At 44.1% G+C, this 48,697-nt stretch carries 57 protein-coding genes; 7 read left to right on the plus strand and 50 right to left on the minus strand.

Annotation, left to right across the window (positions count from 1 at the left end):
- Positions 1 to 157: 157 nt before the first annotated feature.
- From SOS22_RS07190 to SOS22_RS07380, 39 genes are all read right to left on the minus strand, one after another.
- A complete protein-coding gene (locus SOS22_RS07190) occupies positions 158 to 538 on the minus strand; it encodes a hypothetical protein (RefSeq protein WP_320596780.1) in 381 nt (126 codons plus the stop codon).
- Positions 539 to 551: 13 nt separating this feature from the next.
- A complete protein-coding gene (locus SOS22_RS07195; RefSeq protein WP_320596781.1) occupies positions 552 to 941 on the minus strand; it encodes a hypothetical protein in 390 nt (129 codons plus the stop codon).
- Positions 942 to 1,396: 455 nt separating this feature from the next.
- Complete coding sequence (locus tag SOS22_RS07200; protein WP_320596782.1) at positions 1,397 to 1,777, minus strand: hypothetical protein; 381 nt, start codon at positions 1,775 to 1,777, stop codon at positions 1,397 to 1,399.
- On the minus strand, positions 1,777 to 2,517 hold the full coding sequence (locus SOS22_RS07205; RefSeq protein ID WP_320596783.1) for a hypothetical protein: 741 nt from the start codon (positions 2,515 to 2,517) through the stop codon (positions 1,777 to 1,779). The genes SOS22_RS07200 and SOS22_RS07205 overlap by 1 nt, the downstream gene beginning before the upstream one ends.
- A gap of 1 nt (position 2,518) precedes the next feature.
- The gene (locus SOS22_RS07210; RefSeq protein WP_320596784.1) at positions 2,519 to 3,580 is read right to left on the minus strand and encodes a siphovirus ReqiPepy6 Gp37-like family protein; all 1,062 of its coding nucleotides are present in this window, start codon (positions 3,578 to 3,580) and stop codon (positions 2,519 to 2,521) included.
- 1 nt (position 3,581) lies between these two features.
- On the minus strand, positions 3,582 to 4,445 hold the full coding sequence (locus tag SOS22_RS07215) for a phage distal tail protein (RefSeq protein ID WP_320596785.1): 864 nt from the start codon (positions 4,443 to 4,445) through the stop codon (positions 3,582 to 3,584).
- On the minus strand, positions 4,442 to 8,344 hold the full coding sequence (locus SOS22_RS07220; RefSeq protein ID WP_320596786.1) for a phage tail tape measure protein: 3,903 nt from the start codon (positions 8,342 to 8,344) through the stop codon (positions 4,442 to 4,444). Before SOS22_RS07220 ends, SOS22_RS07215 begins: the two co-directional genes overlap by 4 nt.
- 19 nt (positions 8,345 to 8,363) lie before the next feature.
- Positions 8,364 to 8,909: a Gp15 family bacteriophage protein gene (locus tag SOS22_RS07225; protein ID WP_320596787.1), complete on the minus strand. Its 546-nt coding sequence runs from the start codon at positions 8,907 to 8,909 to the stop codon at positions 8,364 to 8,366.
- Position 8,910: 1 nt separating this feature from the next.
- Complete coding sequence (locus SOS22_RS07230; protein ID WP_320596788.1) at positions 8,911 to 9,303, minus strand: DUF6673 family protein; 393 nt, start codon at positions 9,301 to 9,303, stop codon at positions 8,911 to 8,913.
- Positions 9,304 to 9,367: 64 nt separating this feature from the next.
- Positions 9,368 to 9,874, minus strand: a complete 507-nt coding sequence (locus SOS22_RS07235; RefSeq protein ID WP_320596789.1) for a hypothetical protein — start codon at positions 9,872 to 9,874, stop codon at positions 9,368 to 9,370.
- Positions 9,875 to 10,294: 420 nt separating this feature from the next.
- Positions 10,295 to 10,732 (minus strand): minor capsid protein, encoded by a 438-nt coding sequence (locus SOS22_RS07240; RefSeq protein ID WP_320596790.1) that lies wholly within the window; start codon positions 10,730 to 10,732, stop codon positions 10,295 to 10,297.
- Positions 10,732 to 11,094: a DUF6751 family protein gene (locus SOS22_RS07245; RefSeq protein WP_320596791.1), complete on the minus strand. Its 363-nt coding sequence runs from the start codon at positions 11,092 to 11,094 to the stop codon at positions 10,732 to 10,734. The genes SOS22_RS07240 and SOS22_RS07245 overlap by 1 nt, the downstream gene beginning before the upstream one ends.
- A gap of 1 nt (position 11,095) precedes the next feature.
- Positions 11,096 to 11,425: a hypothetical protein gene (locus SOS22_RS07250; protein WP_320596792.1), complete on the minus strand. Its 330-nt coding sequence runs from the start codon at positions 11,423 to 11,425 to the stop codon at positions 11,096 to 11,098.
- An 88-nt stretch (positions 11,426 to 11,513) separates the two neighbouring features.
- On the minus strand, positions 11,514 to 12,335 hold the full coding sequence (locus SOS22_RS07255; RefSeq protein ID WP_320596793.1) for a hypothetical protein: 822 nt from the start codon (positions 12,333 to 12,335) through the stop codon (positions 11,514 to 11,516).
- An 11-nt stretch (positions 12,336 to 12,346) separates the two neighbouring features.
- Positions 12,347 to 12,904 (minus strand): phage scaffolding protein, encoded by a 558-nt coding sequence (locus tag SOS22_RS07260; RefSeq protein ID WP_320596794.1) that lies wholly within the window; start codon positions 12,902 to 12,904, stop codon positions 12,347 to 12,349.
- A 319-nt stretch (positions 12,905 to 13,223) separates the two neighbouring features.
- The gene (locus SOS22_RS07265) at positions 13,224 to 13,547 is read right to left on the minus strand and encodes a YjcQ family protein (RefSeq protein ID WP_320596795.1); all 324 of its coding nucleotides are present in this window, start codon (positions 13,545 to 13,547) and stop codon (positions 13,224 to 13,226) included.
- A gap of 2 nt (positions 13,548 to 13,549) precedes the next feature.
- Positions 13,550 to 13,735 (minus strand): hypothetical protein, encoded by a 186-nt coding sequence (locus tag SOS22_RS07270; protein ID WP_320596796.1) that lies wholly within the window; start codon positions 13,733 to 13,735, stop codon positions 13,550 to 13,552.
- Positions 13,732 to 15,240, minus strand: coding sequence for a phage minor capsid protein (locus tag SOS22_RS07275; protein ID WP_320596797.1), 1,509 nt, complete (start codon positions 15,238 to 15,240; stop codon positions 13,732 to 13,734). Before SOS22_RS07275 ends, SOS22_RS07270 begins: the two co-directional genes overlap by 4 nt.
- A gap of 1 nt (position 15,241) precedes the next feature.
- The gene (locus SOS22_RS07280) at positions 15,242 to 16,618 is read right to left on the minus strand and encodes a phage portal protein (protein WP_320596798.1); all 1,377 of its coding nucleotides are present in this window, start codon (positions 16,616 to 16,618) and stop codon (positions 15,242 to 15,244) included.
- Positions 16,615 to 17,958 (minus strand): PBSX family phage terminase large subunit, encoded by a 1,344-nt coding sequence (locus tag SOS22_RS07285; RefSeq protein WP_320596799.1) that lies wholly within the window; start codon positions 17,956 to 17,958, stop codon positions 16,615 to 16,617. The genes SOS22_RS07280 and SOS22_RS07285 overlap by 4 nt, the downstream gene beginning before the upstream one ends.
- Positions 17,933 to 18,370, minus strand: coding sequence for a terminase small subunit (locus SOS22_RS07290; RefSeq protein WP_320596800.1), 438 nt, complete (start codon positions 18,368 to 18,370; stop codon positions 17,933 to 17,935). The genes SOS22_RS07285 and SOS22_RS07290 overlap by 26 nt, the downstream gene beginning before the upstream one ends.
- Before the next feature lie 144 nt (positions 18,371 to 18,514).
- Positions 18,515 to 19,090, minus strand: a complete 576-nt coding sequence (locus tag SOS22_RS07295) for a hypothetical protein (RefSeq protein WP_320596801.1) — start codon at positions 19,088 to 19,090, stop codon at positions 18,515 to 18,517.
- Between the two features lie 618 nt (positions 19,091 to 19,708).
- Positions 19,709 to 21,076: a DEAD/DEAH box helicase gene (locus SOS22_RS07300; protein ID WP_320596802.1), complete on the minus strand. Its 1,368-nt coding sequence runs from the start codon at positions 21,074 to 21,076 to the stop codon at positions 19,709 to 19,711.
- On the minus strand, positions 21,063 to 21,374 hold the full coding sequence (locus SOS22_RS07305; protein ID WP_320596803.1) for a VRR-NUC domain-containing protein: 312 nt from the start codon (positions 21,372 to 21,374) through the stop codon (positions 21,063 to 21,065). Before SOS22_RS07305 ends, SOS22_RS07300 begins: the two co-directional genes overlap by 14 nt.
- The gene (locus SOS22_RS07310; protein WP_320596804.1) at positions 21,355 to 21,717 is read right to left on the minus strand and encodes a hypothetical protein; all 363 of its coding nucleotides are present in this window, start codon (positions 21,715 to 21,717) and stop codon (positions 21,355 to 21,357) included. The genes SOS22_RS07305 and SOS22_RS07310 overlap by 20 nt, the downstream gene beginning before the upstream one ends.
- Positions 21,710 to 21,949: a hypothetical protein gene (locus tag SOS22_RS07315; protein WP_320596805.1), complete on the minus strand. Its 240-nt coding sequence runs from the start codon at positions 21,947 to 21,949 to the stop codon at positions 21,710 to 21,712. The genes SOS22_RS07310 and SOS22_RS07315 overlap by 8 nt, the downstream gene beginning before the upstream one ends.
- A 129-nt stretch (positions 21,950 to 22,078) precedes the next feature.
- Positions 22,079 to 22,216 carry a hypothetical protein gene (locus SOS22_RS07320; protein WP_320596806.1) on the minus strand — a complete coding sequence of 46 codons (138 nt, stop codon included), beginning with the start codon at positions 22,214 to 22,216 and terminating at the stop codon, positions 22,079 to 22,081.
- 64 nt (positions 22,217 to 22,280) lie between these two features.
- On the minus strand, positions 22,281 to 24,620 hold the full coding sequence (locus tag SOS22_RS07325) for a virulence-associated E family protein (protein ID WP_320596807.1): 2,340 nt from the start codon (positions 24,618 to 24,620) through the stop codon (positions 22,281 to 22,283).
- A 15-nt stretch (positions 24,621 to 24,635) separates the two neighbouring features.
- Positions 24,636 to 26,618 (minus strand): DNA polymerase, encoded by a 1,983-nt coding sequence (locus SOS22_RS07330; protein ID WP_320596808.1) that lies wholly within the window; start codon positions 26,616 to 26,618, stop codon positions 24,636 to 24,638.
- Positions 26,581 to 27,177 carry an ssDNA-binding protein gene (locus SOS22_RS07335; protein WP_320596809.1) on the minus strand — a complete coding sequence of 199 codons (597 nt, stop codon included), beginning with the start codon at positions 27,175 to 27,177 and terminating at the stop codon, positions 26,581 to 26,583. Before SOS22_RS07335 ends, SOS22_RS07330 begins: the two co-directional genes overlap by 38 nt.
- A 2-nt stretch (positions 27,178 to 27,179) precedes the next feature.
- Complete coding sequence (locus tag SOS22_RS07340; RefSeq protein ID WP_320596810.1) at positions 27,180 to 28,322, minus strand: DUF2800 domain-containing protein; 1,143 nt, start codon at positions 28,320 to 28,322, stop codon at positions 27,180 to 27,182.
- Complete coding sequence (locus tag SOS22_RS07345; RefSeq protein ID WP_320596811.1) at positions 28,315 to 28,752, minus strand: hypothetical protein; 438 nt, start codon at positions 28,750 to 28,752, stop codon at positions 28,315 to 28,317. The genes SOS22_RS07340 and SOS22_RS07345 overlap by 8 nt, the downstream gene beginning before the upstream one ends.
- A 1-nt stretch (position 28,753) precedes the next feature.
- The gene (locus tag SOS22_RS07350; RefSeq protein WP_320324919.1) at positions 28,754 to 28,948 is read right to left on the minus strand and encodes a hypothetical protein; all 195 of its coding nucleotides are present in this window, start codon (positions 28,946 to 28,948) and stop codon (positions 28,754 to 28,756) included.
- Between the two features lie 201 nt (positions 28,949 to 29,149).
- Positions 29,150 to 29,395, minus strand: coding sequence for a hypothetical protein (locus SOS22_RS07355; protein ID WP_320596812.1), 246 nt, complete (start codon positions 29,393 to 29,395; stop codon positions 29,150 to 29,152).
- A 15-nt stretch (positions 29,396 to 29,410) separates the two neighbouring features.
- Positions 29,411 to 29,662, minus strand: a complete 252-nt coding sequence (locus tag SOS22_RS07360) for a hypothetical protein (RefSeq protein WP_320596813.1) — start codon at positions 29,660 to 29,662, stop codon at positions 29,411 to 29,413.
- A gap of 34 nt (positions 29,663 to 29,696) precedes the next feature.
- On the minus strand, positions 29,697 to 29,879 hold the full coding sequence (locus SOS22_RS07365; protein WP_320596814.1) for a hypothetical protein: 183 nt from the start codon (positions 29,877 to 29,879) through the stop codon (positions 29,697 to 29,699).
- Positions 29,876 to 30,100: a hypothetical protein gene (locus SOS22_RS07370; RefSeq protein WP_320596815.1), complete on the minus strand. Its 225-nt coding sequence runs from the start codon at positions 30,098 to 30,100 to the stop codon at positions 29,876 to 29,878. The genes SOS22_RS07365 and SOS22_RS07370 overlap by 4 nt, the downstream gene beginning before the upstream one ends.
- Positions 30,101 to 30,168: 68 nt before the next feature.
- Positions 30,169 to 30,375 carry a hypothetical protein gene (locus SOS22_RS07375; RefSeq protein WP_320596816.1) on the minus strand — a complete coding sequence of 69 codons (207 nt, stop codon included), beginning with the start codon at positions 30,373 to 30,375 and terminating at the stop codon, positions 30,169 to 30,171.
- A 40-nt stretch (positions 30,376 to 30,415) separates the two neighbouring features.
- Entirely contained in the window at positions 30,416 to 30,607 is a 192-nt protein-coding gene (locus tag SOS22_RS07380; RefSeq protein ID WP_320596817.1) for a helix-turn-helix transcriptional regulator, read from the minus strand.
- 132 nt (positions 30,608 to 30,739) lie between these two features.
- Here SOS22_RS07380 and SOS22_RS07385 point away from each other — a divergent pair, with 132 nt between their 5' ends.
- From SOS22_RS07385 to SOS22_RS07395, 3 genes are all read left to right on the plus strand, one after another.
- Positions 30,740 to 31,378: a LexA family transcriptional regulator gene (locus tag SOS22_RS07385; RefSeq protein ID WP_320596818.1), complete on the plus strand. Its 639-nt coding sequence runs from the start codon at positions 30,740 to 30,742 to the stop codon at positions 31,376 to 31,378.
- A 29-nt stretch (positions 31,379 to 31,407) separates the two neighbouring features.
- Positions 31,408 to 32,820, plus strand: a complete 1,413-nt coding sequence (locus SOS22_RS07390) for a DUF4041 domain-containing protein (protein WP_320596819.1) — start codon at positions 31,408 to 31,410, stop codon at positions 32,818 to 32,820.
- 127 nt (positions 32,821 to 32,947) lie between these two features.
- The gene (locus SOS22_RS07395) at positions 32,948 to 34,012 is read left to right on the plus strand and encodes a site-specific integrase (RefSeq protein WP_320596820.1); all 1,065 of its coding nucleotides are present in this window, start codon (positions 32,948 to 32,950) and stop codon (positions 34,010 to 34,012) included.
- 219 nt (positions 34,013 to 34,231) lie between these two features.
- Here the strand turns inward: SOS22_RS07395 and SOS22_RS07400 are convergent, their stop codons facing one another.
- Positions 34,232 to 34,768 (minus strand): hypothetical protein, encoded by a 537-nt coding sequence (locus SOS22_RS07400; protein ID WP_320596821.1) that lies wholly within the window; start codon positions 34,766 to 34,768, stop codon positions 34,232 to 34,234.
- A 59-nt stretch (positions 34,769 to 34,827) separates the two neighbouring features.
- On the opposite strand from SOS22_RS07400, the gene SOS22_RS07405 reads away from it, so the two are divergent.
- Positions 34,828 to 35,244 carry a PaaI family thioesterase gene (locus SOS22_RS07405; RefSeq protein ID WP_320324928.1) on the plus strand — a complete coding sequence of 139 codons (417 nt, stop codon included), beginning with the start codon at positions 34,828 to 34,830 and terminating at the stop codon, positions 35,242 to 35,244.
- Position 35,245: 1 nt separating this feature from the next.
- On the opposite strand, the gene SOS22_RS07410 is transcribed toward SOS22_RS07405, so the two are convergent.
- The 9 genes from SOS22_RS07410 to SOS22_RS07450 all read right to left on the minus strand — a co-directional run bounded on the left by SOS22_RS07410 (position 35,246) and on the right by SOS22_RS07450 (position 46,258).
- Positions 35,246 to 36,097: a patatin family protein gene (locus SOS22_RS07410; RefSeq protein WP_320596822.1), complete on the minus strand. Its 852-nt coding sequence runs from the start codon at positions 36,095 to 36,097 to the stop codon at positions 35,246 to 35,248.
- A complete protein-coding gene (metA, locus tag SOS22_RS07415; RefSeq protein ID WP_320596823.1) occupies positions 36,094 to 37,080 on the minus strand; it encodes a homoserine O-acetyltransferase MetA in 987 nt (328 codons plus the stop codon). The genes SOS22_RS07410 and metA overlap by 4 nt, the downstream gene beginning before the upstream one ends.
- A gap of 74 nt (positions 37,081 to 37,154) precedes the next feature.
- On the minus strand, positions 37,155 to 38,273 hold the full coding sequence (gene dnaJ / locus SOS22_RS07420) for a molecular chaperone DnaJ (RefSeq protein WP_320324931.1): 1,119 nt from the start codon (positions 38,271 to 38,273) through the stop codon (positions 37,155 to 37,157).
- A gap of 61 nt (positions 38,274 to 38,334) precedes the next feature.
- Entirely contained in the window at positions 38,335 to 40,140 is a 1,806-nt protein-coding gene (dnaK, locus tag SOS22_RS07425) for a molecular chaperone DnaK (protein ID WP_320596824.1), read from the minus strand.
- Between the two features lie 14 nt (positions 40,141 to 40,154).
- Positions 40,155 to 40,745, minus strand: coding sequence for a nucleotide exchange factor GrpE (gene grpE / locus SOS22_RS07430; protein WP_320324933.1), 591 nt, complete (start codon positions 40,743 to 40,745; stop codon positions 40,155 to 40,157).
- Complete coding sequence (gene hrcA, locus SOS22_RS07435) at positions 40,717 to 41,766, minus strand: heat-inducible transcriptional repressor HrcA (RefSeq protein ID WP_320324934.1); 1,050 nt, start codon at positions 41,764 to 41,766, stop codon at positions 40,717 to 40,719. The genes grpE and hrcA overlap by 29 nt, the downstream gene beginning before the upstream one ends.
- A gap of 121 nt (positions 41,767 to 41,887) precedes the next feature.
- Complete coding sequence (locus tag SOS22_RS07440; protein ID WP_320596825.1) at positions 41,888 to 43,717, minus strand: ABC transporter ATP-binding protein; 1,830 nt, start codon at positions 43,715 to 43,717, stop codon at positions 41,888 to 41,890.
- A complete protein-coding gene (locus SOS22_RS07445) occupies positions 43,710 to 45,818 on the minus strand; it encodes an ABC transporter ATP-binding protein (RefSeq protein ID WP_320596826.1) in 2,109 nt (702 codons plus the stop codon). Before SOS22_RS07445 ends, SOS22_RS07440 begins: the two co-directional genes overlap by 8 nt.
- A gap of 2 nt (positions 45,819 to 45,820) precedes the next feature.
- The gene (locus SOS22_RS07450; RefSeq protein WP_320324937.1) at positions 45,821 to 46,258 is read right to left on the minus strand and encodes a MarR family winged helix-turn-helix transcriptional regulator; all 438 of its coding nucleotides are present in this window, start codon (positions 46,256 to 46,258) and stop codon (positions 45,821 to 45,823) included.
- 90 nt (positions 46,259 to 46,348) lie between these two features.
- Between SOS22_RS07450 and SOS22_RS07455 the strand changes: the two genes are divergently transcribed.
- From SOS22_RS07455 to SOS22_RS07465, 3 genes are all read left to right on the plus strand, one after another.
- Complete coding sequence (locus SOS22_RS07455) at positions 46,349 to 47,104, plus strand: polyphenol oxidase family protein (RefSeq protein ID WP_320324938.1); 756 nt, start codon at positions 46,349 to 46,351, stop codon at positions 47,102 to 47,104.
- 102 nt (positions 47,105 to 47,206) lie between these two features.
- Entirely contained in the window at positions 47,207 to 47,689 is a 483-nt protein-coding gene (locus tag SOS22_RS07460) for an RNA polymerase sigma factor (protein ID WP_320324939.1), read from the plus strand.
- Positions 47,676 to 48,260 carry a hypothetical protein gene (locus SOS22_RS07465; RefSeq protein ID WP_320324940.1) on the plus strand — a complete coding sequence of 195 codons (585 nt, stop codon included), beginning with the start codon at positions 47,676 to 47,678 and terminating at the stop codon, positions 48,258 to 48,260. Before SOS22_RS07460 ends, SOS22_RS07465 begins: the two co-directional genes overlap by 14 nt.
- 73 nt (positions 48,261 to 48,333) lie before the next feature.
- On the opposite strand, the gene SOS22_RS07470 is transcribed toward SOS22_RS07465, so the two are convergent.
- Positions 48,334 to 48,697: Cna B-type domain-containing protein (locus tag SOS22_RS07470; protein ID WP_320596827.1), on the minus strand; the 364-nt coding region annotated here is incomplete at its 5' end.

The following is a 48,697-nucleotide window of genomic DNA, read 5'->3' on the forward strand; positions in this document are numbered from 1 at the left end:
TGATTGTAATTGATTCATAGATTAGCCCTCCTTTGCGCCGCTTACGATTTCGTCAACTTCGGCTTGTGTAAGTCGTCCAGCCTTGACGAGCATTTGAAGCATGCGCAGTGTCCAGTACTTTGGATAGTATAGTTTTGCCATCTGATATACGGTCATACTAGGCACCTTCTTCCGTGTTCGAGTCCACACCGGACATTGCTTTTAAGAAGTCGATATCCGCTTTCATCTGTCCGATATCGATATTAAGCGCCATGATCTGATTTAAGATCTCGTCTTGCTTGTCTTGCTTCTTTTCTTCTTCTTTGGCCTTCGCCTCGGCCTCGGCTTGCGCCTTGGTATAAGCGTCGTATTGAGTCTGGTCAAAGGCTACATGTAGCTTTCCTTCGGTGTCGTAGGAAGCCTTATAACCTTCTAATTTGTCAAAAGAAAAAGTGCTATCATCTAGCACTGCTTCGTTGTTGGTTGCACTTGTGTATGTAGTCGATACGGCCTGTACGTGGCCTGTATCGTCCCTATTGATGTAGATAGTTGTAGACATATAATTTCCTTTCTTATTTCGTGTATTCTGCGATGATCATGAGCCATCTGGATGATTGCGCGCCCCAGGTGTCGCTACCAATAAATATAAAACCATTATTAGCGGATGAGTACTCGATACTTGATCCTTTTCCGCCGCTTCCGACACGCGTAAAGGGTATGTGTCCGCCATCTGAACCGCAAAGATAAGCGTAGATTCTTGTGATCTCGCTAAAGCTTGATCTTGCGAAGCTTTGTACTACGGCACCATTAGATAGCGCCTTATTGGTCACCTTAAAGACGCGTCTATATATCGGCTTTCCATCAACCCATGTGGACCCGGTATTGGTTTCTGCATACGAGTAAGTCATATCTTTGTCCGTCACTAGATTGTAGGCGGTCGACTGTGTCTTGGTTTTTAGCATCCAATCACCGCCTTTTGGATCAATCTAAGTAGGGCTCTAATTACCCCCCCCGAAGTGATCCAGGAACCTGTCACGATACGCTCGATAGCGCCAGTTGTGGTTGTAAACATACTAACATCTCCGGCCTTACTGACCATGTATTTTCCATCTCCACTCCTACTGCTTCCGGCGATGCCTAAGTAGTATATCTGTTGCTCCACTGTAGGCCGAAACCCATCTGGTATGGTGAGCATCACAGAATTGTAACCGTTTTTTGGCATGTTACCGATTTTCTTAAACTCGGCATTTACGACGCGTCCGCTCTTGTATAGCGTAACTGTCAAGCCGTTACCGGATACGGTAGCAGTCTGCACATCTAGATCAGTATCAGTTAGTACCTTGTACTCTTTGGAGTTAGCTTTAGTGGTTAGCATGCTAGCACCACCTTTCTGCGAGGTGCCAGCCAACTAAGAATCTTAGCCAGTGACCCCCCCCCGATTTACACCGACGACGGCATCAATTTGGCACCCATTGTTAGCAGATGCGTTAACCCACTCTGCTATATCGATACGCAAAGAAGTACCGGACGATGTGATCTGCAGTGAGATGGTGCGATTGACAGTGGCCGGTGCTAGGGTATACCAATTCCCATGGTAGTATTTTGCCACACAAATCACGTTTCTTTTTCCGCCTGGCGCAAAAACGTAGATCAGTAGGTAGTCGAAGCTTGTCGGATCTTGTGTACATGTAATATTGTGCCCATAGTCGACGGATTTGTGGCTTCCGATCACCACCTCTTTGATGTCTTTCTGCTCCACCAGATTGTGGATCATGCTATTCATTTTTGCGATTATCATTAAGATTCCTCCTCGAAGATCATTACCGTAGTTTCGCCGGCAAGTACCGACTGCTTCCACGCATTGAGCGTATCCACCTGAGCTTTGTATGGTTCAAGTGCCGCTACCTTATCCTGCAGTGCTGTGATATAGTTGGCCAGTTTGCCAGCCGTATCGCCGTCAAGCGAGTTCTTGATCGTGGCGAACCAGTCCGTAAAAATACCTTGATTGGTTTGGATGAACTCGGTTAATTGATTGGCGTATGAGTCGGTCGGTATCTTGGTCAGTGTATCCACGCACAAGCCGCAGTACTTGCTATTAAGTCGCGTATCGACGATATTGGCTTGTGTGATCTCTCCGGCATTGGCTGGTACCAGGAAGTAAGCCAGTATGATCTCATAGATGTTGGTCGTACGCACCGGTGTAGGCGTTACGCCAGTACCGACGACATACTTAAGCGTACATGAGTTCTCTTCTTTCGAGTATCGCACGGCGATATAGTCATATCGATCGGATGTATCCGCTACCTGTACCTGGAACTGCTTAAGCGTATCTGTCCAGTACATCAGACCGCCTGTCTTCTCTGTCGATGTATGCAGATAGGCCTGACCAGGATTGACACTGACGATCATACCGCCGGCGGCACTGACCGAGAAGTCCGTGCCTGATATATTAAGGATGCCGGATTCCCGACCGACAAACCATCTTCGCAGATCGTCCGCCAGGTACTCGACATCGTTTAGTGGAAAGGCATTTGCCATCCTATCCCTCCTCCGTAGTTATATTTTTCTTTTTTAGTTCATCTTCATAATTCGAAAGCGTGATCTTGTACGACGGTCCATCGTCCTCCAGGATCTCATCGATGGCTGATATCCGGAAGCGTTTAGATATGCCGTACTTTACAGATTTGACCGGTATCACATCGCCTAGATCGTAGTCTTTACGGAATACAAAGAGCGTATCCCCCGAGCTTATATCCGCCGTGAATTCACGGACCGCGGCACACTCTTCTAATTTTTCCATACCACGTTTGATTGCGTTATTTTTGTACTGCTCTGCGGTATAGGTATGCTCGACCTTCTTATCATCCTGATAGGTCCATGAAAGGTCACGAGCATCCACATACAGCTCTTTGATTGGTCCGCCATTGGACACGTCGACCTTGTACACGAGTCTTTCCTCGCTCTTGCCTTGACATGCAACATAGGCGTAATTCTTGTAGCTCGATATGTCGTCCAGATAAGACTGTGTAACAATATTCCCAATCTCATCGGAAAACTTAACCGTGTCCACGATGCCACGCTTGTACAACTCGATGACATTCATGACGCCATCCTTGCGGACCATCCGGAAGCCAAGGCCTGTAGCCTGGCAGATCGTCTCGAACGACTCACGCAGAGATTTCCAAGTGGTATCTATACCGTCTGTTATCTTTTCTTCAAGACCTTTTACATCTGCCGTAGTGATCTCAAGCCCACGCTTGTTATCGTTGACAAGCTTATACAGACCTGTCTCGACGGTCGTGATCGTAACCGTGTTCGGGTTGATCCGATCATCCAGGTTGTTAAGATACCCACGCACCTCTATATCTTCTTCTCCGGACGATGATACGTCCGGGAACACGTAGGTTATGAAACCTATCTCACTTGTATCCTGATTGACCAGTCGATTTTCTGTATTTAGTAGTTTGATGTTTGTTTCCGTTCCTTTTGCGTGGATCTCAAAAGTACCTGTCTCGTTATACTTCCGGTTCCACTGGATGGATGTAGTGTTTTGGAGGATGTCTACTTTGACACCCTCTTTATCATAGATTGCTATTTCCATGCTACTCACCTACATACGTATTCGAGAAGCTTATCGTACAGTATAGATTACCGATATTAGAGACCGCATCAAAGCGGACCGCATTGCTTCCCTTGTCCAGTACGAAAAAGTTAGAGTCATCATCCATCAAGTAATAGATGTTCTTCTCGATACCATTTGATATGAGCTTGCAATATCTCTCATTCTCATAAGTTGATACGAGAAGCACATCGCCTTCGCCCATCTCCAGGTTCGGAAACTTGATGTTTTCCTGTGTCAGGACCTTCAGAATCTCGGGTCCTTTCACATAGCCCGTTGCCTCGAAACGTGCCAGGAATCCGGTCTTGTCTGAACCTTTATTGACTGCATAGGTCAATTGGTTGACGTCCCTTGACCCAACCTTCCACGGCACTGTATTCGAGAAGGACCGCTTAAACTTGAAGCCACTGCTGTACGTAACGAAAGCTACGATTGACTCCTTGTTATCACGCCAGTATGGATACGATGCATAGAGCACAAACTGGAACTTCTTGTATACTTCCTGGTCCTCGGATATCTCCGGACTCTTCTTGACCTGACATTTGATGTAGTGATCTACATCGGCTTCCTTGTCAACGACCCGAAAGATCAGATCGTTGTCCGGAAGGAGTGTATCCAACAGCTTACGCCGATTAGCGTACGAGCTTTTCATATCGCCTTCCAGTGTTATTTCTCTTCCTTCCACAGAAGAGGCGGATATCGTAGTTCCTACGGCGTGGATGGTCTGAGATTCAGAAAAGGACACATTGTTGACGCCTAGGCCCTCGATGTTGGTCAATCGAAAAGGGTCGCCGACGTTAAAGCTTATCTCGACTCCATAGGAGTTAGTTATGTACCACTCTCTCATCGCTTATTCCACTCCATTCTTCGTAACGCATTTTTCATTTCTGTTGCTTGTTCAGACGGCTTTAAAGGCCCCGTAGATGTGAAGTAATTCGTTTGGTTGTAATTGGTCGTCGTACCTCCTGACGTGCCATAGGCGCCTGCCAGGCGTGGCACTGTGGCGCTTCCAACAAAGTTATCTATGACTGTTCGAGCCGATTCTTTCAACTGGCTCAGTCCGCCATCAAGCATCAGTCCATTGATCGTATCTTTCAGTCGATTCTGTGTATCTGTGGCACTGGATACGGCGCCTTGTACCATCAGTGCAGCGCTCTTCTTAACGTCTCGGATGCCGTCCAGGATACCATAGGCATATCCTTTGGAAGCCCAGATACCGATATCGTTCCTAAATAGCTTGGATGGTGAGTGCGAGTCTTGTTCGTGTTTTGCGGCAGCTGCTGCTTTCTGTACCATGGCACGTGCCGCGCTAGCGACATATGACGTACCTGCATTGATACCTCTTGCATAGCCTTGCGCTGCTTGCAGACCTGCGGACTGGAACTCTCCGGACCCTTGCACAGCCGATACAGCCGCGTTCTTAAGACCGGATGCATTCGATCGTGCATTGCCTCGACCGCTTCCTAATCCTTGTGCATAGGCATTACCTGATTGCGATCCCTTGCTTCTAAAAGAACCGCCTGTTAAGGCCGTCTGTGCCAGTTGCTTTAGCTTGGTTGCAGACGAGGTTGATACACCACCGGATGCGGCTAGACCGGATCCATACTGGCCACCAGAAGCGGAACCATTCGCAAAGAATGCGCCTCCGGATGTACCTGTTAAGGCCATCATCATTAATGCGGAAGCCATCGACAGAACGCTGCCACTTGCAGACCCGATACCAGATCCGTATTGACCGCCGGACATGGATCCATTTGCGAACATGCCACCTGTATCTGCCGTTCCCGACAAGGCGGAGTTCTTAAGACCTAGTGCGTGCATCAGTACGGTTCCCGCCGTAGATCCAATACCGGATCCATAGTTATTGCCTAGCGCCATACCTAATATGGACGTAGTGCCGTCATCCGTCATGGAAGTCTTGGCGGCGGTCTTAAGGTTAAGACCCTCGGCCTGTACGCCTGGAATTTTGGCGTGCATACCTGTCTGATAATGTGTTGATGTAGATCCGCCATTGGCCTCGGCATTGGCATCGATATCCGCTTGTGCATTGTCTAGCGATGAGTTGATCAATGCTTTTAGCTCCTCGATGCTTGTAGGCATCTTGATCTTGCCGGACAGGATACCTTTGACGATATCGTCTGGAATCTTTTGACCGTCCACCTCGGCATTTGGTGCGAGGTTATCAAGCTGGATCAATTTCTTAAGTTGTTCGACGCTCGTAGGCACCTGATATGTGCCGTTCATGATACCTTCACTTACGCTTTGCGGTATATCGATACCGGCCTTTTGAGCTTTCTGTGCGATGCCATCGAAGCTGATCAGGTTCTTTAATTGCTCGATGCTTGCAGGTACGGCATATGTACCGTTCATGATGCCTTCGCTTACGCTTTGCGGGATGTTGATGCCTGCTTCTTTAGCTTTTTGCGCGATCGGATCGAAGTTGATCAGGTTTTTCATCTGATCCAGAGTCTGAGGCAGATCATACATGCCCGACTGGATTCCTTTGATGACAGATTCCGGTATCTCGATACCCGCTTCCTGTGCCTGTTGTAGTACAGACTGGAAGTTGGCTGTTTTCTGTTGGGCATCTGCAGAAGAGTTAGCGTATTCTTCCAGTTTCTTGTTCAAGCCTTCGATTTGATTCTTATACTCTTCGACTTCTTTTTTGGACTTCCCTTGTGTCTCTTTGGCTTTGATTAACTTTTGTTCGGCCTTTTCGAGTGCCTGGCCCTCTTCGCTATACTTGCTAGCGATATTGCCAGACGCATCTGTAGCCTCTTTTTTCGCCTTGTTGTACTGCTTTTGTGCTTTTTCTACGGCCGCCGTATTTTTTTCATTTTGTTTATTGGCATCGGCTAGATTTGTCTCTGCTTTTGCCAGATCTTTAGCAGATTGCTTTGCTAGTTCTTGATATGCCTGTGCTTTGGCCTGTTCCTGTAATGCCGCTATATTCGCATAAATGGCACTCGTGGATTGATTGAGCTTATCGGTATTTTCATCGTACGACAAGTTGAGCCCAGGCATTACCGCATTCAGGTCGTCGATGTACTGCTTTAGCAGTTGCTTCTCGCCAGCAGATTTATGCTCTTTGCTCGCCAGTGTCTCAATCTTTGATGCCAGTACAGTAGCTTTGGCACTATTGTCATCCAGCGTATTCAGCTGTTCCTTTGCGGCCTTATTATGGGATTCCAAAGTGGCCGTGAAACTCTTATGCTTCTGGATCAGGGCATCCGTCTTCTCTGCATTTACATCCTTTTCTTTATTGGATATTTTTGTAATCGCCACATAAGTAGCAACTGCTGCGGTCAGACCAACGATACCAACCGTTAATGCCGTAGGTGATAGACCCATGGTCGCCAATCTAAAGAGCTCTGTAGCTTTAGTTGCTAGGCTCATATCGGCGGTCACTGTAGTTGAGAAGAGCGATATCACGGCTCTTGCCTTGTTGAAAGTTCCGGCTATAGCGGCGCCTTTCTTGACCGCGATCATTGCCGTGCCAATACCTGCTATGGCACTGGCCGTTGCCTTACCATGCGATATAAACCAGCTAAAAGACTTGATTACGATCGGTATAGCTTTGGTGAGGCCTTTGACGCCTACACTTACGACCAAGCCCATCGCATCGGCCACTTGTGTGAAACTGTCCGCTAGTTGACCGTTCTGCATGGATGCCGTCAATTCATTCAGGCTCTTGATCGAGGCCTTTACGGCTTCTGTTAGAGGGCCTTTGAGCTTGTCATAGAAAGCTATACCTAGACCTTCCAGTGAGCTTTTCAGGATCGTGAATTGACCTTTTAGGTTGTTGTTCATGGTATCGGCCATCTTTTTGGCCGAACCGTCACAGTTATCAATTGAGTCTTTTAACTTTTTATAGTCCGAGTCTGATGCATTGACGATTGCCAACAGTCCGGACATGCCTTCCTGTCCGGCAAGGGTCGCCGCGTACTGTGCTTTCTGGTCCGCCGTCAATCCGGAGAAGGATGACCGCAGTTCCGTCAACACCTGGCCAAAAGGCTTCATGGAGCCATCGGCGTTGGTCAGCGAGATATGCAGTTGATCCATCGCGGCTGCTACATCATCCGTAGGCTTGGACATCCGCGTAAGTATGGACCGCAGGGCCGTACCTGCTTGCTCGCCCTTGATTCCAGAGTTGGCCATCAAGCCAATGGCTTGTGCTACATCCTCGACCTTATAGCCTAGAGCTCCGGCCACTGATGCAACATATTTGAAGGTCGCGCCCATCAATCCGACATTGGTGTTGGAGTTAGATGATGCGGCCGCCAGTACGTCCGCAAAGTGTGCCGAGTCTGATGCGGCTAGACCGAATGCGGTCAACGCGTCCGTTACGATATCGGAAGTAGTGGCCAGGTCCTCACCGGATGCAGCCGCCAGGTTCATAATTCCTTCGATACCGCTTAGCATGTCACCAGTCTTCCATCCGGCCATGGCCATATACTTCATGGCCTCTCCGGCTTCCGTAGCACTGAACTTGGTTTTGGCGCCCATCTCCAGAGCCTTATCGCGTAGAGCCTGGAAGTCCTTGCCAGTAGCACCGGATATGGCTTTGACTTCGCTCATGGCGTAATCGAAATCAGTACCAACCTTGAGTGCATAGCCGGACATTGCCACCAAAGAAGCACCAGCTACTTTAAGACCTGTCTTCGCGGCTTTTCCAATCTTGCTTACGCCACTGGAGAAGCCTTTTTCATTGATGTGAGTATCAAAAATTAAGGACCCATCTGCCATATGCTGTCACTTCCTTTCCTTACCATAGAGCGGCGCCTATATCTGTATCATCAATCGGCGCATGAGGCAGTGCGATCATACGCTGTATCCGCTTGATCTGCTTGCGTTGCTTTCTGTCCTTGATATCACTCAATTTAATATTTCGGAATCGCACACGCTCTTTGAGCTCACTGTCTCCGCTCATTGCGTTCAATAGGATATTGAACCGCCACCAGTGCAGATCATCGATGCTCATCAGGTCGATGCCATAGAACTCCTGGAAGGCGGCTATGATATAGTCCGCATCCGCCGTGTAACTGAAGGTCTCTTTTTGCTTGGATGTTTGCGCGTGCAGCTGTTCGCCGCATCGCAGAAACCACCCAATCTGTTGCATCAGTTCTTCGGCGTCCGTGCTCTCTGGCATACCCTCCACGAATAGACCTTCAATCAGAGCACCTATATCGTCTCTTGTATGACCCATGATTGCTTCGTTGATTTGTAGCCAGTACCGGAAGTCTGTGATGATCCGGTACTCTTTCCCAGATACGGCCAGTGTTGACGGCAGTTTCTGAGTTAGCGGGTTCATGTCAGTTCACCATTTTATCTTTCAAGAATTCGCTTAGATCTTTATAGGCTTTATCTAATTGTTTAGATGCTTCTACATCTGCCTCATTTGCTTCTTCACGTGCCTTCTTCATGAATTCGGTGTATGCGCAAATTGTGGTCGTGGTAAGCACGCGGTTACGCTTGCCGTTGAAGAGTTTATCAGATGTGCCGACGCCAAATACCGTATCAAAATATTGGTTCCAGGCCTCACAGTATAGCTTTGTTTGATCCCATTGAGTGATATTCGGTTTGTTTAAGGCCTTTTCCAGGCCCTTTTTATTAAGGGCTTCTTCGGCTTCATGGAAGCGCATGGTGTCATCATAATCGTTCCAATCAAATTCGAGCACTGCATCTCTGATTTTCCACTTGCTCATGGTTCTTTATCCTCCTTTTCAAAAAGTAAAAAGGATGAGCGCTTAGCCCATCCATCATATCTTTTTAAGCGCTTGTAGATTCCTTGCAGGTCTTCCAGTTATCTGAGGATGTGACGATGACATCCGTCGATACACCTTTGGACTTCAAATCACCGGAGTATGTGTAAGTGTTTTCGTCGTCTCCATCAGAGTCTGGAATTACCGAGTATTCACGCTTTTTGGCTTTGTACGAGTCTGCTTCTGTACCTGGCTGTGTGAAGTCAACCACGATGATCGTACGTACGGCATCGTCACCTACCAATTCGTTATCCGTGATCTTGACGATATCATCATGCACGGCGTTGCCTACGTATTGGTCAAACGCGTAAGAGTAAGATGGGCTATACCCAGTTACATCACTATCCTCACCAGGTTGATCCACGTATTTACGCGAGTACTCATTTGCGTTAGAGCTTTTCGACATTTCTGTGAATTTTGTCATGCGTGTATAAGTTCCATCGGTCGCACCGGCCACGGCCATAAAAGCGACCTTCTTATCACGAGTTACTAAGCCTTTTTTAGCTTCTGCCATTTAGTTATCCTCCTTTAATATTCCAGGTATGTTACCCGACATTGGATCTCGTATTTGGCCATACCTGTGCCATATACGTCAAAAAGGTACCCTGGTGCGAGTACCTCGATACTTTGGATATTCGGTATGTCGGGCAGATTACCGATATCATTCTGCTCATTTATCCACTTTTCAAGTTGCTCATAGAAGCCCGATGCACTGATCTGATCCAGTATATCCGAGGAGTATTGCTCCACGGACATGAAACTGAAAGGGTACTGCATAAGCTTCTCTCCATCCGTGTATCTCTTGATCACGGGACTGGCGTTGATCTGGCTTACGATAGCGTACTGTATCGCTTCATTGCCTAGATAGTCGATATTGAAAAGTCCATCTTTCAGATACGGGCATCCACAAAAGTAGTCCCGTATCTTTTCTAATTTATTTACCACTTCCAATGATCCGTCCAGCTCCTCTCATGATATGGTTCAGATTCTGTGCTTTCATTCGCTCAAACCATTTAGCGCCGCGTCGTGGTGCGCCGCTATAGGTTAGCGGTATGTTGGTCACCGTCTTAGGCGCATGTCCGATCATGACCTTGCCGTAGTACTGATAGCGCGCATATGGCGTACTGTATCGTACCCACCCATCACCAATTGATGATGCTCGCATGCCACTGCTTCGCAATGCCCCTTGGCGGAACGGTACCATAGGATCATTCAATCGGATGACCTCTGTATCGACATAGGTTTGTGCTACCTCAAAGCGATTGCTTGGATTATAAGTTGGATTCCATTTGAGCTCACCTTTGACCTCGCCACCTTTGGTGCGTATCACGATGGTCCGGTTCTCAAGAGGAATGTTAAAAGTACGTGTCATCAGGATCCACTCACTCTCACATGGTTGGAATAGCCGGATACGGAGTGCATGTTATAAGTCACCGATTGGACCTCAAAGCACTCCGGATAGGCCTTCTTGATATCTGCTATGGTCTTGCCATCGGTATCGACATTTCCAAGTACCATGTAGTCCGTCACCTTAATAGTCGGCGCAGTGGATCCGGTTGCTACCGGTATGCGTACGATCACAGCGTCCGCGCTTACCGCGGATTTGCCTTCGATCGTGACCTGGCTCTTACGGAACCACGAACCGGTTAGCACTTCCTTTTTATGGACATTGGTGCGTGTAGCTTTGTCATACACACTGTATACGTGTGTGATCACTTGATCAGTATCCAACATGCTACCACTTCCGATCGTCCCAATAAGGATCATAGCCGCTATACAGTAACCCTGTTGGCATCAGGTACTTACGTACCAATCTGTATAAATCGGCTTCCCGGCTCGCATGATCACGCTTCTCAAAAGTGACCGAGTGCCCGTCCGTGGTTTCACTTGCGATGCCGTCCGTCTGATTGAAGGCTTTGTCGAGGTCTTTCAAACGATCAGCCACACGATAGACACACTTTTCAAGGGCCCTATAGGCCGTTGGTTCCTGTGTCTCCATCTCGGACAGATTGTCCGGGATACGACCGTGGCAGTAACCACGCACCGTCATGATCGCATCATCCACATAGTAGTCATACTCCTGATGTGTCATCGGACTAAGGCTCGAGCTCTCATAGTTATCGTATGTAAGAGCCATCAGCTACACCTCCGATCTAAGCGGATGCTTTTTTCTTGACCAATACGGTTTCAGGTCGTGAAATCATATCGCCATAGCATTGACGTCCTTGTACGGCAGATGCACCGATATGTGCGCCGTCTTTCAAATCGTTGATCGCTACAGGTACCATCCACTCTGCTACATAGTGACAGAAAACATTGTTGCCCAAAATATATTGGACGTTCAGTTTGTCATCAATGTTGTCAGATTCATAGACATTGACACCGGCAATACGTCCAACCACACCGGACTGGATCACCGAGTCACCTAATTGCGACGCATGAATAAATTGATCGGATTTCAACAAGGTCGCATATGTGTCGTTGGTTACCGCTAACCACATTTCATTTACGTGGATGTGCTTCTTTTTTGCAGTCTGCACAGCATCCACGATGTCTTCATAGATATTGGATTTGGTCAATGCAGCAGTTCCGGATAGAGCAGTACCAGTGGTCGCGCATAAATTAACCAACTCTGAATCCAAGCTAACGCCCATCGAATATCCGGCAGAATCTAAACGATCGGCTACCAAGTTATCCGGTACGCTTTCTGCATCGAATCCATCAATCAATTCATTGACGTATTTGTCCTTATCGATTGGTAAGGTTTTATACGTCGTGCTTCCTTCAGATAATGTTCCACCTTTTGATTTGTTGTAATCGCCAACCGCTACTTCAGTATCACGTACTGGGATCTTTACGGCTCCGGCCGTTGGTGTCCCCTCATAGCGGGTGTTGAACAACCCGGCAAAGATGGAAGTAGCGCGTAATTTCGCTAATACTAGATTTGAATATCTTTCTTGTGGTGTGTGTGCCATCTTTTATCCTCCTATTTTTTAAGTCCTGGATTCAATTCGTAGAAGCGCTCTTCTACGCCGTCCAGGTCGTCAGACCCAGGTGCCCTTCCACCCATTGGTGCGCCTTTTCCTTTTGGCTTAGGGTCTGGATCTGTCAATTTGAATGCTTGTGGATCGGACTTCTTCAGGCCCTCAATAAATTCATCGGCGCCGACGAACTTTCCATCTTTGAATTCAAGATTCTTTTCATCGAAGGCCTCCATAGCGGCTTTCTTGGCCAAGTTGCTATTGAATTGGATCGTGCTGAAGTACATCCGCTTCGCAAAGTCTTTATCTTTTGCCGCCATATCTTTGTTGTACTTTGCTTCCCACTCACTCAAATCGCTTTGTAGCTTTGCTACATCGACACCATCATAGGCTCTGACCTTTTCAGTCAATTCATTGATCGTGTCATCCCTTTTTTGGACTTCCTTTTTCTGTTCTTCCAGTTTTTGATTCCATTCTGAAGTATCGGTACCATGCAATTTCATAATGGCATCAATCTGTTCACTGGTAAGTCCTTCGATCTTTTTTAGATCATCTCGTTTCATTTAAATATCCTCCATAACACTTTTTTAACACGGTTCGCTCCGCTCCGGTCGTTGCCTTTTAACGCCATACCGAGGGCATTTAAAAAAGACCTAAGCATTACTTAGATCATCATGAATAAATTTAGGTAGCTTTCGCTTCGGCGGATCTTTCACGTATATCGTCTCCTTTTCTGTCTTGCCGCAAAGAATACACGTACGTACTCTCTTTTCTGCTCTGCATTGTAGGTTATGATCATAATAAGATTTCTCAATCAATTCAGTATAAACATGTCTGCACATAAGTTTTGTCTCACTAAAAAAGCACACCGTTTCAGATGTGCTAATTAATTATTTCTGCAATTCCTTTTGCAAGATTTGCTGCTTTTTTCATCAGGCTGTTGTCTTCCAGATATTCAAGACCGTCAATTGTTATCTTGATGTTTTCAATACCAATCACGGTATTGTATTTGTCGCCAATATATTTTTTAACTTCGATACCATCTATATACCCTTTTTTAAGAAGCATTTCTAACAGGGCATCACGACGACTTGCAGAAATACCGAGTGTTTCAGGGCTCAATCTATCAACATCGAATTCAGGGTAATCCATTGATTTCTCTAGGATCTTTAGGATTTTATAGATTAATTTGATGCTTTCAGACATGGTTAATCCTTTACCGTAACCCCATCCATATTTGGGTCCACGATTTCAAACCCTTCTGGTGGATACAAATAGTCGTCATCAGAATCATCAACCACTCTGTACCAACCCTTTTCTATGGATATGACATCGTAAACTTTATTATGGGTGAGCATAAAAGAACTTGTTTTTCCCTTCCATTTAGCTTTCATTCCAACCACTCCTTGACTTTAAATTTTATTTTTCCTACGTCCCTATTTTGAAACCAATGCACTTCTGCATGTCTTGGTTCGCCATAGAAATCAATCAAGCCGAAGCCTTTCACATGTTGCCAATCATTAGGATTGCCACCAAATTGTTTGGACAATCCTTCTTTCACTTCATATTTTAAGCCCTTTGATACACCTTTTCCAGCAAATACTTCAATATTTTGTAAATGGGTGCCTTCTATAAAATGATAATAATCATCCGACTCAGAATCGTATATATCATAGTTCGACCATCTGGCACCTAGACTTACGGGTAGATGAATGTCCTTAAGTTTCCTTGTATCCGGAAAGGGATTTCCCATCTTACCAAGCCCGTCGGCATAGATGCGTTCTTTTTGTTGCTTTAGCCCCATCGCATCGCTAAATCTAGCGTACTCGCTCATTTGTACCCGATATCTGGCCTGTGTGGCCAGTATATCGGTTTCGGATCCACCGGACTCTTTCAGGATCTTGATACGCTCACGATAGGCACGCATGTTGGTCTCCATCTTGCGCATGCGTTGTGTCACTTCATATCCTGTATAAGACTTGCCGCCATACTCTTTTGGCGTGTCATTCTTCCACTCTTCGAGCTCGTTCTTAGTGTAAGTGTGCTTACTTAGTCCAGGTATCACCGGATAGTAGTTGTGGTAGCAGTTCGCGCCGAGAAGGCCCGTTACATCTCCAAGGCCACAAACTTCTTCAAGCTCTCGCTTGGTGTACCAACCGCCTTGCCATTCCGCATGCGTTGGACGTGCGTTGGCGTGCGCAGTAACCTCAAACATATCCGTATTAAGGTCCTTGGCCACTTGATCGGATATACTCGAGTTGATATCCGATAGGCTCGACATGACCGCACGTCTTGCTGCTACCGTAATGCGGTTGTGCCAACCAGTATCATAGTTGATCCACCTCACACCCGAGTTGGTCATCTCTGTTACGGCCTTGCGCAGAGTCGTGTTGTAGTCAAAGGCACCGGATGCAATATCTACATAACACTGATTGAGCTTGTTGTTAACATAATCAGTTAGCCTTACCGCTTTCAGTCCGGTATCTTCTTTTACGACAAAGCCAAGGCTGCGCGTCATGTTGGTGTAGTCATTGATCGTATTTCTTCGCTTCTGCTCTACGATAGCGCGCAATTGCGCATTGGCTACCCATGGCACAAAGTCCTTATTCAGATATTCATACATTGGCTTGTAGCGAATGTAGTCGGTCTTGATAGCCTCCTCATAAAGGCTATTGACGTAAGCCTCAGAATCACCGAGCGCGCTCTCTACGAGCTTGCGGATATCCGCATTGGAGTAGCCCATCAATTTGAGTTGGTACAGCTGCCAGTCTGCACTTCGTGTGATCACACTGGCGTCATGGATCCGCCTGGCCACATCAAGCATGATCCGTATCTCCAAATTCGCAAATATCTTTTCGGCGCCATAGCCATAAGACTCTAATGTGCTTGGGTCGATCATACTACTCTAGTACGTCCGCTTGCTGTGGCAGATTCTTGAGAGCTTCTTCAATGGATTCATTGCGCCATCTAGAACGATACTCTTCAGGTCGAAGTGTCCCATTGGCCAGGTCTGTCTGGTCATTCTTACGCTCGGTCTCCTTGTCTTCGATGATCGAATCATCAAAGTCAATTTGGATATCTTCATACTGGATATCTGTACCCATCAAATAGCCAATCGCGCGGATCATGCCACGGATAGCCGTATCCAGTGGCTTCTCATGCTTCTTCAGCGTTGAGTACATATCACTGTCTTCACTGATCACCTCAGTAGCCGTCTTGACTCCTTTGGTGGCGAATTCATATTGATTGGTGCCCATACCGCACTTCTCAGATAGCAGATTCAACAGGAACTGCAACGCTTCTTTTAGCTCACTGATCCGGAAAGAAGGACTGAAGTCATGAAGCTCGATACCGCCATCGCTTCCACCTTCGCCGACCATGCGTAGCACTTCTTCATTGTCGTCGATGACGTTGTGCTGATTGCCGTTGGCATCCATCGTGAATCCTTCACCGGCCATGAGTATATGTCGGCGTCCAGTGCGTACCTCAGAGTCAAAAGCATCAAAAGTCGTATCAATTTCTTTCAAGACATCGATTGCGTTCGCGTACACAGATATGCCCATCGGGTTATAGATATCCACATTATTGACCTGTTTTGGTTTCACGATCTGGAACAGTGGGATATCCGTATTCAGATAAGTCACAGGTTCCATCCCTTCAGGTAGCGGCAATTCATCGAAGGAACCGCTTGCCTTGATCTGTATCATGTGGTTCTCAATCTGATACATGCCTCTCTCATCCATCACATGCATCTGGATATACAGATAGTCACCGATGCTCTTATCGTGGCGTTGGGAAGCGAAGGCGCACTCTTTGATGCCTGTCGAATCCCAGGACAACGGGTAGATCATATTGGCCATTATGTAATCGATGAAGATTTCATCGTCCTTCATGTACTCCAAAAAGGCCCCACTTCCTAAGGCGCAATACTTCTCACACAGTTCATTGGTGTTCCCTTCAAAGTCATTGGCATCCAGTATCTCATGGATGCGTGTATTGACGGCCTCGGGCTCAATAGCAATCTGTACTTTTTCATTCATCAGCAGATTGGCCCATGTTTCGCACACTGTCTTCGCCATCCCTAGTGACTTGATGACCCTGGACCTCACAGTCACGCCATTCCAGTACTGTGTCTTGTGGTTATCATCCAAGCTATTCATGTACCAGTCCATCCAGTTCTGTATGGTCTTGTAATACTCGGCATCGACAGTGTCATATCCAAGCTTCTTCAAATATGCACATACACCGGACGATGTCTGTTTGGCCTGTTCGTTCATTCCTTGTCCTCCCTTGCTAAGTACGGCAGCATGCGCTTCATGGTGCGCCACTGTCCCATGACCGCGTACCGGATCGCATCCATCGCGTGGTCATGCTCTTTGATTGGTTTTTCAATTCCTCTGTCTATTGAATCCGGATCATATCCGTAAAGATAGAATTCGGATTCTGCATTCTTCTGCTTATCACATAAAAAGAGTGCATCGTAGCTTAACAGCTTCTGCACTCGGTTGATTCCTTCAGTCACCGTGTTATCGGCGTTTCGTAATACTATCTCCGGACATATCCGCTTGATCTCCTCCGCCAAGCCTTTGGCAGACGGGTCAATATAAACGTATACACGCTTTCTTCCATGTGTCTCATACAAAGTATCAAGCATAGCACGAAAGTCCTTAGCGTAATCGCTAGGACTCTTCTGCCGTCCGGTATCACGGCCGGAATAGTAATATTCATCCAGGCCTTGCATTCGTTTATTGGTCATATCCAGGCCAAACACTTGATAGGTGGTCGCGTTCATCTGTCCATAGTCGACCCCGATCGCATAGTAAGCATAGCTATCCGCAGAGCCTATATGTCGGATGTGTCTGTTTGGATCAAACATGTAATAGATCAGGTCATCGATACCGACCGCCTCACCAAGCCATACCCATCGATACATCTTGTTATCGACATCGGCCATCTGATTGGCCGCATCGATAAGCTTTTGACCCAGCCACTCGACCGGTACATCCTTGTAGCTTGAATGGATGTGGATGCAATCGGACCGCTTTTCCATCATGCGCACCCATTCATTGACCGGCGCCTTTGGGTTTTTCGGTGGATTGAAAAGATAAAGCATACGGAAGAAGTTATCATTGCCACGTACGAAGGTAGCTTCAATGTTGGATAACTCCTCGGCGCCTTCTCCTTTATCGAAGAATTCAGTCAGCTCATCCAGTACGACCATGCGGATGCTTCTTTCTTCATCGATCATACCTTTGGTGTCGTCGATAGAATCGGATCCAGTAAAGTAGATCGTGTTCCCATTTCTAAGATATGTCATCTGCATCGGGCTCTTTGTTATTTTGAACTGGCTCTTTTTAAGGCCAAGCCTTTGGATCGCTCGGATGCACTCTTTATAGACTGTCTTGCGCAGTTTGTTATGGTGCTTGCGCATGACCACGACCGCTGTGTCCGGTTCTGCCACTATTAGGTAATCGGCCAGTATGGCCATACAGCTCGATTTGGTTCCGGCGCGACCGGACGTGAGTATCTGATGCATATGCGTCTTATCGTTGACCAATGGAAGATACTTAGGAATGAGAATATCTGACAGCCTAACCGTCTTCTTCCGGTGCGTCATTGATGATCACCACCTCATCGTGTACATCTTCCACCTGGTTTGCATCGAACATACCGAAGCGCTTGCCAAGCAGTTCCGCGGCTCGGATCCTGTCTTTCATAGAAACCTGCTTTCGGACGATCTCGTTATGAAAAACGCCTTTGCCCTCGCCAACGGATGCGACGACCTCTTCTTTATGCTCGCCTCGCATCGTTTCAGATAGGAACTCTTCCACGTCCAGTACGGTCGCGATGCTTTCTCTCTGTCGTTGCTCATGGAATTCTTTAATAGCAGTTTGAATTTCAACATTCTTCAACAATCTTTGACCAATAGAGTAGGCAGTGCGCTCCGAGTATCCGGCTCTTATAGCGGCTTTGGTTGCATTCATATCTCTTAGCCACTCAAGCACGAATCGCTCTTGACGCTTATTCATTCTACCGACTCCTTTCGTCTAGGCACGTAAAAAAGCAGAGGCTTTGGTGCTCTCTGCTTCGTGTGCTTATCATACAGTCCTCTTTCCTTAGGACTTCGTACGATATCATATTACCACATCAAACCGGTTCACCGAGGGAACTCTTTACGATTCCACCCCGAAGACGTACTTTATTATTCTGTTTTTTCCTATTTCTTTGATGGCATCATGCGCTTCCTTAACCGTATCAAAGTAAATTAATCCTTGATACATTGTATTACAATAATACACCACGTTAATTCCGTCACAGTAATAAATGCCGTAATTATCACCGTCAAATTTAAAATTTCTTCTTCCGCCTAGCCTAAGCATCTCAGTCTCAATCTTACGGCGTTCAACTTCAAACTCTGCTTCTTCTTTTGTCAAGAAAATATTCCCAATTTTTCTAAAATCGTTGTCAATATACATGTTATTCCATGTTGCATTCATCACTTCGCCATCGATATCAATTAAATAATATGTATCGTCTTTTTTTAAGTCCCATACGGTTTTAGGTTTCTCGATATATAATTCTAATTTTGATTCTGGTCTTGACCATGTTAAGCCATCACATTCAAGATCATACCAATATTCATCATAATCAAAACCATAACTGTTAATATTTATTAAAGTGAAGATTGTACCATCTTCGATATCTCTTACTTTTTGTCCTTCTTTGAATTTAGGGTCTTTGATTTGCATAATTGTTATGCCACCTCCTAGATTTCATGATATCTAACACTCGTAACAAATGGGTCCTTATACAGTGTACCCATCGCTTCAATCAATTCTTTGAAATTGCAAAATTTTACGTACGAATCTTGCAATGTTTCAGTTCCGATTTTTTTATTATAAATAATCAAATAATGTCTTCTATAATCCATGATTTTCTACCTCAACATAACTTTCTGATCTCTTGCCTAAGATGCTTATACATGCCTCGCTTGCTATAGCCGTACTTGTAGGCCACATCGTATGAATGCTTTCGGTAGATGTACAGGTCCCACAGGATATTTTGATCCGCCAACGGCAGTAGTTCCGTCCACCGCAGATCAAGCAGTCGCTTCCTAAAGTGTTCAAGCTCTGCCTCCTTACTGGATATGACCTCATACAAAGCCAGTGGACTGTGGTACTGCGGTTGGTAGTGCGGCAGTGGCAGAGGGCTCCGTATCTGCTCCGGTGTGAGGTCTGGACCGGATCGGGCCAATCCCGTCTTCTTATGATTGAGAACTTCAAGCTCTTCATTAATCTCGATCAGACGGTGGCAGCAGTATCGCACCGTCTTGAACTCGGATATCAACTCTTCATACGTCAATTCTTCTACCTCCTTAATGCATCGATCAGGTTCTGCTGCGTGACCTTCTTACGGTCCAGAGCCATGATCATATCTTCATCAATCGTATCTTTGGCAATCAGATGGTATATCAACACATTCTGATTCTGTCCCTGACGGTACAAGCGTGCATTGGCTTGTTGATATAGTTCAAGATCCCAGTTTGGCAGTGTATACCACACCATGATGTGACCGCCTTTTTGTAGATTCAGGCCATGACCTGCACTGGCAGGATGTGCCAGTAAGACGTCGATACGGCCTCGATTCCAGGCGTTTACATCTTTGGCGTCCACCAATTCGCGGACGTTGACTTTTTGCGCCTGAAGGTGCCTTTTGATGCGATACAGCTCATGTTTGTAATAATAGAACACCAGGACAGGATTGCCATTGGCCGACTCGATCAGGTCATCCAGTGCGGCAAGCTTGGCTGTATGAATGATCTGAATGCCCGTTGTCTCCCCGTTGTCATTCTTGGTGTAGATCTCACCGGAGGTCATCTGCAGCAGCTGTCCGCAAAGCACACCGGCGTTAGCGGCAATCAAGGTATCGTTGTCGTTTAGCTCCAGTACCTTCTCTCGCTTGTAAGCGCGGTACTGATCAAACGCCATAGCTGGCATTCTGATTGGTATTTCGAGGCGCTGGACAGGCGGAAGCTCGGCACACTCCTTCTGATTCAAGGACATACAAATATCGCCTATACGCTCGTAAATGCGCTGTTCTGCATCGGCCTGTGGTTTCCATTCGTAGACGATATAACCATTCCGTCTTCCCGGTTTAAGGTATCGCTCACGGAACTGGCCAAGCGTACGGCCTAACCTCTCGCCTCGATCCATCAGATAGATCTGGCTCCAAAGGTCCGGTATACCTCTTGGTGCCGGCGTACCAGTCAGACCAATAAACCGGTCGACCAAAGGCATCACTTTTCGCAAAGCTTTAAATCGCTGTGCCTTTGGGTTCTTAAATGCCGATAGCTCATCGATCACGACCATATCAAAGCTCCAGTCACGGCCATGCTTATCAACAAGCCATTGTACATTCTCCTTGCCGATCAAGAATATATCTGCATCGGCCTGTAAGGCGTCCTCTCTCTGCTTCGGTGTGCCGGCAACAACAGAGTAGCTCATATCTTTCGTGTGGTCCCACTTTTCGATCTCATCCGGCCAGGTGGACTGGATGACACGTACCGGACCGATGATCAGGACCCTGCACACATCGATCGGTACCAGCTGATCCAGTACCGTCAGAGTGGTCACGGTCTTGCCGGCGCCCATTGGAAGAAAGAGCCCACACCTCTTATGATCCAGGCAGAACCGTATCGCACGTTTCTGATAGTCGTGTGGTCTAAATTCGGTCATATCTCGACTCCTGCGGAAGCATGCCGGCGCTCAGCGACCGGATCAGATCATCGACCTGTTCTTTGGAAGACAAGCAGTACACCTTGGTGCCACGCTTGCGGATCTGTTTGGCGATCGCTTTTTGAAGTTCTCTTGGCTTCTCACCTGGGGCCTTGGTCTCAACAAAGAAGGCATATCCATAAATCAAGCACAGTCTGTCCGGTACGCCGGCATTGGATGGGCTCACAAACTTGAAGCACAGACCGTTGAGAAGCCCGATCTGATGCACCAGGTAATGCTCAATCTGTTTCTCGATCATGCGTTTTTTCCTCAAGTCTTGCCTTATTTCGTTCGACTTTCTTGTACACAAAGTAACTGATCAGATCATCAGGCAGACCGTAGTAAAGTTCCATCTGCCGGATGCAGATCAGCACGTCCGCGATTTCTTCAGCCATATCGCGAAGATACGGGTCGTGTGACGGCTGGTCAAGCTCATGGACCCTCACATATCTCGCCGCCTTGCTGATCGCTTTCTGCAGCTCAGACAACTCTTCCATTGCGATCAAGCTCTGATGCTTGATGCCGTAAAAGTGAAGCACATCAACCTGATGCATATCGTCGATCAAGTCTTTTATTGGTGGTATTTTTTGATCATTAGTCATCCTCATCATCTCCGATCACACACAAGCACATTCTTCCTTTTTCGAAATTGATCTGTATGCTGTCTGCATACCTCGATCCGGCTCTTTGTTTCCAATGACAGATGCTCGATCGGATACTTGTCACTTTGCGATTTAAGAAGCTAGCCATCTCATGAATATCTCCAACGTATCTGCAATTTCCTTGTTTGTCGTACAGTCCGTATATCTTGTTTTCCCATTTTAATTTTTTCATATCTGGTTTCTCCATATCTTTTTGACTGGAACCGGTGGAACTGGAACCGGTGAGGTTTAAAACTTTATACGCGTATACGCGTGTATGTGCGTATTATACGCGTATATATGCTATATATTATATATTTTACTAAGTTATAAGAATCACTGGTTCCACTGGTTCCAATAGTTCTAAAATGCCTATTTTATCGCTTTTCAACTGGAACCAGTGACTGATTTCACCGGTTCCAAAAAAGCATTTTACCGGTTCCACTGGTTCCAAGTTCATTTATTTTTAAATATTTAATTTTTTATTAATAACTGTGTCACTGGTTCCACCGGTTCCAGTTTTTCTACTTAATTTCAGGATTTAAATACACGCCTTGCTTGCCGTATTCCGGTCCTCTTTGGCGTTTGCTTTTCCCTTTTGGCCACCCGATATGATCCATGATGGCCTTCAGTTCTCTCTGGTCCGAGTTAGTAAATTTGATCCGTGAACCTTGCATGACCTCGCACCATATCTCCAACAGACTGACGCAATCACGTACCTCGGTGCCTTGTACCCTGTCTTCGTCGGTATCATTGAGCCACTGGATTCGGCTTCCAAGGTCCATATCTTTCCATCCTTTTGGCAGTTTGGTGTCCAGATAATTGCGTACCAGGTCCTCACGTACAGAACGATAGGTATACTCTTCCTGGGCCTCCGTTGCTTTCTTCTCAAGTTCATCCGGAAGATACAGCTTTTCGCCTTGTCTGAAGTACTCCGTTGCCTCTGCCCATATCTGATCACGTTCCTTAGGAAGGTCCTCAAATATCGATTTGGTCGCTCGATCGGCATCCGTACCGATCGGCCAGAAGCGTCGGCTTCCTGTATAGTCCCTCAAGAATTCGGTATCATTGGTTGTCCCAAAGAAAACGCACTGCCTTGGATTGTCGGATACACGTCTTGCATATGCCTTCCTGTATCGGTCCTCTCGCTTGGATATGAACTGTTTCATAGCTTCTATATCTGCACGTTTGGCTGCACTCAATTCGGACCATTCAAGGATCCATGCACCTTGCAGTGCTTCATATCCTTCTTTTCCAGATATCGATGTGATCGAGTCACTGAACCACTCGCCGCCAAGAATGGATAGCATATGACTCTTGCCGATGCCTTGACGGCCTACGAACACTGTCATGTAGTCCATCTTGCATCCTGGTGTGAACACCCTTGCTACGGCGGCCGTCAGGCTCTTGCGAGCCACGGCGCGCACATACTCAGAATCCTCACTGCCTAGATAGTCGATGAACAGTGTATCCAGTCGCTTGATACCGTCCCATTTCAATGACTTGAGGTACTCGCGTACTGGGTGGAATGCATTCCTTTCCTGGACATATGCGATCGCATCATCTGTCTTTCCTCGAGCCACTAACTTATACTTCTTCTCAAGATAATATCTTAACGAAGCATCATCGGTATCGGTCCAGGTAGCGTCCGTCTGATCATACGGCCACCATGGCAGACTTCCAAGCTTGACAGGCTTCTGTCTGAACTGATCATATCCGCCGATGCCATCTTTGATATTTGGATCGTTTAGCAGGATTTGAACAATATTATCTGTGGTCTGTTTCAGGTTGCCTTTTTTGTCGTATTCGAGCTTCTCGAGCCATGAGGTATCACTTTCTTCTGTCTCGTCACCGAAGTCCTCCTGGAGCGCTTCCGCCTTGTCCAACGCCAATTGCTGGCGTGTATTAGAGTCCTTTTCCATGAGCTCGACCATCTTTTCATTGGACTCTTTATCGTCAAGATTCGGCCACTTATGAAGCCGTACGAGGTCGTAGGCATTGCATAGCTTCTGACCGGTTGGATCGGTATTGTGATTGGAGTACGCAAACTTATCATCATAGATGACCAGTCCGCCACTGGTCGAACCCTTGGCATAGGTCCATCGGTTCGGGTCCACCGTTGGTGTGTATTCCTCTGGAATAAAGGCATCGATGGCTTCCTGTATCGTGTAGGCACGGCAGAATGCACCGATCCAACCTTGTTTGGATAGCGGATCTTCCGCCTTAGAGGCTACTTTTTTATGTACCTCGGTCTCATGTGATGATCGAGGCCAGTAGCTCATGTCCGTCCAGTCCGGATACTCGGCTAACACTGCATCCGGATCCAGTAGATCACCATCCTCGACCTGGCATACATACTCACCGTCTTTGGATGTGGACGGCCAGAACATCATTCGCGCCGGTTGATAGGTCGTATCATCGAACTGATCCATGCCGATGAACTCGGCCTGTTTACGCGCTATGGCTTCATATTCGTCCGGTGTGACCGGTCGTGATAATGGTATGCACCATCTATACTTAGGCTTTTCTGGCGTATGCTTATGTGTACTGTAAATGACACACGCATATCCGTATAGCATGTCTATATTGTCTATAAACTCACTATCTGCAAAGTCTGCATCCAGTGTGATCATGGAGCGTGACAGTACGCTCTGATTGTTGCGCCGTCCGCCTTTGAGCTCGCCGCCAACAAATCCGCCCACATCTTTGATTTCCGACTGCTCATCGCGACTCATTGACTTATATTCAGCCACCGTCTCACGTGTTCGTACGGTGCTTTTTAGGCGCTCTGTGAATGCGTCCCATGTGATATCCAGATTATGATACTGTTTCTGCCGACGGCTCTTGCACGTCGCTATTTTCATCTTGTCCCCCCCCTATCAATCCTTCTTATAGTAGCTGGATGTGAAGCCGTCACCTTTGAGCATCAGTCCAGGTGCCCACTCGATCGGTGTGGCCATGATATCCAGTATCTTTTTATAGATTTTCTCTTTTTGCTCTGCCGGTACCTCGTATATGATTTCATCATGCACATGCATGACGATCGGGATGCCTGCTCTGTCGCATCGGTAGAAGGTCTCGGCCAGGCAGTCCCTGGCGATGGCCTGGACAACGTTCTCGGTCAGCTTGCCGCCCCATGTTGTAATGGTCGTCCACTTGTGTGCCTGGTTGAGACCGTCGAACTCGATATGCCCGTCCTTGATACGAGGATTGACGTACGCGATATTGCGACCGCTTGGCAGTCGGATATAAACCCGATTGCCATGTCGGAAACACATCATATTGCGATCCAGTGTGACCGTCTCGCCCTGGATGGCACTCTCGAAGGCATGGCCTAACGTGTACCAGTATTTATGGATGTGCGGACTGGATCGGCGCCATCGGTCGACGGTTTCCTGCATCTCTTTTTCGGACATGCCAAGTTTATCGGCTCCGAAGTTCTTCATGGCTGGTATTCCGCCGCCATAGCCAAGCGCCAGTTCCGCGATCTTTCCTTTTTGGCGCAGTTCTCCATTGACGCCATGCTTGACCACAGGCACACCGAACATCTGCGAAGCCGATGCACAGTAGATGTCTCCGCCTTTTTCGAACACCTTCATGCGCCATGTCTCTCTTGTGAGCCATGCGATCACACGGGCTTCGATAGCACTGTAATCAGCGACTGCAAAGGCACATCCTGGCTTTGGTATGATGGCCGTGCGGATCAGTGTAGAAAAGACATCATTCATACTTGGGTAGAGCATCTCGAGCACGTCCCAGTTGCCATCTTTGACCAGGCTTCTTGCCGTGTCCAGATCATCAAACTTAGGCTTTGGAAAGTTTTGCGGCTGGATCAATCGTCCTGCCCATCGTCCTGTCCGTCCACCATAGAATTGAAAGCATCCGTGCACCCGTCCATCGAGGCATACCGAGCGCGTAAAGGCATCGTATTTTTTTACGGATGTCTTGCCGAGCTCCTTTCTAAGCTCGAGCATCTCACGCGTTTCCGGTTGGATATCATCACTTTCTAACATGTCGTCGATCGCGCTCTTGCGCAGCGTATCGATCTTATGTCCTTCCTTCTCCTCAAGCCAACCTTTCAGCTGGACAATGGATCGGGGATTCTCTAAACCAGTCAATAATTTGGCCCGTGCCATCAGATCATCGGAGTGATGCGTACCGTAGCTCTCGATTGTGGATACCATATCCATATCGATCTGTATGCCTCGATCGTTGATACGCTGATCAATGTACCAGTAGACCCATTCCGACGGCTTGATCGGTGTCATGCGATTTAGCCTGTCCCATATGGCTCGCTCGGCGATCACATCACGGCGATTGTACTCGATGAAGAGCTTCCACCTGTCCGGGGCATCCTTCGGACTGTTGACAGTGCGTCCGCCGTTGGCCTTGGTAGGCTTGCACGGCTTGCAGAAGTACTGTATAAGACGCCTTCCGGTATCAAGCTTGGTTTCATCCTCGCTTAATCCAAGTGCCGGACCTAATTGCGCCAGGCTTGCTGGGTAACCCTGTTCACTGGCCATGATCATGGTGTCCGCCCACTGATCAGGCGGCAGATAGTGACCTTTCGAACATAGATATTGCGATAGGCATACGCGCTCGAAATTGGCATTGTGCGCGACCTTGAGCACTTTTGGATCCGCGATATCCATCCTCAATGGGATCGGTATATCCTCTTTGGTGACGTCAATGACCTTGACCGGTCCGTCGTCATACGCATATCCAAAAAGAAGTATGCGAAAGTCGTCGCTTTCTGCATACTTGTATAGGCCGCACTTGGCGAGGTCGACACGGGAGAAGGTCTCCAGGTCGACGTGCAGTATCTTAGAATAGATCATCGTCGTCATCTTCTTCGACTTCATCGGCGAAGTCGGTAAGTCCAGACACGCGGCCGCCCATGAAGTCGCCGTCTTTCTTTTTGATGACGTTGGACAGACCGCACGCGATACCGGTACCAGTACGGCTGTATGGATAGAAATTAAAAGTGATCTTGCCATAGCATCCGGAGTATACTTCTTCCTTGATTTGCTCCGGTTGCAACTTCATGACGGCACCTTTGGACAGGATGCAGACATCCGGTGCGTTCACCGCTTTGGCGGTCATCATGTATTTGCCTTTATAATCGGTATTGTCCATATAGCGCTCATCCTCATCGCAATCGACTAGGATGCCGTTGATCGTGCCTGGCTTTCTTTTTAATGGCGTGGCCTTGTTCGCAAACAGTTGACCAAACTTCTCGATGCCCTCTTGTTTGGCTTCGTTGTAGTTTTCTTTGATTACTTCCAAAGTCTTGTGATCGCTTTTATCGATAAGGATCGATACACTGTATTTTGGGTTTGGTGCATCATTATAGGCATATGGCTCTGCTAAGTGAACAAATGTAAATCTTACTAATCCTGTTTTTACTCTTTTTACTGGCATAATTAATCCTCCTCTTTTTCTTCTTTGAAATCATCGATACCGGATTGCCACTCCGGTCTTTTATCGGTAACTGGTACAAGCACAGGCTTGCCTTGTGGCTTCTCGATACAACCTTCGGTAATCTCTGAGAAATGCTTTTTTCCTACGAGCTTCTCCAGTGCCGTGATGGTCTTTAATTCCGGCGCTTTCATATACTCCGTATCCTTGTAACCTTCTTTAGCCAGTAGGCCCATGACCTCATCCGGCTTTACGATCTTGCGTCGTGACGTACCTTCAACGACTTTATAGCCGTCGTAATGTGTACCGTTTAAGGCCTGGCTTAGCGCGAACTCTTCGATATCTTTGGTCCAGGCTTTGACATCCGGAAGCATCGGCAGTATCTGCGCTACTTCCTCATCAGTTAGAAGCATGGCGTCTAACTGCTTGTACCTCTCGTTCATCTGCTTGATCTGCTCGGCTCGTGCCTTGCAGTTGCCTTTGACCTTGCAGAAGCGGCACCACTCTCCAGGCTTCTGCTTTCCTTCGCCCTTCCAGGCCATATCAGCGCTTGGCTTGACCACCATGGCCAACCAAGTGGTCAGATCATCCACATACATGTCGTATGTACTGATGTGATCCAGGCGCGGCTGGAAGATGTGGAGCTTGATCTGGTCAAAATCGAAGTACATCTCGAACTGATTGAGAGCTCCGGCGCCATAAAGCATCAATTGTGAATTGTGCGGTGCATCGACTGGTACGCCCTTGCCGTATTTGAGATCAATGACATGCAAGGTGTCATCTGATACTACGATCGCATCCGCTGTACCGAAGCCGCCCGGGATCCATGGCGTTAGATCCAGTTGGACCTCGACATATAGCTCAGTCCCTTCACATTTCTTTTTTTCCGCATTGAATACCTCGACCACATAGTCTCTGTATGCAGTCGTAGCTTCGTCCATCTCGCCATCCTCGCATTTGACCTTGCGTCGTGGATGGCCTTCTTTCCAGTTGGTGAGCTTCTTCTCTGCTTTGGCATGCGCGACCGTACCTTCGACGGCATAGATGCTTGCTTGTTCCGGTACTCTTTCTTCGAGCCGGGCGCTTGGTGTGCAGTGGATCCATCGGTTGCTTGAGCTTGCGCTCAGTATGGCGTGCTGACTAGGCATGGAGTGCCCTCCATAGTTCATCCATGCGATCATCTGGAACTTGTTGAAGCTTCTTGGCACCGAACTGATCAAACAGGGCCTTTAGCTCATCTTTTCCGTGCGAGCGTTGAAAGTCTGCACAGGCCTTTCGTATATCCTCGAATGAGTATTCAGGCTTTTTAGTATCTGATCCTGTTGATTCTGCACTTGTCTCATCTTGGTCCGCTTTGATGGGATCCGGTTCGATCGGGTCCGTGTTCCACGGCGCGTCCACTGGTGGCTCATGGCTTACCTTTTCTGCATGCTCGTCCAGTGCTTTCTGTACCGGACGATTGGCCGATCGCTCAAGGCTTTCCTTGTCGATCACGCCCAAATTCACAAACAGTGAACCCATGTTGCGACTGAATTCAAGTGCTTTGTCAGTCACATCAATACTTAATTTGATATCCATATTAATCCTCCTCATTGTCCTCGACAACGATTCGCTTCAGTGCGAATTCGACGAGCAAATCGCCTAACGCGCCCTTGCTGTATCCTGTTTCCTCGGCGATCTTTTGAATCTTTTCGAAGTTGTTCGCATTAATCATGAGAGGCTTTCTTAATTCTGATTTTGTCTTTGCGTTCGCTTTAATGATTAGTTGATCCATATGTTTTTTTCCTTCTTTCTGTTTCTCGATGCGCCCCGATCTGCCGATGGTCGGTAATTGATTGGGGGAGATTACATGGTTGTACATGGTTGTACATGGTTGTACATAGTTGCTACATGGTTGTACATAGTTGCTACATCTGCTTTTTGGCCATCGACAGGTCGAGGCACACCGAATTTGTGTTATACTATTTGTGGGTTCTTATCGGTCCCACTGAGCGCTACGTCCTTCGAATCTGTGTAGTCGCTCTTTTCTTTTCTCAAGCTCCTTGAGCGAGATATGCATGTACTTTGCTAAATCCGGTGGATTGATGTAGTACGTGTATCTTGTACTACCATGCATCCGGATCGCGATACCGATCGGCAATGCTTTCTGCTGCAAAGCGATCCGGATAAACTCCGGACTTCTTTCAAGCATATCGGCCGCCTCATTTACGGTAATTCTCATAATTTTCCCTCCTTTCTATAGAAGCTTGGTTGCTATATCTGCGATCATAGCTGTGCCGCTATCGAGATTGACACAAATCTTTTTCTTATGGCCGTTTTCGAATTCGGCTACTACGATTTCATCACCATTACAATCCATCTTGGTATACTTAAGCCCGACAAGATCGTGTAGGTGTTGTGTCTTTTTTAGCGCTAATAGAAGCGCATCACATATCGCTTGTTTATCCTCGCTCGTTGTGATCGCCTTTAGAATCGCATTACGTATCATTTGTTCATTTTCTATCATTCTGATCACCTCCTTTCTATCCGCCTAAAAGGCCTATCACAAGTGTGCATACTATGAATGCCGTAATTAATATGGCGGCATCGTGTTTGTCTTTGGCGTCTTGAATCTGCTTCTGTCTGATGGCATCTTGAGCCATACGGTCGTCAATCTCTTTCTGGATCTGACGCGCGGTGATATGTCTCATAAATTCGTAATTCATACAATTCTCCCTTTAGAATTCCATCTTTTATTCTTTTTTATGACCAGATCATCGGCGTTTCTATTGGAAAATTTGACCGTTAATTTGTAATCTTTATCGTTAGCTTTTTTCAGGGTCTCATATGCTCCGTCCAAAGCCGCATTTGAGACCTTTTTAATTTCTTCGATGGTCTTTTCTATGCCGTCGATCGTCATCGGACTGCCCTCTTTATTCGCATCCATGAGGATGATCCTGTTGATCAGATTTGGCAGTTCCACATAAATGAGATCGTATCTGTTTGATGTCTTGTTCATTCCTTTTCCTTTTTACCCGCGTCTTCTTGGCACAAAGCGCAAAAGATGCCATATGTTGTGGACCTAGTTACTTGGTTGATATTGTCCATAAGGGCCTCTAGGTCTTTTCTTGAGACATTACCTTTTTCCTTCATGTAGGCTCTGACCACTATGCTGATCTCATAGGGAAGCCCAATTTCTAATTCACTTTTGTAGCTGGTCATTTGTGATCCTCCTTTGTATTTTGTCCTTTATATAGGACACTTAGAGCAAAAAAATATTATTGATGGGTGTATCAAGAGCTTTCGACAGTGCTTGCATTGTTCTTTTTGTGATATTCACATCTTTTCCGTTTTCCAGCATGGATATTAAATTACGCGAAACCCCGGCTTTTTTTGCCAAATCTTCTTGCGTCATACCCAGTTTTTCTCGAAGCTCTTTAACTCGGCATTCCATAACCAAGCCCTCCTTTCTGTCTGTACGTCCAGTATATAGGACACTTATTGCAGTGTCAACTATAAAGTGCAAAAAATGTTGATTAAGACCTGAAATAAATGTATCATATAAATGACAAAAGGAAAAAAATATATGAAATTACAAGCTATTTTAAAACAGTACCTCGAAGAGAATAATATATCTGTACGAGAACTTTCTCGCCGATCGGGGCTATCTAATTCTTATGTAGCCAACATTATTAACGGCTCTAACGATAATCCATCTTTAGAGGCCTTTGGCAAACTTGCTAGAGCTATGAACGTTAATAGTCTAGAATTGTTTGAGGCCTTAGATGAAGATCAGTCTTTTAATATTTCCGGTATTCCTCCCGAACAGATAAAAATCCCTCTATATAGCGAAATATCTTGTGGTTTGGGTATGTTTGTCTCGGATATACCAGAAGACTATATATCCGTTCCAAATAGGATCATAAAAAAGAATCAGACATATTTTGCGAATATTGCTCATGGCGACTCAATGGTCGGCAAGGGGATAAAAGATGGGGATATCCTAGTTTTTGAAAGGACTAGCAGTCTTGAAAGTGGACAGATAGGATCTTTTTGTGTAGGTGATAAAAATTATTGTAAAATTTTTAGAAAGTTGAATAATGGCATGATTCTACTTGAATCAGCCAATGAAAAATACGACCCTATAGTAATCGATGTAGTAAATAATGAAGACTGCTTCAGAATTATAGGCGTACTTAAATTTAAGTTCAGTATTGAACAGTAGAAAACAGACAAGAAAGAGGAACAAGTATCATGGGACTATTTAATAAAAAGGAATTGACAAGGATACAAGAACTGGAACAAGAAAATCAAGATAAACGGGCTAAGATTGAGAAGCTGGAAGAAGAAAATAAATCCATCAAAAATATGCTTGATTCATTTGATGGGAGAGAAGCTTTTGAGATCAAGCAAGAAACCAAAAAGATGATTGAGGCTTTGGCTAAAAGCAGAGAAGAATTAAATATTATTAATCAAGAAATAAAGGATCGCTCTAATAAACTGGGAGTGATAGAGGACTTGGAAAAACTAGATGATAAATTAAGCCAACAGAAAAACGAATTATCTGCCATCAATGCACAAATTGAAGATGCAAAATCAAATTTATTTGACATCAATAGCGATGTTGAATTACAAGATTTTGGAATCTACACTCCTAAATATAATTGTATGGATAGTAATGAATATTCTGAAAAGATAAAGATATGTAGAAAAAAGCAAAAATTTATGATTTCTAATAAAAGTGCTCTAAGTTTCTTTGATGGCTGGACTTTAGATGGAAGCAAGACAAAGGGTCGTGCTATGAATAACGATAATATGAAGATGGTCCTCCGTGCCTTTAATAATGAATGTGATTCAATTATCGATAAGGTCAAATTCAACAACATTGATAAAATCTCTAAGCAGATTGACAAAGCAGCAGACGCTATCGATAAATTAAACAAACGAAATAGGATAGCAATCACAAGCAAATATAAGCAGCTTAAACACGAAGAATTAGATCTTGTGTACGAATATCGTCGAAAAAAACAAGAAGAAAAAGAGAAGTTGCGTGAACAGCGTGCCGAAGAAAGAGAATTAGCCAAGCTTCAAAAAGAAATTGAGGAACAACGTAAAAGGGTTGAAAAAGAGCAAATGCAATACACTAAAGCAAAAGAACAATATCTTGTGCAACTATCAAAATGCTCCAGGGAAGAAAAAGATGGCTTAATAGCAAAAATCAAAGATATCGATGTACATCTAAACGAAGTTGATAAAAATTTAAAAGATATCGATTATCGTGAAGCCAATAAAAGAGCAGGATACGTTTATATCATCTCAAACATTGGATCATTTGGAAAAGACATATATAAAATAGGAATGACAAGGCGGCTTGATCCCCAGGATCGTGTAGACGAATTAGGAGATGCATCTGTACCTTTTACCTTTGATGTGCACGCTATGATTTTTTCAGATGATGCGCCAACTTTAGAAACTAATTTACATAAAGAATTTGATAATAAAAAAGTAAATATGGTTAATAGCAGAAAGGAATTCTTCCATGTCACGCTAGAAGAAATAAAAGAAGCCGTAAAAAAGTATAATGAAAATATCATAGAAATAAAGGATACACCTGATGCCGAGCAATACAGAGAGACCTTGCTAATTCGAAAACAGTTGGATATTTAAACACAAAAAAAGCGCCCTCACTGGCGACTGGTACTCGTCATAGAGGGCTTGCGCATAAAAAGATTGGCTAGCAACCATAAGTCTTTTTATGTGCTCATTTTAACACGAGAAAGGAATGAGTACAAACATGGCAAAGAAATTAAGAAGGTTACCAAACGGATTTGGACGAATCGACAAGCTACCTGGTACGAGAAGAAAACCATATAGGGCTAGGGTACTAGTGTCCAAAGAGCTTGATATGGATGTTCAGAAAGTTAGAAAAAAGTTCCAGACAGTTGGATATGCAGAAACCTGGACTGACGCTTTTGAGCTTCTCCAGGCATATCATAACTCGCCGTATGGCTTCGAAAAGAGAGCCATGACGGTCAAGGAAGTATATGATGCATGGTCGGCCGACCACTTCCCGATCGTCTCGGAATCAACACAAAAAGGCTATCGTGCGGCTTTTCAGATTCTCGAGCCTGTCTATGGTATGAAGTTCAAAGATCTGACCGTCCAGGATATCATCCGATCCATTGATGCATCCGGCAAGAACGCGCCGACCTTGAAGCGCTTTAAGTCCATGATGAACGCCTTGTATAAGTACGCGATTGGACAAGGCATCACAGATCGAGACTTATCTTCTTATATCGACCTGTCCAGGTATCGCAACAAGAACCCCAATCGTACCGAGCATGATCGCTTCACGGCCACTGAGATCAAACGTCTGTGGAAGCATACGGATGACAATACGGTGCGCATCATACTGGCCTTGATCTACTCCGGCGTGCGCATCGATGAGCTTCTAAGCCTGAGGCGTGAGGATGTGCATTTGGACCAACAGTATTTTAACGTGACCCACTCTAAGACTGACAGTGGTGTGCGCATGGTCCCAATTGCCGATAAGGTCTTACCTTTCTACAAGGATTGGATGGCTGTTGGTGCCGATACGCTTATCAGTCGTGACGGCATACGGCCATACACATATACCACCTTCCGAAAATACCATTGGGACCCGGTCATGAAATCACTGCGCATGCATCATACACCGCATGATACACGCCACACCTGTGCAAGTATGCTTACGGAAGCAGACGTCAAGCCTGTGGTGATCAAGAAGATACTCGGCCATAGCGCCAAGATGGATGTGACAGAAAAGGTATATACCCATCTTGATGTGTCGACCCTGTTGGAAGCGGTTAACTCTATCTAATTTGTGGGGCTTTTGTGGGGCTTTTGTGGGGCTTTGATATAAATTGATAGCCTTTCAGACAAATGAAAACGCCTTAGGTATCGTAATTTTACCCAAGGCGCTTTCAAGAAAGTTTTAAGAAAGGGAATTTGATTATGAAGTGAGCTTTTCCTTAGCTCTGTAGAAAGAATACACAACAATCATGGCTTATTTATGCCAATAATGTGTGAAATTTTGTGATTACTTACGGTTCTTTTTATTTGCTTTCCACATTTTTGTTTTTTGTGTGATCTTATCATCCATCTTTTTATTGATTTGAATGGCATATTTATCTTTAAAAACTAAATGCAACGTATGAGATCCAATCCCACCAATGGGTTCTCTTTTCTCAATATCTTTAAATTTGAAAAAGCGATCCCCAAAAAAGAAACCATCATTCACAAACCACATTCGTTTATTTGCCAATGAAGAAAAGACCATACTAATAAAAATAATGGAAATCATGATATAAGCCACACGGTATAGTCCAACAGAATTGGCATTGACATTCATCGATTGAATATTCAATGCGATCACAATACCAACAACGGCCATGATGCCACTGGAAATGACCCAAGCTTTACTATCATCAAACAATTCTGCATCGGCATTCACTTTTTTCCATTCTGTTAATGCTTTTCTATGCTTGGAATAGATTTGAACCGTATGAAATACGGAATAAATCATATAAGCAACCAAGATCAGCATGATCAACCAACTTGTCCAATTACCTGACATATTTCATATCCTCCCTGAATCGATAGTCGTATTATAGCATACTGTGCTACACTAGTAGCATGAAACCAAAAAATAATCTTGCTCTGATCCAACGTATGAATCATTCCACTGCCTTTCTGCAACGTCACAATATGACGATCGTCGAAGCTTGGGAGGGCCATGCTCGTGTCGATATGACCATCGATGATTCGATGTTAAATGTCTTTCAAATTGTTCATGGCGGCCTGCTTTTTTCTTTAGCCGATACCGCTGCAGGGACAGCCAGTTTCGCTAGTGGCAGAGAAAGTGTGACCCTGAATGCATCCATCAATTACATCAAACCTGCAACCGGCAAAAAAATCACGGCCATTGCGACCGAAATATCCAGAGGCCATACAATTGGCAACTATGAAGTTTTCTTATTCAATGAAGAAGAAACCATCATTTCCCGTGCTACCTTTACTATGTATTTTCTCAAGAAAAAAGAAGAAAAGTAACTTACTCTTCTTCTAAAAAGGCTTTCAATGCTTTTAATTGTTTGACCGCTTCCAACCGTCCCATTTTATATACCCGTTCCAATTCCTCGGGATCATGACAAATCGAACCAATATTTAATGGCTCTTGGGGACGAAGCACAAACAGCTTTTTGTCTTCTTCTAACACTTTGATGGCATCCAACGTCGCATTATAAGATGTATGACGATGCTCCAGATCTTTAATGACTTCTGGATATCGTTTCAACAGTACACGCAATGTCTTCATGTTTTTTTGTGGTTGTTTGCGATAGGATGCGGGTTGCGTCAACAAAACAACTTGTTTCTGATATCCCAAAGAAAACATTTTTTTATAAGGGATCGGATCGGACACGCCACCATCATAAATGGTATATCCATCCACATGGACGGGACGAGCAAATACCGGAATCGATGCCGATCCACGAATCCAAGTCAGATCATTATCTTTGCCATCGATGCAACGATGATATAATGGATCACCTGTATTCGCATCGGTTGCGACCACATAAAAATCCATTGGATCTTTTTTAAAGGTTGCTGAATCAAACATATCTAATTTTTTTGGCAATCGATCATAATCAAATTCTGCACCATATAGATCTCCTGTCAAAAATAAAGAACGAAAACTACAATATCGCCAATCTTGACAATATTTCTTATTGTAGCGTAACACTCGATAGGGTTGATGCGATTTCAGATTGCACCCAAACGTAGCCCCAGCCGAAACCGCAATGGCTCCATCAAAGGTAATGTTGTTTTCCATCCAAACATCCAATACACCGGCGGTAAACATACCACGCATGGCACCGCCTTCTAGTACTAATCCTGTTTTCATTCATCATCTTCCTTTCGGAATGCTTGTGCATATCCATGATCTTCTCTAAAGCCTTGATATAAAGGGGCTTTTTCAATCTTTTCAATATGATATGGCGTGGTTTGATAAACATAATTCAGCCAATTTCGATACAACAAATTCGCATGAGAACGCCATGTCAAGACCGGTCTTTGATGCGGATCATCATTAGGAAAATAATTTTCGGGTACATGAATGGGTTTTCCGGCATTCACGTCACGGAAATATTCTTGGGCTAATGTATCCACTCCATATTCAAAATGACCCATCACAAAGATCTGACGATATCCCTTGGTCACAATGATCGTTGAGCCTGTCTTTTTGGATCGTGATAAAACAACCAAACGATCTTCTTTTGCGAGTTCTTTCTCATCAATTTTGGTATGGCGTGAATGCGGAACATTATGGATCTCATCAAAACCATTGGTCAAGAAATCATATTCATCGCACAATTCATGTGGAAAGATCCCAAATAGTTTTTCCTTCAATTGGTATTTATGGATACCATAATGATAATACAATCCCGCTTGTGCGCCCCAACAAATATGCATCGTAGAAAGCACGTGACTCTTGGTCCAATCAAAAATATGGGTCAATTCTTCCCAATAGTCCACGTCTTCAAAGGGCATTTCTTCAACGGGGGCACCCGTAATGATCATACAATCGTAATAATTTTCTTTTAATACATCCCAATTTTCATAGAACTTTACCAAATGATCTTTGCTCGTATTCTTTGATTCATGACTCGAAACTTTCATCAGATCAATATCCAGCTGCAAAGGTGACTTACTTAAGAGTCGCAAAATTTGGGTCTCGGTCTCAATTTTTTTAGGCATGAGATTTAAAATAACTACACGCAAAGGTCGAATACGTTGACGACGTGCATTCTCATCATCAATCGCAAATATCTTTTCACTTTCTAATATTTCCTTTGCCGGCAATTCATTTGGAATATTAATAGGCATAGTTTTTTGGCTCCTTTTGTCGTTTAGTACTATTCTACAACGAATTTAAAAAAAGAACAGTGTTTGGCACTGTTCTACTTAAAAGCACGCTTAAAACGTTCGAACGGCGATTCCGACTGTCCATCGCGAATTTTTTCATACAATTCCCGATCTCGTTTGGATACTCGCTTTGGAATTTCAACTTTGACTTCTACATATTCATCGCCCGTACTTCCACGACGAGATTTTACACCTTTGCCTTTTAGACGGAATTTCGTATTGGGCTGGGTTCCCTCGGGAATCTTTAATTCAACATCGCCATACACCGTAGGCACTTGGATCTTCGTACCAATGGTCACATCGATGGCACTGACTGGTACAGTGATATAAATATCATCGCCCTGTCGTTTAAAGGTTGAATGTGGTTTTACATGGATCTCAATATATAAATCACCATTTGGTCCACCATTTACACCACGTTCTCCTTTACCGGCAATACGAATTTGTTGACCGGATTGAATACCTTGTGGAATCTTGATATCCAATTTTTGACGCTTATGCTCATAACCCTTACCATGACACTGATGACAAGCATGCGTTACTTTCTTACCAGTACCATGACATTCTGGACAAACCGTTTGTTGCTGGATGACACCAAACATACTTCTTTGTTGGGTCATAACATATCCGGTACCATGACAGTGTGGACAGGTTTGTACATCCGAAGGACTTTCGGCACCTGTTCCATGACAATGGCTACAAGGCTCATCCACTTCAAGCGAAATGGTTTCGGTCTTGCCAAAGATCGCATCCATAAAATCAATGCTCATCTGCATGACGCGATCATTTCCTTGACGTGGTGTATTGGCTTGTCGACGTGAGGATTGACCAAAACCACCAAAACCACCACCAAAGAAAGAACCAAAAATATCATTCAAATCGCCAAAATCACTATAACCACCAGAGAATCCTTGACCAAATTGACCATCGACACCTGCATGACCAAATTGATCATATTGTGCACGTTTCTTTTCATCACTTAAGACTTCATAGGCTTCATTGATTTCCTTAAATTTTTCTTCTGCATCAGGCGCTTTATTCACATCCGGATGATATTTCATAGCCAATTTACGATAGGCCTTTTTAATTTGATCCGGTGTTGCATCTCTCGAAACGCCGAGCACTTCATAATAGTCTCTTTTTTCATCTGCCATGAGACATCATCCCTTTCTTTGTAGACGCATAGAGTTCCACAATTGTGGAACTCTTAAAAAACTAGTTCTTTTCTGTGTATTCACCATCAACAACATCATCATTGGTGTTATGATTTGAATCATTGGATTGTTGCTGACCGGCTTGTTCATACATAGAGGCACTGGCTGCTTGTGCTGCTTTTTCCAATGCATCCAATTTTGTACGGACATCGTCCATATTATTCTCATCTAATGATTTTTGCAAGTCATCGCGCATTTTCTTTACTTCATCGGCTTGCTTTGCATCGATCTTATCTCTGTTGTCTTCCAACGTTGCATCGATCTGTGCAATCAAACCTTCTGCACGGTTACGTAAATCAATTTCTTCTTTACGTTTTTCATCCGCCTCTTTGTTGTCTTCGGCTTCACGAACCATACGATCGATTTCTTCATCACTCAAACGAGAAGAGTTCTGGATCGTGATATTTTGTTCCTTGCCTGTAGCTTTATCTTTGGCACTGACATTTACGATACCATTGGAGTCGATATCGAAGGTAACTTCAATTTGAGGCACACCACGACGAGCTGGCGCAATTCCGGTCAACTGGAATTTACCTAATTCTTTGTTGTCGTTGGCCATTGGTCTTTCACCTTGTAAGACACGGATATCAACGGCAGGTTGGTTATCGGTAGCTGTAGAGAAGATTTGTGACTTACTCGTTGGAATGGTTGTATTACGTGGAATCAATACGGTCATGACACCACCCATTGTTTCAATACCTAAAGACAATGGGGTAACATCCAACAACAAGACATCTTTGACATCACCACTTAAGACACCACCTTGAATGGAAGCACCAATCGCAACAGCTTCATCTGGGTTGACACTGTGGTTTGGTTGTTTACCTAATTCACGAGCAACGGCTTCTTGTACCGCTGGGATACGAGTCGAACCACCAACTAACAAAACTTGATCCAAGTCACTAGGGCTCATATTGGCATCATTCAATGCATTACGGATTGGTTGCATCGTACGATCAACCAAAAACTTTGTCATTTCATCAAAACGTGCACGTGTCAACGTCATATCCAAATGCAATGGACCAGCAGGACCTGCAGAGATAAATGGCAATGAAATTTGTGTCTGCATGACACCAGACAAATCTTTCTTAGCTTTTTCAGCAGCTTCTTTTAAACGTTGTAAAGCCATTGGATCGTTCTTCAAATCAATACCATTTTGTTTCTTGAAATCTTCAGCCATCCAATCTACCAAAACGTTATCAAAATCATCTCCACCCAGATGGGTATCCCCATTGGTAGACAATACTTCAAATGTACCATCGGCTAAATCCAAGATGGAAACATCAAATGTACCTCCACCTAAGTCATAGATCAATACTTTTTGTTCTTTATCTGTTTTATCAATACCATAAGCCAATGCAGCAGCTGTTGGTTCGTTGATGATACGTTTTACATCCAAACCAGCAATTTTACCAGCATCTTTTGTTGCTTGACGTTGCGCATCATTAAAGTAAGCAGGAACGGTAATAACAGCTTCTGTTACTTTTTCACCTAAATAATCTTCGGCATATCCTTTCAAATATTGCAGGATCATTGCAGAAATTTCTTCTGGTGTATATTTCTTTCCTTCCGCTTCGACTTTCTGGCTTGTACCCATCAAACGTTTGATGGAAGAAATCGTATTTTTATTTGTGACAGCTTGACGCTTAGCCGCATCACCAATGATCTTTTCGCCATCCTTAAAAGCAACAACACTTGGCGTTGTCCGATTACCTTCAGGGTTTGGAATTACTTTTGGCTCTTTACCTTCCATTACTGCAACACAACTATTTGTTGTACCTAAGTCAATACCAATAATTTTCGACATAATCAATTCCTCCTTTATTCGCTTACTTTCACAAGTGCAGGTCGCAAAATGCGATCTTTTAACATATAACCCTTTTGCATCACTTCAATGACCATACCTGGCTCGGTATCTTCTTTCTTTTCTTGCATCAAAGCCTGCATGGTATTGTGATCAAATGGTTTTCCTTCGGCATCAATTTCTTTCACGCCTTCGTTTTCCAACACACGCTGCAACTGCTGGTAGATCATTTCGAATCCCTTTACATAGTTTGTAAGTTCTTCATTTTCTGAATCCACCTTGATGGCCATTCCCATATTGTCCACAATTGGTAATAGCTCTAAACCAGCTTGTTGAAAACGATATTTCTTCGCATTATCCGCTTCTTTTTGTAGACGCTTTTTCATATTTTCCGCATCCGCATACGCACGAGCACGATCATTTTTTGCTTGTTTCAACGCAGCTTCCAATTCTTTGATCTTTTCATCTCTTGGATCCACCTTGTTGATCTTTTCTTTTACTTTGTCTTTGACCGATTTCTTTTCTACTTGCTCTTTCGTATCTTTCGGTGATTTGACATCTTCCGCTTTGACCTCTTCGTCATTTGTCTTTTTCGTTTCCTGATCCATCGGAAAAGCCTCCTTCCGTAAACACATCTTCAATTACATCGCTCATATAATCCATTAGCGCAACCACTTTCGAATATTGCATTCGATTGGGTCCCACGACCATCAGTTGCCCCTCTTCGTCATTCTTCACATGAAATTTGGTGGATACCACCGAGACATCGCCAATCTGTAAGACTTCATTTCGCTCACCTACATGAATGGCAATATTTCCTTCTTGATCCGTCCATTTCTGAAACAGATCACTATTTTCCAAAATTTTCATCAATTGCTTCAATTTTGAAATATCACTAAATTCTGGTTGATACAACATGTTGCTTCGACCAGATACCGCAACTTTCTCCGTCGCAAATTTCATAAACGCAGTCACAAAAGCTTCAAATAAAACTTCACTTCGAACAATTTTAGCACTCATCAATGGCTTGATTTCTTCCATTTTCGATATCACTTGATTGATGGGCGTATCTTTTAATTGGTCATTGAAGATATCGCAACAGGTTTTCATATCATTAACGGAAACATCTTCATCAAATTGAAACATCTTATTTTCAATATGACCCGTATCCGTCACGATGATCGCCACTGCACTTCGTGCATTGATGGGAATCAATTGCACATTTTGTAAGGTTTGTTGCGAACTATCCGGTCCCAATACGATACTCGTAAGATTGGTCATGTCGCTAAGGACATCACAACTTTTCTGAACCATTTCATCCAATGAAAATTGTCTTTCCGAAAATACTTGTTGGAGGGACACTTTCGTTGGCATATCCAGATCCGTGACCATCAAATGCTCGACATAATATCGATATCCCAATTGTGAAGGAACTCGACCACTTGAAGTATGGGTCTTTTCCAATAATCCATATTTCTCCAATTTAGCCATTTCATTTCGAATGGTGGCTGAAGAAACAGGAAAATCCAGTAGCTCCATCAACGTCTTCGAACCAATGGGTTCTGCACATCGAGTAAACTCTTCAACAATGGTTTTAAATATAACTTTTTGTCGTTGTGTCAACTCCATGAAGGGACTCCTTTCTAGCACTCTTATTCCACGTCTGCTAACAGTATATCACAATAATTAGCACCGTCAACTAAAAAGTGCTAAAAAGTTGATAAAAAAAAGAGAGAATGATTTTCCCTCTTTATGTCACTTGTTCAAATTGACTATTGTACAATTTCGCATAGAAACCATTCTTTTTCAACAACTCTTCATGATTTCCTTGTTCAACGATATCTCCATTATTGATGACCAAGATCGTATCGGCATCTTTGATCGTAGATAGACGATGTGCAATCACAAAACTCGTTCGACCTTCCATCAAATGGTCCATCGCTTTTTGGATCAATCCCTCCGTTCGTGTATCCACACTGGAAGTGGCTTCATCCAAGATCAAGATCTTATGATCAGCCAATATTGCCCGCGCAATGGTCAACAATTGTTTCTGTCCTTGTGAGATATTGCTGGACTCTTCATCCAATACGGTTTGATAGCCATCCGGCTGTTGCATGATGAATTCATCGGCATGAGCGGCTTTGGCCGCGGCCATGACTTCTTCATCCGTGGCATCCAAACGACCATAACGAATATTTTCCATGATCGTGCCATGGAATAACCATGTATCTTGAAGGACCATGCCCAACAAGGAACGCAAGCCATTGCGATCAAATGTACGAATATCATGTCCATCAATGGAAATGCTTCCACTATTGACATCATAGAATCGCATCAACAACTTGACCAGGGTTGTCTTTCCGGCTCCGGTTGGCCCAACAATCGCAATTTTTTGGCCATTCATAACTTTTGCGGAAAAATCATGAATGATGACTTGATCCGGATCATACCCAAATCGTACATGATCAAATGTCACTTGCCCATCTAAATGGGTTGGATCGGTTGGATCTTCTACGGTTTGTGGTTCTTCTTCTTCCTGTAAGAATTCAAAGACCCGCTCACTGGCTGCGGTACTGGATTGTAACATATTCATGATTTGCGCAATTTGTTGGATCGGCTGCGTAAAGTTACGGATATATTGGAAGAACGATTGGATATCCCCTACTTCAATGGCTTTTTGAATGACTAAAAAACCACCCAATATCGCAATGATGACATAGCCTACATTACCGATAAATTGCATCATTGGCATCATCATGCCTGAGAAAAACTGACTTTTCCAAGCACTTTCATACAAAGAATCATTGGCCTGTTTAAACGTCTGTAAGACTTCTTCTTCTTGATTGTATGCTTTGATCACATTTTGTCCAGCAAACACTTCTTCCACTTGGCCATTGACATCACCCAAATAATTTTGTTGGTCACGGAAATACCGTTGGGAATAATGCATCACAAAAGCAACGATCACGATGGATACCGGTAAGATACAAAGTGCTGCCAAGGTCATCCATCCATTGATTGACAACATCATGATGACAACGCCGATAATGGTCGTGACACTTGTGATCAATTGGGTGATACTTTGGTTGATGCCTTGTTGAAGCGTATCCACATCATTGGTGATGCGAGATAGTACTTCACCATAAGGACGGCTTTCAAAATATTTCAATGGCATCCGATTAATCTTGGTTGAAATATCTTTTCGTAAATTATAACCGACATCATTCGCAATGCCCGCCATCACAATGCCTTGAATAAAAGAGAATAAGGCACTCACCGCATATAGGATCATGACACGAATCAAAATAGCCGCGATCGTATCAAAGTGGATACCCCCTTTTCCTTGTACTTTGCGAACCAAGCCATTGAATAATTCCGTCGTGGCTTGTCCCAATATCTTGGGTCCTACAATGGTAAAAATCGTTCCTAATATGGCACAGATCACCATCACCAACAAGCGAAATTTATAACGCATCATATAGTGAGCCAATGCCGCGAATGATTTTCGAAAATCTTTTGGTTTTTCAACGACACGGCCACGACCTGGACCATGGTTCTGTCTTGGTTGACGATCACTCATATGCCAATTCCTCCTGTGATAATTGCGATTGTGCGATTTGTTGATACACATCACATGTTGCCATCAATTCTTCATGACTACCTTGTCCGACCACTTTGCCATGATCCAAAACTAAAATCTGATCGGCATGCATGATCGTACTGATTCGTTGGGCCACGATAATCGTTGTGACATCGGCTGCTTTTTCTTTCAATGTTTTTCGTAAACGGGCATCCGTCGCAAAATCCAGTGCACTGAAACTATCATCAAACACTAAAAATTCAGGATGCTTGACGATGGCACGAGCAATAGCCAATCGTTGTTTTTGTCCACCTGAAACATTGGAACCTCCTTGTGAAATATGAGAAGAAATGCCTTGCTCTTTTTCACGCACAAAATCTTCCGCTTGTGCCATATCGATGGCGTCCCACAATTCCGATTCGGATGCATCTTTTTTACCAAACCGCAAATTCGATGCGATCGTGCCGGAAAATAACACCGATTTTTGTGGGACAAAACCAATGCGATCCCGTAAGGTTTTTAGTTGCATATGGCGAATATCTACATCATCCATTTGTATCGACCCTTCCGTTACATCATAGAAACGGGGAATCAAGTTGACCAAGGTTGATTTTCCGGATCCGGTACTACCAATCAGGGCAATAGTATCCCCTTGATGTGCCGTAAAGTTAATATCATCCAAGACTTTTTCTTTGGCACGACCATAGCTAAAGGAAACATGATCAAAGACAAGTTTGCCCTTTTTTTCTGGTGTTTGTGGATGTTCCGGTTCAATGATGGACGATTTCGTATCTAAAATTTCATTGATTCGATTGGCCGACACATTCGCTCTTGGTAAAAAGATCGCAATGGCACTGATCATCAAAAACGCAATGATAATTTGCATCGCATATTGAATGAAGGCCATCATATCTCCGACTTGCAGTTTTCCAGCATCCACGCCATGTGCACCTGAATATACGATCAAAACACTGATGCCGTTCATGATCAACATCATCAAAGGCATCATACAAGACATGGCTCGGTTGACAAATAAATTGGTTTTCGTTAGATCCTGATTGGCTTGATCAAACCGTTTTTCTTCAAACTTTTCCGCTGAAAAAGCACGAATCACTGGAATTCCCGTAAGAATTTCGCGGGAAATTAAGTTCACGCGGTCAATTAATTTTTGTAGGATCTTAAATTTTGGCATCACCACGCCAAATAAGATCGCCATTACCACGGATAAGACACCCACGGCAACGATCAAGATCCAACTCAGATACGAACCGGTCTGCTGCACTTTGATGATGCCGCCAATGGCTAAGATAGGTGCATATAAGACCACCCGAAAGATCATGGTGACAACCAATTGGATTTGTTGGATATCATTGGTGCTTCGCGTGATCAAACTGGCCGTTGAAAATTGATTCATTTCTTTAGCGGAATACGTTAATACCGTTTCATACGTCTTATTACGTAGGTCTTTTCCCAATTCAGCCGCAATTCGACTGGCCAGCAAAGCAACCAAGATGGAACAAACCATTGCCACTACAGCCATAAGGATCATTTTCTTTCCGGTATTCCATAGATAGTCGCTTTGTTTCTGATCGAGATCTACGCCTTGGGCTTTGTATTCTTGTTGCACAAATAAGATAGCCGCTTGTGTGATCATCGTATCGGGATAGTCTTTTAAACGTTTGTTGATTTCTTTGCGTACTTGTGGCATTTGAACTTGCGGTATCATTTGAACCGGAATATTTCGTTTTTCCATAATATAAAGCATCATTTCGGCTTTGGATAACACATCATTCAAATGGTCGTGGGATTTGGTATCCAAATCTTTGACAACATACATGTCTTTTTTCTTTGAATAGGTATAGCCATCTTCAATCGTTTTTTGATTTTTTTCGGTAGAAACATACAGAAGATTTTGCATCGTTTCCGGACGAAAGCTATCGGCCACGGCATCTTCTACACCTTTTTGTTGAAGACCGGTATCCACGATCTTAGAAGTATAGGAAGGGAGAGATAGATCACAATAGGCTTGTCCTAACAACAAGCCAAAAATGATCAATATCCAGATCACATTCTTCCTCATAAATCGAAACATTCGTACCATATTTATTCCCCTTCTTTACTGATTCTTTTTATATTTTGATTGATTTGATGTAAAACATCGATAAATATTTGTATTTTATCTTCAGGAATCCCTACCATTATTTTTTGGATCCCTTTCTGACGTACATCATCCAATTCCTTGGTTAATTGTTGCCCTTTTTCTGTCAATGCGAAATGGATCAATCGCCGATCCGCAATATCAACTTCACTGGTGACATATCCTCGTTTTACTAAAGAATCCATAGATCGAGAAGCTTGTCCTTTATTGACACATAATGCATCGCTCAGATCATTTAGGGTATCTGCATCGGGATGGATATACAATCCATTCATCAAGATCACATCGATCATTTTTAGATCGTGTTTTTTTAAAAAAGCATCCACCGTTTTCTTGATGAGCTGTTTGATTTTTCGCCAAGATAAAAATTCATAGTCTTCCATAGAACTACCTCGTTTCATTTTAAATGATTTACTTTTAAACATTACTACTTTCCGATACATATTTCAACTCGATTTTGTTAGAATACTAATATGAACAAAATTATTTATCAAAATGATGATCGGATCTATGCAGCCACAACCATGCGTGATATCTCTTGTCCGGAAGCGAACAACATGGCCTTACATGTATGTATCGATCCACAAGCCATCCTACAGAATCGCAAACAATTAGAAAAAGAAACCCTTTCCTTGGATCATTGGGCTTTGCCGTGGCAAAAACATACCAACAAGTCTTATCGCATCACCAAGGCGGATTGGTCCAAAGGTGCCTATTCCAAAGACACTTCGATCATGGGTGTGGATGCCATCTATACGACAGAACCACAAACGTTGATTGGTGTATTTACAGCCGATTGTGTCGGTTTATTGTTGATTGATGAAGCAACACCTTGTATTTGTGCAATCCATTCTGGTTGGAAAGGAACCGTACAAGCCATTACCGATAAGACCGTTCATCAATTATTGGAAGAAAACCTTTTGCATCCCGCATCAACCAGGGCCTATTTTAGTCCGAGTCTTCAATTTGAGACCTTAGAGGTTGGTTTGGAAGTAGTTAATCAATTGAAAGACAACCATATTGATATGGATGGTTGTATCCGATATATGCCCAATCATAAAGCGTATATCGATAATCAAGGTATGAATATCAAAATGTTAGAAAAATATGGAATTACCCACATTTATCCTTCGACCTATGATACAAAACCAGATCCACATTGTTTTTCTTATCGTCGTGATGGTAAGACGACCGGTGAACATTTCACCTTTGCCTATATCAAGAAATAAGATTGGTTGACAGCCCCAAAAAAAGGGCTGTTTTTTTTGAGACCAAAAAACAGCTTCATTTGTATATATAGTGAAAGGGCCCTTGAATAAGGAGGAAAGACAATGAAAATTCCCATCGATGATCTGGTACCAACTTATAAAGACTGCATCTTTCGTACAGCATTTAGTATTACCCGAAATGCTGCAGATGCCGAAGATATCGTCCAAGAAACGTTTTATCAATATGTATTGACAACACGTGATTTTGAAAATGAAAAACATATCAAAGCCTGGCTTTTACGAATCGCCATCAATAAGGCTAAAAATATGCGGATGACATTCTGGTCACAAAAGCGCGTATATTTACCTGATTCTATGTGGGGAACATCTCCTCCCGTATCCGATGATCAAAGATTAATAGAAGCCGTTTTATCCTTACCAACAAAATATCGGATCGTGATCCATTTGTACTATTATGAAGACTATTCTGTAGTTGAAATCAGTAAATTGGTACGAGCAACGCCCAGCGCTGTTAAAAACCGTTTGTTTCGTGCAAGACGCATGTTAAAAGATCAATTAAAGGAGGATTGGCATGATGACGAATAAAGAATGGTATAAACGAGCTTTTTCATCGTTACACACATCGCCTAACTTTACACTACATTTGGACGATAGAAGAGCAACCAGACGGCCTAAAAAATGGGCATTTGCGGGAGCATTCATGGTACTGATCCTAGGCACTTCAACCATTTATGCGGCAAATATTGGTGGCATACAAAGAACGATCCAAATCTGGACACATGGAGAATTGACAGATGCGACGTTGACCATTGACGAAAATAAAGGAACCTACACGATCCAAGATTCGAATGGAAAAGCCATACAAAGTGGCGGTGGTGTAGCTATGGATGCCCAAGGTCATTCACGCTCTTTAACGCCAGAAGAAATTATGGAAGATCAGGCAAACATGGTATCCACGGAAAAAATAGATGGACATATGTATCTTTATTATAAAGATCAAAAATATGATATTACCGATCAATTGGCTCATGATACCTATGCCTATATCACTTTACAAGATGGCAAAAAGACATTGTATGTCACGGTTGTAAAGTCGGGTGGTGTAGCAACCAGTGAAAACCGATATGTCTTACCAAATGAGTTCCATTCCAACTAAAAAACGATAGCGGAAAAACCGCTATCGTTTTCAGCTATTGCCTATGTAAAGCCTATATAGCTAATCGAAATCATTAAGAGTACTTGCGTTTTAACAGGATGATACCTATTAAAGGTAGAATTGCCATTATAGAATACACACGCATATTCATTGGTACACCTGTCTGTGTACTCTTTGGCTTAGTTGGTTTTTCTTTAACAGTTGTATCAACGACTACATGTTTATTCGTGATCACAAATCCGTCTTTAGTATTTCCACTGATAGAAGCTGTATAGCCATCGACCTTGTCTTCACTGACGGTGTACTGGATCTTCTTTCCCGATTGATATGCATCCACATCATTAAAACTTGCTTTCCAGTTATTGTCCGCATTTAAGATTACTGTTTTTCCCGTATCCTTGCCATCGGCCAGCAGATGTACCTTTACTTCTTTGGCT

The sequence above is a fragment of the Absicoccus sp. genome (assembly GCF_034090965.1).
Lineage (GTDB): Bacteria > Bacillota_I > Bacilli_A > Erysipelotrichales > Erysipelotrichaceae > Absicoccus > Absicoccus intestinalis.

Excerpts from the sequence above, each read along its gene's own strand:
- SOS22_RS07350 (WP_320324919.1), bottom strand. The coding sequence starts at position 28,948 with ATGGATCAACTAATCATTAAAGCGAACGCAAAGACAAAATCAGAATTA.
- SOS22_RS07330 (WP_320596808.1), bottom strand. The coding sequence starts at position 26,618 with ATGAAGTCGAAGAAGATGACGACGATGATCTATTCTAAGATACTGCAC.
- SOS22_RS07215 (WP_320596785.1), bottom strand. The coding sequence starts at position 4,445 with ATGAGAGAGTGGTACATAACTAACTCCTATGGAGTCGAGATAAGCTTT.
- SOS22_RS07260 (WP_320596794.1), bottom strand. The coding sequence starts at position 12,904 with ATGAAACGAGATGATCTAAAAAAGATCGAAGGACTTACCAGTGAACAG.
- SOS22_RS07310 (WP_320596804.1), bottom strand. The coding sequence starts at position 21,717 with ATGACTAATGATCAAAAAATACCACCAATAAAAGACTTGATCGACGAT.
- SOS22_RS07360 (WP_320596813.1), bottom strand. The coding sequence starts at position 29,662 with ATGATACGTAATGCGATTCTAAAGGCGATCACAACGAGCGAGGATAAA.
- SOS22_RS07295 (WP_320596801.1), bottom strand. The coding sequence starts at position 19,090 with ATGCAAATCAAAGACCCTAAATTCAAAGAAGGACAAAAAGTAAGAGAT.
- SOS22_RS07405 (WP_320324928.1), top strand. The coding sequence starts at position 34,828 with ATGAAACCAAAAAATAATCTTGCTCTGATCCAACGTATGAATCATTCC.
- SOS22_RS07380 (WP_320596817.1), bottom strand. The coding sequence starts at position 30,607 with ATGGAATGCCGAGTTAAAGAGCTTCGAGAAAAACTGGGTATGACGCAA.
- SOS22_RS07325 (WP_320596807.1), bottom strand. The coding sequence starts at position 24,620 with ATGAAAATAGCGACGTGCAAGAGCCGTCGGCAGAAACAGTATCATAAT.
- SOS22_RS07270 (WP_320596796.1), bottom strand. The coding sequence starts at position 13,735 with ATGAAAGCTAAATGGAAGGGAAAAACAAGTTCTTTTATGCTCACCCAT.
- SOS22_RS07440 (WP_320596825.1), bottom strand. The coding sequence starts at position 43,717 with ATGAGTGATCGTCAACCAAGACAGAACCATGGTCCAGGTCGTGGCCGT.
- dnaJ (WP_320324931.1), bottom strand. The coding sequence starts at position 38,273 with ATGGCAGATGAAAAAAGAGACTATTATGAAGTGCTCGGCGTTTCGAGA.
- SOS22_RS07385 (WP_320596818.1), top strand. The coding sequence starts at position 30,740 with ATGAAATTACAAGCTATTTTAAAACAGTACCTCGAAGAGAATAATATA.
- SOS22_RS07400 (WP_320596821.1), bottom strand. The coding sequence starts at position 34,768 with ATGTCAGGTAATTGGACAAGTTGGTTGATCATGCTGATCTTGGTTGCT.
- SOS22_RS07265 (WP_320596795.1), bottom strand. The coding sequence starts at position 13,547 with ATGTCTGAAAGCATCAAATTAATCTATAAAATCCTAAAGATCCTAGAG.
- SOS22_RS07340 (WP_320596810.1), bottom strand. The coding sequence starts at position 28,322 with ATGCCTAGTCAGCACGCCATACTGAGCGCAAGCTCAAGCAACCGATGG.
- SOS22_RS07205 (WP_320596783.1), bottom strand. The coding sequence starts at position 2,517 with ATGGCAAATGCCTTTCCACTAAACGATGTCGAGTACCTGGCGGACGAT.
- grpE (WP_320324933.1), bottom strand. The coding sequence starts at position 40,745 with ATGGATCAGGAAACGAAAAAGACAAATGACGAAGAGGTCAAAGCGGAA.
- SOS22_RS07225 (WP_320596787.1), bottom strand. The coding sequence starts at position 8,909 with ATGAACCCGCTAACTCAGAAACTGCCGTCAACACTGGCCGTATCTGGG.
- SOS22_RS07275 (WP_320596797.1), bottom strand. The coding sequence starts at position 15,240 with ATGATCGACCCAAGCACATTAGAGTCTTATGGCTATGGCGCCGAAAAG.
- SOS22_RS07465 (WP_320324940.1), top strand. The coding sequence starts at position 47,676 with ATGATGACGAATAAAGAATGGTATAAACGAGCTTTTTCATCGTTACAC.
- SOS22_RS07320 (WP_320596806.1), bottom strand. The coding sequence starts at position 22,216 with ATGAACTTGGAACCAGTGGAACCGGTAAAATGCTTTTTTGGAACCGGT.
- SOS22_RS07375 (WP_320596816.1), bottom strand. The coding sequence starts at position 30,375 with ATGACCAGCTACAAAAGTGAATTAGAAATTGGGCTTCCCTATGAGATC.
- SOS22_RS07300 (WP_320596802.1), bottom strand. The coding sequence starts at position 21,076 with ATGACCGAATTTAGACCACACGACTATCAGAAACGTGCGATACGGTTC.
- SOS22_RS07395 (WP_320596820.1), top strand. The coding sequence starts at position 32,948 with ATGGCAAAGAAATTAAGAAGGTTACCAAACGGATTTGGACGAATCGAC.
- SOS22_RS07345 (WP_320596811.1), bottom strand. The coding sequence starts at position 28,752 with ATGGATATCAAATTAAGTATTGATGTGACTGACAAAGCACTTGAATTC.
- SOS22_RS07230 (WP_320596788.1), bottom strand. The coding sequence starts at position 9,303 with ATGAGCAAGTGGAAAATCAGAGATGCAGTGCTCGAATTTGATTGGAAC.
- SOS22_RS07220 (WP_320596786.1), bottom strand. The coding sequence starts at position 8,344 with ATGGCAGATGGGTCCTTAATTTTTGATACTCACATCAATGAAAAAGGC.
- metA (WP_320596823.1), bottom strand. The coding sequence starts at position 37,080 with ATGCCTATTAATATTCCAAATGAATTGCCGGCAAAGGAAATATTAGAA.
- SOS22_RS07335 (WP_320596809.1), bottom strand. The coding sequence starts at position 27,177 with ATGCCAGTAAAAAGAGTAAAAACAGGATTAGTAAGATTTACATTTGTT.
- SOS22_RS07255 (WP_320596793.1), bottom strand. The coding sequence starts at position 12,335 with ATGGCACACACACCACAAGAAAGATATTCAAATCTAGTATTAGCGAAA.
- SOS22_RS07235 (WP_320596789.1), bottom strand. The coding sequence starts at position 9,874 with ATGGCAGAAGCTAAAAAAGGCTTAGTAACTCGTGATAAGAAGGTCGCT.
- SOS22_RS07285 (WP_320596799.1), bottom strand. The coding sequence starts at position 17,958 with ATGACGCACCGGAAGAAGACGGTTAGGCTGTCAGATATTCTCATTCCT.
- SOS22_RS07245 (WP_320596791.1), bottom strand. The coding sequence starts at position 11,094 with ATGTTGGATACTGATCAAGTGATCACACACGTATACAGTGTGTATGAC.
- SOS22_RS07390 (WP_320596819.1), top strand. The coding sequence starts at position 31,408 with ATGGGACTATTTAATAAAAAGGAATTGACAAGGATACAAGAACTGGAA.
- SOS22_RS07315 (WP_320596805.1), bottom strand. The coding sequence starts at position 21,949 with ATGAAAAAATTAAAATGGGAAAACAAGATATACGGACTGTACGACAAA.
- SOS22_RS07210 (WP_320596784.1), bottom strand. The coding sequence starts at position 3,580 with ATGGAAATAGCAATCTATGATAAAGAGGGTGTCAAAGTAGACATCCTC.
- SOS22_RS07305 (WP_320596803.1), bottom strand. The coding sequence starts at position 21,374 with ATGATCGAGAAACAGATTGAGCATTACCTGGTGCATCAGATCGGGCTT.
- SOS22_RS07280 (WP_320596798.1), bottom strand. The coding sequence starts at position 16,618 with ATGAACGAACAGGCCAAACAGACATCGTCCGGTGTATGTGCATATTTG.
- SOS22_RS07240 (WP_320596790.1), bottom strand. The coding sequence starts at position 10,732 with ATGACACGTACTTTTAACATTCCTCTTGAGAACCGGACCATCGTGATA.
- hrcA (WP_320324934.1), bottom strand. The coding sequence starts at position 41,766 with ATGGAGTTGACACAACGACAAAAAGTTATATTTAAAACCATTGTTGAA.
- SOS22_RS07410 (WP_320596822.1), bottom strand. The coding sequence starts at position 36,097 with ATGAAAACAGGATTAGTACTAGAAGGCGGTGCCATGCGTGGTATGTTT.
- SOS22_RS07370 (WP_320596815.1), bottom strand. The coding sequence starts at position 30,100 with ATGGATGCGAATAAAGAGGGCAGTCCGATGACGATCGACGGCATAGAA.
- SOS22_RS07200 (WP_320596782.1), bottom strand. The coding sequence starts at position 1,777 with ATGATAATCGCAAAAATGAATAGCATGATCCACAATCTGGTGGAGCAG.
- SOS22_RS07455 (WP_320324938.1), top strand. The coding sequence starts at position 46,349 with ATGAACAAAATTATTTATCAAAATGATGATCGGATCTATGCAGCCACA.
- SOS22_RS07355 (WP_320596812.1), bottom strand. The coding sequence starts at position 29,395 with ATGAGAATTACCGTAAATGAGGCGGCCGATATGCTTGAAAGAAGTCCG.
- SOS22_RS07445 (WP_320596826.1), bottom strand. The coding sequence starts at position 45,818 with ATGGTACGAATGTTTCGATTTATGAGGAAGAATGTGATCTGGATATTG.
- dnaK (WP_320596824.1), bottom strand. The coding sequence starts at position 40,140 with ATGTCGAAAATTATTGGTATTGACTTAGGTACAACAAATAGTTGTGTT.
- SOS22_RS07190 (WP_320596780.1), bottom strand. The coding sequence starts at position 538 with ATGTCTACAACTATCTACATCAATAGGGACGATACAGGCCACGTACAG.
- SOS22_RS07195 (WP_320596781.1), bottom strand. The coding sequence starts at position 941 with ATGCTAAAAACCAAGACACAGTCGACCGCCTACAATCTAGTGACGGAC.
- SOS22_RS07460 (WP_320324939.1), top strand. The coding sequence starts at position 47,207 with ATGAAAATTCCCATCGATGATCTGGTACCAACTTATAAAGACTGCATC.
- SOS22_RS07290 (WP_320596800.1), bottom strand. The coding sequence starts at position 18,370 with ATGAATAAGCGTCAAGAGCGATTCGTGCTTGAGTGGCTAAGAGATATG.
- SOS22_RS07450 (WP_320324937.1), bottom strand. The coding sequence starts at position 46,258 with ATGGAAGACTATGAATTTTTATCTTGGCGAAAAATCAAACAGCTCATC.
- SOS22_RS07365 (WP_320596814.1), bottom strand. The coding sequence starts at position 29,879 with ATGAATTACGAATTTATGAGACATATCACCGCGCGTCAGATCCAGAAA.